Origin of the sequence: Sphingobacterium corticibacterium, from assembly GCF_004208525.1 — a bacterium.
In the GTDB taxonomy this organism is placed as follows: domain Bacteria; phylum Bacteroidota; class Bacteroidia; order Sphingobacteriales; family Sphingobacteriaceae; genus Sphingobacterium; species Sphingobacterium corticibacterium.
On record NZ_SGIT01000001.1, the window covers coordinates 980,413 to 1,038,083 of the forward strand.

Sequence of the window (57,671 nt, forward strand, 5' to 3'; positions counted from 1 at the left end):
ACCCATAGTTTTGTGTATATAGTTTTTACTGAAGATGCTTTAGCGCAACATCTCGACTTTTGTATTATAGGATTATATCAATTTACCGTATCGTCTTCACTTGAAAAGTATCCAGCGTGTTCGCTTCGTCTGCTCCTATTTGCAATTTCGTAAACGGCTTCTTTGTGAAGAATAAAGCACTCATATTGCTTTTCCCTCCGTCGGCAAACAGCTCGATAGAATTACGATCTACTAAGAAACGAATATCTAACGCTTGGTTTTGTGTTAATCGTGGTGCCACCGGACGATGGATAAATTTATCGCTGAAATTGGCATTTCCCGCTTTTGAACGATCGATGAAATACTGCTGTTTATCCACATCATAACCAAACATTAAAGCATCTCCATCTTCATTCGATAGCGTTACGTGGAAGCCCGTAGCTTTCTTCAACGTAAACGATGCATCAAAGGTATTCTGGAGGGAAACGATAGCGTCACTTAAATCAGCTTCATTAGCTAATTCTACCGACTTGGATTTGGTTGTTACTTCGCTTACTTTGTCAATTTCCGAAACAGGAGTAGAAGTTAACAGCCATTTATCGCCTTCTTTCGCTAAGCCCAATTCCCGCACAATCGTATTTCCGCTTCGCCAAGTGGATGCCGGAACATCGTTAGCATATTCCCAATTGCTCATCCAGCCGATCAGCAACTTACGGTCGCCGGTATTCGAAAAAGTAACGCCCGCGTAATTGTCTGGTCCGTAATCCATCCAACGGATATCCTTCTGTGTAGTTGTAAAGGTTTTACCATCGAAATCTCCAACAAAATATTGTGTCGCCGAACCGGTATTCGGTCCGCCGGGATTGATGCTCACCAATAATACCCATTTCTCCCCTTCGGCTGTAGAAAACGGTAGTAAATCCGGACACTCCCACACGCCCCCATGTGCGCCTATCCCCTCACCAAACTCGCTCAGTCTCGTCCACTCTTTCAGATTTTTGGAACTGTAAAAGGTTATGGACTGTTTTGTAGCAAGCGTCATGATCCATTGTTTTGTTTCGGTATGCCACATCACCTTAGGATCTCGGAAATCCCAAATTCCGGGATTGGGCAATACCGGATTACCATCATACTTCGTCCATGTTTTACCTTGATCCAGACTATAGGCGATACTCTGCGTTTGGTGCAATCCGGTTTTTTGATCTTCAATTTCGTGGCTATGATTGGTGTATATAGCTACTAACGCGTTAGCACCAAAACCTGCGGTATTATCCTTATCAATGACAGCACTTCCGGAGAAAATTGTTCCCAAGCTGTCCGGGAAAAGGGCAATCTCCTGCTCCTCCCAATGTACTAAATCCGTACTCGTGGCATGCCCCCAGTGCATCGGTCCCCATACATTGCTATCGGGATTATGTTGGAAAAATAAATGGTAGGTTCCGTCCAGATAAACCAGACCGTTCGGGTCGTTCATCCAGCCATTTTTGGGAGAAAAGTGATACGCCGGACGATAGTCTTCCAAACTATCGATCTGCTGATTTTGCTCCGTGGAGGGGTGTTGTGGTCCGCATCCAACTAAAGCAAGGGCTAATAAGCCAATTGTTAATGTATTCGTCATCGTTATTCCTTTAATAATTTGTTTATAAAAGCCTTTCATTAAACATGCCTATCCCGATTTTGTTATGGTCATTCCCGATATTTTTATCGTCCCGTTATCTGAAAAAATAGTCCAAGGATTTTGATGCATTTTATATATACGATTGGTAAACGCAACATTGTTATTTACGTAGACCACACAAATCGAATTTTCGATTACGATCTTGACATCAAACACCTTGTTTGCCGGAACAATGAGCGGTGTAAAATTGAGCTCTTTCTTCGTTACGACACTTCTATTTTCCTGATGCATAAATAGAGAAGGCATTCCCCAACGATTAGATGAAGTCAAGTCGAAAGAGACACTATACAGCTCCGATAGGCCATCACACGCTCCAAATGAGAAACCAAAAAGTTCCGATTGTGAGGCATCAATTTTCATCGAAATTTTTACCGGTTCCGTATTTCGATTGAATAGTGCATAACTCCGATCAGAAGACGAGGTACTGATGGTATAGGTATTCCCATCGTTTGAAACATTGCCTTCTGATGTTATCTGGGCAAAAGCCACTTTTGTATTAAACTTTGCATCCACAGCATCGGGAATAGCCGGATACAGCTTACCACTCGGCTGTTTTACCAATTTATGCGAAACCAGCGATCCAGACCAGTGCAACTCGTTATTGCCGTTTACCGTCTGTCCGGTAGAACACCATCCCGATAGGTAACGTGTGGTGCCATTACTTGCCGTCTTTCCAGCATACAGGTATAATCCATCGAAAGTCTCGTGGTGTCCATCCGCATCGCGACAAATTCGCCATGGTCCATCCGGTGAATCCGAAACCCGATAAAAGGTTTTACGATGCTCATCACGATTAATGCGCGAAAACGTTAAGTACCATTGATCACCCATTTTAAATATATCTGGACACTCCAATATTTCCGAATCCGTTTCTATTTCGTGCTTTCCTGGATTATCAGAAGTTGTCGCTACTAAAGGTTCGATGAGCGACCAGTTGCTCAAGTTCGAAGATGAGTAACGCGCAAGTGCCCCTTTACCATCTTTGCGAGCCGTAACAAGCATTACATAGTTGTTACGCGTTTCATCCCAATAAACATGGGGATCACGGAAATTATGCTGATCGTACCCGCTGGGTGCTTGAAAGGTCGCACCCGGTTGTTTCGTCCAATTCAGTAGATCCGGTGACGTAGCCATCATAACCTTTTCAGCTGGGCTCAGATTGGCATTATGTCCGGTATAAAAACTATAGTAGGTATTATCTTTTTTGATAAAACTCCCCGTTCCTATCCACTCTTCCTGACTTCCTATCGCTCCAGCGGGTATGATTTCTGTAAAACCTTCAAAAGATGCAAAATCAGCAGATCTTGTCAGATAAATAGGATGATGATTTGCATTTTCATACAGATAAAACAAGTAAAATTTATTATCATCCGCATTGAAATAAGGCATGGGATCACCCACGAATCCCTGTTGTGGCTTATAAAATAGCTGATAGCCTCCGGCTTCTTGTTTATTACTGCACGTTATGGACATATCGACTGTTGGATCAAGTTCGGAAGGTACATCCGGAACTGGTTTATCAATATCTTTACAGCCTGTCAGCATCTGTACAAATAATAAAAACGGAAATACGCATATCATTGTTTTCATGTCATATTATATTTGAAATTTGTGCATAACAGTCGTTATACCGTTATGCACAAATTTAAAGGGTTATTCTTTAGGAAGTGCTTTCAATTCGTCCCAATACATCCGCTGTGTTTCGAAAGCCATAGGTTGGCCGTTGGCGTGTTCATGCGGCATCACCAAGATATTGTTAATGATTGCTGTGCGATTCTCAGGAATCTCAAAAATCAACTCCTGCCATTCACCAAGATGATCTTCGGCATACCAAGCTCTTAACCAATCCTTATTGCTTTCGCCATCGGATTGTATTTCAAGTTGTACATCTCCAGCTACCTCTTTCAGTACCATAATGGAGAAACGACTATACTCCGTAGGGTCTATGTTTACTTTATTTTCGTTCCAAAGTGCTCCTCCATGCCAACCTTCTCCGTTGACAGCATTTCTTACAATAGAAACACATAAAGGAGAAGCATTGATTCCATCAGTTTTAGGATTATTACTTTGGTTTTCCACCGCTGTCCCCAAATCCGCCCATTGGGGAGCAATGTTTTCACCGTTGAAGATGATCAACGGTTGCTTCGGCTCCTCTCCGATTATTGCCGTGGCTGTATAGCTGAAAGTTTCCCCCATATAAGACAACGTATAGGTTACCGGCGAACTGAAATCAACATAGTTTCCTTGTGCCGGAGATATTTCTGCCCCGCCGGTGTATTCTACCATCGGGCTAAGCTGGGTTAGATCTGTACCCTCGGGTAAATAAATGACAATACTGTTATCATTTTGGTTGATAATACCGGTACGGTTCCCGATACGAAAAGCTGTTATTTCGGCTTTGATTTCCTTAACTGTTACGCGATACATCTGGAATACATTTCCATTATACACACGGTATACTACTGGCGAACTAGTAGAAAACTGGAAATTCTGCGCAACTCCGGAAGCAGGCTTTATTACGGCATTGGCAGGCAAATCGATAACAGGTGCTACAGTGGATAAATCGGTGCCCGCTGGAACTAGAACCGTGATTGTTCCGGTTTCGTTATCTACTACGCCATTAACATGGGCTACTTTAAACGCCAGCACATGGACATCGGCATTCAAATTCAGCGAATCGGCTACTTCTTGCTTACAGGCATTAAAAAGCCCGCCGAGTAGTAGAACCAGTCCTATATTGATGATTATTTTTAAAGTCTTCATACGATTTTATTTTTCAAACCCTCTTTTTAATATCCAGGATTCTGTTGGTACAGATACTTACTTAACCTAATCTGTGCTTCTGGAATAGGCAGGTACTCGTGCTTATTCGCTGCAAACTGTGCAGAAGCATAATACGATCGACGCGACCGTTCCGCATGATAATAAGCGTTCATAGTCTGCTCTGCTACGCCCCAACGCACCAAATCAAAAAAACGTTCGTTTTCCATAGCCAATTCCAGCCGTCTCTCCCATCGGAGCGCTTCCCGGGCAACTGATTCACTCCAGTTAATATTCACACCGTCTCTATAAGTTTCAATAAGTGTCTTGTCACTGGTGTAACCTGTAAACTGCATGCTACTTTTTGCACGTGTGCGTATCTCGTTGATTAAAGGCAAAGCTTCTTGAGGACGATGTAGTTCAATAAGTGCCTCAGCCCGCATCAGTAGTACATCGGCGAAACGAATCAGAATCCGATTTTTGGTATTGGCATAAAAGGGAACCATCGGTACAAAACAATCGCAATCAGGATCTACATTTTCTTTTAACGAAGCGTATACCGAATAATCTGCCGGGTTACGGTTCCAGCTTTCTTCATACAAACGGTTTGTATTGTATTTATAAGGTAAACCCGGTATGGCTACCGTATGGAAAAGTCTTGGATCGTATTTTTCGGTGTTACTGTAGTTATCCAATGTATTGTAATTTTCTATTGGTAACCCATTGCCCGTTGTACGGAAAGCATTGACCAAACTCTGGCTTGGTTTTTTAAAATCACAACAACCTAACCCCATCGGTACCGAAAGTACATCCGACAGGTTTACCCGTCCGAATTTCGTTCCATCGTCCTTCGAATATTGTACGGAAAATATAGCTTCTTTACCATTTTCATAACTACCGGGCAAAAAGTTGAAGGCGAAATCAGCTTCCAGGCTGTAGTCCGAAGATAACACGATCTGTGTGTTTTGCAACACTTTTTCCAAGTCTGCCGCATCAATTCCTGTGACCATATTTCGTTCCGGATCACCTTGCCTATATGCTTTATATAAATAAGCTTTTGCTAGGTATGCAGCTGCAGCCGTCTGATTAGCCCGCCCGATCTCTGTTTGTGACGGAGGTAAGTTATCTACAGCATATTGGAAATCATCAACGATTTTCTGCCAAAGTTCATCGTTCGACAGTTCCCGATTGGACACTGTTTCATAGCTATCGATCGGTGTATTTTCGTCTATATAGGGTACATATTTGAACAGGATTTTAAGCATAAAATAAAAATGCCCCCGCAAAAAACGGGCTTCTGCTAGTTTCACCTCTTTACCCTCAAAGTCACCGGCTTCGTGTATCGTACGGATCGTCGTATTCGCACGCGAGATAGATAAATAACATTGAAACCATAGACGATCCACCTCACCAAAATTGGTCATGATATTGTTGGATACTTCCAAGAAATGAAAAACCTGTATATCCTGCGGACCAGAGCCACCTTTATAGGCGTCGTCTGAGCGGACAGTACCATAGGGCCATAAGCTAAAAGGCGCATCGTAGTGATCGTTTCCCAAAGCCGAGTAGGTCGCCGTAAGCAGCCTATCCACGTCATTTACCTGATCTGAACTAAGCACCCCATTGGGTGTTTCGTTCAGGAAATCAGCACAACCCGTTAACAAACCGGTGGCCAACATCATCGTAACTATTTTATTAAATACTCTTTTCATGGTGTAATAATGATTAACGTTTGTCTTTTAAATGATTAAAATATAACATTCAGTCCAGCCGTCCAGGTGGTTGGAATAGGGTAACCCCATCCCACATTTTCAGGATCTACGCCTGTAAATGCTTTTGATTTTACCGTGAACAGATTTTGTCCAGTCACATAGAAGCGTAGACGACTCATGCGCAATCGCGAAACCATGTCAGTAGGAAGCGTATACCCAAAAGACAAATTGCGTAATTTTAAATACGAACCATTTTCTATATAGTATGTAGAAAGACGACCTTCGTCGTTGTTATTGGTTGTTTGTAAGGCCGGAATATCGGAACTGCTGTTTTGCAGTGTCCAGGCATTTAACAAGCGCCTTCCCTTATTAGAATTTACATCGTCAACACTCCAGAAGTCGGTCTGCTTTTTTAACCAGTTTTCTACATCAATACCTTGTACACCTTGAAAATAAGCAGAGAGATCAAACCCTTTATATTTAAGCGTTGCATTCAAGCTGTACGAAAAATCAGGATGTGGATTGCCTATCCAGGTGCGGTCAAGGTCGGTAATTTCGTCGTCCGTGTCATACACATTCACATAACGTAAACGTCCGATACCTTTACCGGTCTGGTTAACATGTGCATTTACTTCATCTTGGTTTTGAAAAATACCATCTGTCACGAACCCGTAGAATGAGCCCAATGGACGGCCAATAATGTTATCTCCTTGACGGCCACCATATGAGTTTTCCACCGCTTCGGGCAAATGCGTTATCTTATTTTTATAAGCAGAAATAACCCCCGTTAATTCATAGTCTAGGCCAAAAGCCGTCTTATTACGATAACCAGTCGTCACATCAATTCCCTTGTTTTCCATGGAAGCACCGTTTGCCCAGCGATATCCTCCTTCACCCACGACACCAATATAAGCCGGATTAATCAACATATCCTTGGTGGCTTTTACATACCAATCAATAGAGCCGAATAAATTTTGTCCGAAAAGTGAGAAGTCGAGACCGATATTGGTTTGCGTGGTTGTCTCCCATTTCAAATCGTCATTTTGGGTTTGGATTTTGCGATAACCCGACGGTAAAATACCCGAACCGTTTCCCCCCAAGTCATAAGCTGTTCCATTTACGATATCCCAAGTCGGGTCGGCGACACCATATTCCGGTACAAAGAGTGCGTAGGTCGCTAAGTTATCAATACCTTGATTTCCGGTCTGCCCCCAGCCTACCCGTAGTTTTAAGTCAGAAATAAAGTTTTTGGTGCTTTCCATAAAACGTTCTTCTGAAATACGCCAACCTGCTGTTACCGCAGGGAAGGTTGCAAAACGGTTGTTTCTTCCGAAGCGTGAAGAACCATCATGTCTAACGGTAAAAGAAGCCAGATAACGATCATCAAACACATAGTTTATTTTCCCGAAATAAGAAAGCAACGAGAAGCCTGTCGAACCGCCACCGACTGCAGCTGTTCCAGTACTGACACCTGGCCACATATATTCGGGCGTTTCAATAACGAACGCGCCTTCTCCCGCTGTATAAGCATTAAAAGAAATGTCCCGTTCTCTATTCATCTCCATACCACCCAATATGTCGAAAACATGTCTATCAATCGTTTTTCTGTAATTGGCGGTATTTGACCAAGTCCATTTCATACCATGGCTCTGTTCCATATTAACACCCGTTCTGTTGTTATTCAGAAAGCCGGATAGATAGGAAACTTCCATGTGACGCTTATAAAAATTACCATAGTCAACACCGTAACTGGTTCTCAAATGCAAATCCTTGATAATCTCTAAATTTGCATAAGCATTTCCGAAAAGCCGCCAATAATTGTAGGCATTATTCCGATTGTCGTAAAGCAATCGTAAAGGATTATGCCGGTCATTCATCCCTTGCGAAGGGCCTCCCCAACCTATACCATCCACTGTATGCACCGGAATAACCGGTAGAGCTTTTAATGAAAGATCGAGTACATCTCCCGGTACTTGCACTTCTCCCGTATTATTCACCGTGAAGTTTTCCCCTACGACCAGCTTTCCATCAAAAAATTTGTAGTCGGTATTTAGGCGAGCTGATATACGTTTAAAATTCGTATGCTTCAACGTTCCGTTGTTATGAAAATACCCCAATGAGAAAAATGAACTACTTTTATCGGTTGCAGAGCTAAATGAACCATTATAGGATTGAATCAACCCCGGTTTAGACACCTCGTCGAACCAATCGGTATCCGAAGCACGCATGGTCTGTCTATTGTCCAGAAATTGAGATACATAAATATGATCCAACTGCGGCTGACCGTCGGCGTCGTTACTCCAATCAAATTGATAACCAATATTATTACTATTCGGGTTCGCTCCACTGTTCATCATCGCCTGCCACATAGCTTGTCCATATTCCTGCGCATTGAGCACTTCCATACGGTTGTTGAAAAAGGTGCTCGTCGCGTAGGCATCAAAAGTGATCTTTGGATCGCCCGATTTGCCTCTCTTGGTCGTGATAACAATAACGCCGTTTGCTGCTCGTGAACCGTAGATGCTTGCGGAAGACGCATCTTTTAATACTTGTATACTCTCAATATCATTCGAATTCAACTCATGCATTCCGCCCTGGGTAGGTACACCGTCAATAACGTACAAGGGGTCTTGGCTGCTATTTAAGGAACTAATCCCGCGCATACGTACCGTCGCTGCGCCACTGGGATTACCATCTGCAGTTACAGTCATCCCGGCAACACGCCCTTGTAGTGCTTTGATAGGATTATTTTCGGGCGCTTTCATCATTTCCGCTACGTTCACGACGGAAACTGCTCCAGTCAAATCTTTTTTGCGCTCGGTTTGGTAACCCGTCACTACGACTTCTTCCAGCCCTTGTTCTACACTGACCAAGCGAATCTCCATAAATCTTGCAGTTCCTGTAGCAACGGTTTGCGTTTCATATCCCACATAGGACACCTCTACGGATACTTTAGTGCCGGTTAGCTGCAACGTAAACTCCCCATTTTCATTCGTTTGTGTGGCCTGTTCCGTTCCTCTAACCACTAAAGATGCACCCACTATGGGCACTTCTGTACTGCTGTCTGTCACTCTTCCTTGAAGTGTTACCTGCTGTGCAAAGCTGGCAACAGAAAAAAGAACCATGTACAAAAGCAGCATTGTTTTCTTGTTTGTAAACATATAATCGGTTGCTTGTTAATTGAATAAATTATTTAAGTTTATTGTTATTAAGGTGTTTAATTTAATAGTTCATATTGTCTAACGAATTCAGCCACACAAACCTATTGATAGTAGGCGCGTCGTAACTCGGACATGCACCTGTACTTTGTGTAACAAAGGCACTTAGCGTTGCGGCGAATTCCAACATTTCTTCTGGTGTCGCCTGTTTATCCTGACGACAACGCTGCGAGAGAAAAGCCGCCAGAAAAGAATCGCCGCTACCAATAGTATCTCTTACTTCGACTTTTAACGCTGGAAAATGATAAGAGAATTTTCCTAACCAAGAATGATAAATGGCCCCTTTCGCTCCATAGGTTACAATAAGCTCATTGACACCAAATGTGGTCATGACGGCTTCGGTCTTTTGGGCGTCGGTATAGGTATCTGGTACGCCCAACCAAGTTGCTACAAAGCTCAACTCTTCCTCGTTCATCTTTACCAGATCAGCATAATAGAGTAGTTCAAAGATGCGATCTTTCGTATAATGCGGTGCCCGTAAGTTTACATCCAATACTTTGTAATTCGCTTCTTGTATTAAGGTCTGAAGCGTTTGGTAACTGGTATGATGACGTGTTGATAGGCTACCGAATACGAAAAAATCAGCTTTAGACACGGCTTCTATTTCCTTTTCTCCTAACGCAATGTTATCCCAGGCAACAGGAAATACGATTTCATAACGTACATCTTTGTTTTCATCGATATGCACTTCGACCGTTGATGTCGGGAACTTATTATCTTTTTGGAAAAGCGTTAGCGGAATAGCCAATTTGGCACATAGCGCCATAATATCCTCTCCGTCTACATCATCGCCAACACGTGTAAGCATGTCGGTATGAATACCTAGCTTATTGAGGTGATACGCTACATTAAGTGGTGCACCACCTAATTTTCGTCCGGTAGGTAAGTTATCCCAAAGCACTTCACCGAAACAAACACCTTTGATATTTAGTATTTCGTTCTTCATGTTCCTTTTCAATTAATGTAATGGCATCGTATCCCCCATATCCTCGAGCGACTTCCCTTTGGTTTCCGGCATCAATTTCCAAACATACAGCAGCTGTAGTACCATACATCCCGCGAAAATCAAGAATGTATAACCTCCGCCTAATAATTCAGTAAGTGCAGGAAAGCAAAATGTAATAATTGCAGCCATGACCCAATGGGTTAAACTTCCCAGTGTCTGTCCTTTGGCTCGTACATCATTGGGGAAAATCTCCGATATAAATACCCATATGACCGCGCCTTGTGATAAGGCAAAAAAGGCAATAAACAGCATGAGATAAATGGTTACCGCCATGCCTTCTATAACACCGGAGAAAAAAGCATACGATACTAGCGACAACGCGATAATCATTCCTATAGACCCGATAAACATTAACTTACGTCGCCCGACCTTATCGATAAAATTGATTGCCAGCAGAGTAAAAATAAAATTGACCAATCCAATTCCAACGGTAGACAACAACGAACTTTGTGCACCCAGTCCTGCCATTTCAAAAACGCGAGGTGCATAATAAATAATGGCATTAATGCCCGATACCTGATTAAATATGGCGAATAAAACGGCCAGCATAATGGGAAGCTTGTTGGCTTTCGAGAACAAACGTCCCTCTCCTTTTGTCTGCGTTTTTTCTTGATTCTTCAATATCAATTCAATATCCTGCTCCGCTTGCTTACCACTGACTTTCTTCATAATAGCCGTTGCTTCCTGTTTTTTTCCGCGGTGCAACAATAACCAACGCGGGCTCTCTGGTACGAAGAAAATCAAGATAAAGAAAATAAGGGATGGAAAGGCTTGTACACCAAGCATCCAACGCCACGACTCTTCTCCGCCTTGGCCGATAAAATAATTGGACAGATATGCGACCAATATCCCTAATACCACATTAAACTGAAATAACCCAACCAATTTCCCTCGCGATTTAGCCGGTGAAATCTCGGATATATATATAGGTGCGGTTACGGATGATACGCCTACCCCAATACCGCCTAAGAAGCGGAAAATGATAAAGATATTCCAATCTTGTGCGAGTGCGGTGCCAATAGCTGAAAAGAAGTAGAGTGCCGCTACCAGAAATAAGGTTGTTTTACGTCCTAATTTATCCGATGGATAGGCTCCCATCGCAGCGCCTATAACCGTTCCTATTAAAGCTATGGCCATTGTTAAACCGTGTTGAAATTCGCTGAGCGACCAGAATATCTGGACGGCTTTTTCCGCACCTGATATAACGGCCGTATCAAAGCCGAATAAAAATCCACCTAATGCCACAACGAATGACCAGGCCAAAACTGTGTTTTTGTTCATGTTACTTTATTTACAACTGATTAATCCAAAATTAACATGAACGTCATCTCCGCTTAAATAATCGCCAACTTAATTATATCAAATTTGTATCAACGACAATAATTGATTAAATAATTATGTATCAATTTGTTAAATTATATTTAAATATTTAAGAATATCAATTTTGTACCATTTCTTTAGATTATGTTACCTATCGAAACGATCAACAAAAAGTGTATTTTACACACTAAGATTTGTTGTTCTGTTAGGAAAAAACAAAAAGGTGTATCTTGTCGAGAAAATTCAAAAACACGGGGATGTCAAGGTTTTACATTTTTTTTGCTTTCGTGATACTTCTGTGCTGTCATGCTTGTCAGCCGAGTGGATATAATACGCAGTTTACCATCGCTTTTTCACAGTGTATCGGTGATGATGCCTGGCGGGAAACCATGTTGGATGAGATGAAAAGGGAGCTCTCTTTCTATACGGACATCGAATTTATCTATCGCGATGCCGGAGGAGATAACCAAAAGCAGATACAGCAAATCAGAGAGCTGCTTGAGCAGAACATCGATCTGCTCATCGTTTCGCCCAATGAAGCCGAACCATTGACGCCTATTGTCGATTCCGCTTTTCAAAAAAATATTCCAGTGATTGTGACCGACCGCAAAACATCGTCCGGTTTATATAATGCTTATGTTGGCGCGGATAACCTCGCGATTGGAAAACTAGCCGGACAGTTTATTCTGCACACGCTCAGCGGACAGGGACAAATAGGTATCGTCACCGGACTGAAAGGTACATCGGCATCCATCGAACGGAAGAAAGGATTACTCGATGCATTAGATAGTGCAGGCACGGTTCGTCTAGGGGTTGAAATACAAAGTGACTGGGAAAGGAATACTGCCTATGCACAAGCTAAACAGCATATTAAACAGCTTCTTGAGCAAGATATTATTCTAGCTTTTAATGACCAGATGGCTTTTGGCGTCATCCAAGCACTCCGGGAAGCGGGTGAAAACCATAAAAGGGTTATTGGTATTGATGCTCTTCCCGGCGAAGGCAATGGATTATCGGAAATTGTAAAGGGAACGTTATTCGCTTCCATGCTTTACCCTACCGGTGGCACGGAGGCTATTCGCACCGCAATGGCTATTTTGCAACGTAAACCTTATAAACGGGATAATATCCTAGGAACAATTGTCATCAACCAAGATAACGCAGGACTCATGATGCTGCAATCCAATAAGATACAGGAACAGCAAAAAGATATAGACAAACGGCAAGAGCTTATCGTTGAACAAAATAAAATATACCGAAACCAACAAACGACATTGAATGTCCTGATAACAAGCCTAGTACTAGCAGTGGTATTCGGAGGAATTTCAATTATCGTTATCAAAAGTAACTGGGAGAAAAACAAGCATCTTGAAAAACAAAACGAGGAGATACTTTCCCAACAACAACAAATTGTGGAGATGAATGAACAGATACGAACTGCTTCCGAAGCGCAAAGTAAGTTTTTCACGAATGTATCCCACGAATTTAAAACACCACTTACGCTCATTCTTGCTCCTATGGAGGAATTAGAGAAAGAGAAAAATTTGTCTTCTGAAGGTGTAGACCAACTGGCACGTATAAAACGGAATGCAAAGAAACTCCAAAACCTCGTCACCGATCTAATTGACATTCATCGTATTGATAAGGCCAAAAGAAAATTGCAGGCTGCTCCTGTACAGATTGACGCGTTCGTCCAGCAGGTATTGGCGAGTTTTAAACCCTTATCGCAAAAGAAACGTATATCGTTAAGCTATATCAGCAAAACACCACTTAAAGAAATCTGGATTGATGAGTATCTAATGGAACAGGCACTTTCCAACTTGTTATCAAATGCCTTTAAATTTACGAAGACAGGGGGAAAAATAAGTGTTGTTGTAGAAGAAAATACCTTTGGGGATCATTTATACATTCGGGTCATCGATAATGGAAGCGGGATATCCGTTACGGACATGGATTATATCTTTGACAATTTTTATCAAGGAGAACAACATCTTTCTGGTTCGGGTATTGGTTTGGCCTATGTAAAAGAGATTGTGGAACTGCATCACGGGCAGGTAACTGTCAGTAGCAAAAAAGGAGTCGGCTCGTCGTTTACGTTGCGGCTGCCAACGGGACACTTACACTTGTTAGAAGACGAAAAGAAAGGATTGTTGGACAATATTTCCACACGACAAACAGAACGTGAAGAGGACATCTTAAACCTAGGGGAGTTTACTGAGGAAACTGTTTCTTTTTATTCCAGTAAGGCGGCTAATATTCTGGTTGTTGACGATCATCCGGATATCCGTCTGTTCTTGAAAGATATTCTTGAAAAGGAATATAACCTGCTGTTTGCCAAAAACTATGTGGATGCTATTGCAAAAATGGAACAAAGTTATCCGGATCTCATTGTGAGTGACATCATGTTGCCCGATGGAAGTGGTTTAGATCTCTTAAAAATGATCAAAAACAGCCCACAGTTTAATAAAACCCCGGTACTATTGCTGAGCGCGTTGGATACGGAAGAAGATAAAATTGAGGGAATGCGCCTGATGGCAGATGCATACCTTACCAAACCTTTTAGTGTCGACCATCTAAAAGCCGTGATAACCAACCTCCTTACTTCCCGTCGACAACTGAAAGATCATTACACGAGTATGTTGGAACCGGGTGAAACGGTAACGGATGCTAAACAACATACCACACAAGATAAACGGTTTATGCAAAGTTTAGACATGGTTATCGAAGAACGTATTGGCGAAAAATCACTTAGTGTAGAAGATATCGCGCATGCATTGAATATCTCGCGCGTACAGTTGTACCGCAAAACCAAAAGCCTATTGAACAGTAGTGTAAACGAATACCTTCTCCAACGTCGTTTAACCAAATCTAAACACCTTTTATTGGAGGGATTACACATCAACGAGGTGGCTGAAAAAGTAGGCTTTTCCTCAGCGGCCTATTTCGCCGCAGCTTTCAAGAAACAATTTGGGATTACGCCAACGGCATATAGAAAGGAAAAGCTGAAATAATAATGGGTTGACCGATGGCCAACCCATTTACATTTAGGTGTATTCCATACATCCTTATTAAATCATCCCCACGCTGCGTTTGATGAAGGAAGTTAAATCCGCACCTTTTAACAGGCCACGAGATAATAAGGCTAAATCAAAAGCCTGTTTAGCAAGTTGCGTTCCCTCTTCTTCAGAGCTCTCCAGAATTCGTTTTATCAACGGGTGGTTGCCATTGACAGTCACTTTATAGTTATCCGGTAATGTGCCGTAGAAGCCCATGCCTCCGCCTGTTTTCGCCATATCTTTCATCCGGCGCATAAACTCATCTTCCGTAACCGAAACAGGGAGACCATCCGTATTCAGTGCGTCGACTTCCACTTTCATATCGGCTCTAGAAATCGCTTTCTCAAAGATTTCGGATGCTTTCTTGGATTCTTCTTCCGATAAGGATAACGTCTGTGTTTCGTCTTTCTGGATCAATTTGTCCACAACATCCGCATCCACTCGTTTTGCCTGGATTTTTTCGCCTCCTTTTTGTTCCAAATAGCCCACGAAATGATTGTCCAATTGGCCATCTAGCACTAATACGTCGTACCCTTTTTCTTTCACCGACGCAATGAAGCCATCCTGTTGTGATGGGTCATTGGTATACAAGTATACAATATTGCCGTCTTTGTCAACTTGAATATCTTTTACTTTTTCGTAGTATTCTTTCAGTGTAAAGCTCTCTTTGTCCATAGTAGACAACAGACAGAAATCATTAGCCTTTTCCGCAAACTTTTCATCGCTCAGCATACCATATTTGATAAAGAGCGCTATATCGTTCCATTTTTGCTCAAAGTTTTTACGGTCAGCCTTGAATATTTCATTCAGCTTATCGGCAACTTTCTTCGTGATATAATTGTTAATCTTCTTCACGTTGCTATCGGCCTGTAGAAACGAACGCGATACATTCAATGGGATATCCGGCGAGTCGATAACACCTTGCAGCAACATCAAAAATTCGGGCACAATGTCTTTTACTTCATCTGTAATGAATACCTGACGGGAATACAACTGAATTTTATTCCGTTGGATATCCATTTCGTTCTTTACTTTCGGGAAATACAGAATACCCGTTAAGTTAAATGGATAATCAACATTAAGATGAATCCAGAACAAAGGTTCGTCCATCGAATAAGGATACAGCTCGCGATAGAACGCTAAATAATCTTCATCTTTTAGCTCAGATGGTGCTTTCGTCCATGCCGGTGTTGTATTATTGATAATATTATCAACTTCTACCGATTTATATTTTGGCTTACCTTCTTCGTCTTCCCCATCTGGTTCCGATTCTGTTTTTGTTCCAAACCGTACAGGAACAGGTAAGAAGCGCGCATATTTATTCAAAATCTCACTCAAACGGCCTTCGTTCAAAAACTCTTGCGATTCTTCATTGATATGAAGAATCACATCGGTACCACGTTCGGTACGCGTACCCTCACCTATTTCGTAAGAAGTACTTCCGTCACAAGTCCAGTGTGCCGGAACGGCCCCGTCTTGATACGATAGCGATTGAATTTCCACTTTATCGGCTACCATAAAAGCAGAATAGAAGCCGAGGCCGAAACGTCCGATAATCTCGTTGGCATCGTTTGCTTCCTTAAATTTCTCCATAAACTCTGTAGCACCCGAAAATGCTATCTGGTTGATGTATTTTTTGATTTCCTCTGCCGTCATGCCGATACCACGGTCGGAAATGGTTATCGTTTTGGCATTTTCGTCAAACCTCACGTCGACAGTCAGATCACCGAGTGTGCCTTGAAACTGTCCCAAAGAGGATAATCTCTTTATTTTTTGAGAAGCATCGACAGCATTAGAGACCAACTCGCGTAAAAAGATTTCATTATCGGAATAAAGAAACTTTTTGATCACCGGAAAAATATTCTCGGTATGAATTGAAATACTACCTTTTTCTTGCATATATGTTTTAGTTTTTGTCTATAAAAAATCAAGAACAGTTTTATCAAGGAGTATTCCATTTATCTTTTTTAGGACAGGATGACAGTTATCGAAAGAAAAAATGTAATTTAGACAGTCGTGAAAATGGAAAAACAATTAGTAAAAGATGTACGTATGATGAAGTCTACCATTATTCCTTATATTTTGACAACAATATTCGCCTGTAATACCCCGCAACAATCTGAACAGATGAGATACGAAACAATCGGCAGCGTAATACGCTATGATCTAGCTTTAGATGCCATTATCGACAGCTCCGCAACAGCAGAAATTATTGCCGAAGGCTTCGAATGGAGTGAAGGACCATTATGGGTGGAAAGTGAGCAAATGTTATTGTTTTCGGATGTACCCACGAATACAATTTACAAATGGACAGCAGAAAGAGGAAGTGAAGTTTATCTAAAACCAAGTGGGGATACGGGTGACAATCCCAACCGACGTAAAGAGCCCGGTAGCAACGGTTTATTGTTGAACGACGCAGGAAACTTGGTATTATGCCAACATGGTAACCGTCAGGTTGCCCGAATGGATGCTCCGTTGGCACAACCTCAAGCGACTTTCCAGACATTAGCCGATAAATATGCTAATAAACGTCTAAGCAGTCCGAATGATGCTGCGTACAATAAAACTGGCGAATTATTCTTTACAGATCCGCCATATGGATTGCCTACACAGCGTGACGATGATCCGGAAAAGGAAATATCTTTTAACGGTGTATATAAAGTAAGACAAAATGGCGAGATCATATTGTTGACCGATCAGATTAGTAAACCCAATGGTATCGCGTTTTTCCCGGATGAACAAAAGCTATTGATTGGTAATTCTGATCCCAAAGCTGCAGATTGGTATATACTGGATTTGAAGAATACAGTAGTAACACCAAAATTATTTTACAGTGCGACGAATGAACGTGACGGATTAAAGGGATTACCGGATGGACTTAAGATAGACAGCAAAGGAACTGTTTATGCGAGCGGTCCGGGTGGCATATGGATATTCGATAGCACAGGCAAAGCACTTGGCAAAATAGCGTTGAATGACGCCGCGTCCAATGTGGCGCTATCTGCCGACGAAAAAACGCTATATATTACAAATAGTGATAAGATTTTACGTGTGAAATTGAAATACTAAACCCGCTATACAAATACACCAAAGCTTTTTTGCACCAACTGAGCCAGTTCATCAACAGAGATAGCAGGCTGTGGCCCATCCTTGGTCGTCCACTCTTTTGTAGCGGGATTAAACCCTAAAGTATAATGAATATCATGGTTCTCCACAACGGCAAAAAAATGCGTTTGAGGGTTGTATGTAACTTGGAAATTAATGCTCGTGCCGTTAACTTCCTGTGTAAATTCTCTACTTAAATTCATAGCTTAAACCTAAATAAATTTATTTCGCTCTCCTCAGCCATCAAAGACTATTTATAGAGGAAATATATTTGTGAATTATAAAGATACTTAAAATAATATCAAACCTGTAACATGCCCCGAAAACCGCGAGCGCCGTAGTAGGATTCTGCACCATTATGGTAAATAAACACATGGCCATAACGCCAATCCCCGAAAATAGCTCCGCCTTTTTCCCGGATTGCGGGTGGTGTCAATACCCAGCTGGACGTTTTCGTATCAAACTTTCCAAGTGTTTGTAATGAACGATATTGTTTTTCAGTTAAAAGATCGATACCCATTTCAGCAGCCATTCCAACTGCGCTGTGTTTGGGTTTATGTTCTTTTCTGGATTCTAATGCTTCCGGATCATAGCAGACACTTCTTCGCCCCTTAGGACTTTCCGCAACACAATCACAAAAAACATATTTATCTTTTTCTTTATCATAACCAATTACATCCGGTTCACCGCCAGTTTCTTCCATTTGATGAAGCGACCAAAGCTTTTTTGGACTTGCCAAGAGTCTTTCCTGTATGTTTGTCCAGTCCAAATCAGTATGACGATTCTTATTCTTTTCAAATCGTGTTTTCAACACATCAAGAAGCTCGTCTATTTGTGCTTTGGGCAGTTTTGTTTTGTTACTCATGGTGTAGCACTGTTTTATTGAAACGAATATACAATAAATCTATTTTATGCGAGGATAAAAAAAGCCGGTCTTCCAATAAGAACCGGCTTTTTATCTTCCTCAAGTCTTTTTAAAGTTGTTTACTTAACTTCTCTACCAAAACAGACTTTGGCACTGCGCCGATCTGTTTGTCGACAATTTCACCGTTTTTGAAGAACAACAACGCTGGGATATTACGAATACCATACTTAACTGAAATATCAGGGTTATTATCCACATTCACTTTTCCCACTATTGCTTTTCCGTCATATTCTGTCGCGATTTCATCTACTATAGGACCAACCATACGGCAAGGACCACACCATTCTGCCCAAAAATCAATTAAAACTGGTTTGTCTGATTTAAGAACAAGCTCTTCAAAATTGCTGTCTGTAATTTCTAATGCCATAATATTTAATTTTTCTGATTTCTATAACCTAATAAACAAAGATAGAAATTTGACTATAGATAATCGTCATTCGCTCTTCACAAATTTTTATAACCTATCAATTTAATTTATAATGTACGCCTTCAAATTTCTCCAAACCGTCCAAAAAGTCGTTTGTCAAATTTATTTTCAACGATTTGGCAGGCATTTCGATCGACAGTTCATCCTGTATATCCAAAATTTTGAATTTTAACTGACAATTGCACTCCTGTCCTTCTACTTTTGTGGATTCTACTAAGGTGTACATCTGATGCACAAATTGGTCATTTACCAGGTGAAGCGGGCATTGGATCGTAAACGATTTCGCCATTTTATCCCGTAAATCGGAAAGTAGTTGGATATTTTTTAACTCAAAGCCCCAATTACCTGCCTGCCTAAATCGCTCTTGTACAAGTCCTCTGATCTGGACAAAAAAACCTTCCTGTAGATATCCCCGGAATTTGACATAATCTTCGCCAAACACCATAATCTCAAAGGATTCACTATAATCCTCTATCATAAACGAACCAAATGGTTTGCCAGATTTTGCTACTCTGTGATTAGCGACAGCGATAATACCACCAACAACCACTTCCTTATTTTTGATTCGGTTAAACTCCAACAATACTTCTTCCTCTACTTCACTTGCTTTGACCTTGTTGATCAATTGGAGGTCGATTACCTTATTATGGCAAAAATGCTTGATCTCAAACTTATAGTTATCGAGCGGATGGCTTGTTAAATAGATACCAATAACATCTTTTTCATATTTAAGCTTTTCGATAAGGCCCCAAGCATGGCAAGGCGCCAATACCGGCTCGGGTAGTTCGGTTGCTGCGGATCCACCAAAGAGACTTGCTTGTGCAGAATTTTCGTTTTCTTTTATCCGATGCCCATACTTAATCGCTTTTTCCAAACCCGTGGAGTTATCGCCGTCTACATGAAAATACTGCGCCCGATGGGTATTGGTAAAACTATCAAAACCACCGGCGTAGGCTAAACTTTCAAATGCTTTCTTATTTGCCGCACGCAGATCTACGCGTTTGGCAAGGTCGAACACAGATTTATATTTACCATCTTTTTCGCGTGTTTGGACAATAGTGTCCACCGCTCCTGCACCTACACCTTTCACCGCCCCCATTCCGAAACGAATCGCTCCCTGGTCGTTCACCGTAAATTTATAATACGACTCGTTCACATCTGGACCAAGTACCTGCAACCCCATCCGTCGACATTCTTCCATAAAGAATGTCACCGTTTTTATATCGTTCATGTTGTTGGATAACACCGCTGCCATATATTCTGCCGGATAATGGGCTTTGAGATAAGCCGTTTGATAAGCTACCCAAGCGTAACAGGTAGAGTGTGATTTATTGAAGGCATAAGATGCAAAGGCCTCCCAGTCTGTCCATATTTTTTCCAGTGTTTTCGCGTTGTGCCCATTTGCAGCCGCCTGTTCAACAAACTTTGGCTTCATCTTATCCAAAACGGCTTTCTGCTTCTTACCCATCGCCTTCCGCAAAACGTCGGCATCACCCTTAGAGAAACCCGCCAGCTTTTGCGATAACAACATCACCTGCTCTTGATAAACGGTAATACCATACGTTTCCTGTAGGTACTCTTCACACGCTTCCAAATCGTAGGTAATAGGTTCTATCCCGTGTTTCCGCTTCACGAAAGACGGAATATATTCCATTGGTCCCGGTCGATATAACGCATTCATCGCAATCAAGTCGGCAAATACCGTGGGTTTCAACTCTTTCATGTACTTCTGCATTCCCGGAGATTCGTATTGGAACACACCTACTGTCTCTCCACGTTGGAACAGCTCATACGTTAACAAATCATCAATCGGGAATTTATCCGGATCAAGTTCAACACCATGACGTAATTTCACGTTGGCAACAGTATCCTTAATCAACGTAAGGGTCTTTAGTCCCAAGAAGTCCATCTTCAATAAACCGGCACTCTCTACCACCGAGTTATCAAATTGTGTAACGTACAGATCCGAATCTTTTGCCAGCGATACTGGCACAAATTTCGTAATATCGTCCGGTGTGATAATGACGCCACAGGCGTGGATTCCCGTATTTCGCATCGAACCCTCCAAAACACGGGCCTGCTTAATGGTTTCCGCCTCCAATCCCGCGCCATCTGCTAGCGATTTTAAACGGTTGACAGCTTCTAGTTCTTCCGAGCGCAACACTTCTTTCATCGCCTTCTCATCCATCGAGAAAATCTTGTTCAGCTTGAGATTGGGAATAAGTTTTGCAATCTCATTGGCATCTTGCAGCGGTAAATCAAGCACACGTGCCGTATCCCGGATAGACGACTTCGCCGCCATCGTACCGTATGTGATGATTTGGGCGACCTGTGAAGCACCATATTTATCGATAACATATTGCATGACACGGCTTCGTCCCTCATCGTCAAAGTCGATATCAATATCGGGCATGGAAACACGGTCTGGATTCAAGAAGCGCTCAAAAAGCAAGTCGTATGCAATAGGATCTAAATTGGTAATTTTCAAACAATAAGCCACAGCAGAACCGGCGGCTGAACCACGACCTGGTCCTACCGAAACGCCCATTTTCCGGGCCGCAGCTATAAAATCGTGCACAATGAGGAAATAACCCGGATACCCTGTTCTTTCGATCGTTTCCAACTCGAAATCCAAACGTTCCCGAATACTATCCGTTATCTCTTCATAACGTTCTTTTGCCCCTTCATAGGTCAAATGGCGTAGGTATGCATTTTCACCGCGCTTACCGCCATCCAAGTCGTCCTCCGCGTGCTGAAACTTCTCCGGAATGATAAATTTGGGTAAGAGGACGTCTCTGTTTAACGAATAAACCTCAATCTTATCTAAAATCTCCTGTATATTGATAATGGCATCTGGAACATCAGCAAAAACTTGCTTCATCTCCCCCACCGACTTAAAATAATATTCTTGATTCGGTAATCCGAATCGAAAGCCGCGGCCTCGACCCTTTGGTGTAGATAATTTTTCTCCGTCTTTCACACAAAGTAGAATGTCATGGGCGTGTGCATTGTCTTTGCTGACATAATAGGTATTATTTGTCGCAATCAGCTTGACATCATGTTTTCTAGCGAGTTGAATAAGCGTCTGGTTGACGCGATCTTCATCTTCCTGACCATGTCGCATTAGTTCGATATAGAAGTTGTCCTCAAACTGTTCCTTCCACCACAGCAAAGCTTCCTCCGCCTGCGTTTCACCAATGTTCAGTACTTTGCTAGGTATCTCGCCATACAAGTTACCAGAGAGCACCATGATATCTTCTTTATACTGCTCAATTACGTATCTGTCAATACGAGGAACATAATAGAATCCTTCTGTATAGGCAATCGACGCCATCTTTGCCAAATTATGATACCCTTTTAGATTCTTTGCCAGGAAGACAACCTGATAACCGTTATCTTTTCTTGATTTATCTGTTCTGTTTTCACAAACATAAAACTCACACCCCACGATAGGTTTAATTGCTCGGCCTACCGGTGATTCTCCGCGTTCTAAAGCTTCCGCATTTTTTGCCTCGATTTCCTTATTATACCCAAGTACTCTATTTACAAAATGAAAGGCACCCATCATATTACCGTGGTCGGTAAGGGCCACTGCCGGCATATTCGCCTTTGCTGCGGCTTCTACTAATGCCGGGATAGAGATGGTCGACTGCAATACGGAAAACTGCGAATGGTTATGCAAATGGGCAAATTCCGCGTCCTCCAGCGCTTTCTGCAGTTCTTCGTCTATAACCGTGGTCGGCTCATCCGTCTTTTGCGCAGCACGAATAGCATCTGATGCGGCTTTTAGGTTGATATGTTTTAGCCCTACAGAGGCAATGGTATCGGGGTTATGTTGTCTAAATTCAACAAAATACCCTGTGTCTACCTGTAGTTCTTCCGGTGTAAAAACCTCCCGTCTAACGAGCTCAAAAAAACAACGTGTTGTTGCTTCCACATCGGCAGTAGCATTATGTGCTTCGGCGAATGGAACACCAAATAAGTAGTTATGAAGTTCAGTAAGGTTGGGTAGTTTATAACGCCCACCGCGTCCGCCCGGAAGTTTCAGCAATTCGGCCGTAACCTCTGTACACGTGTCCAATATAGGCATATTTGCTAAAGGAGAGTTGACCTCATAACGATAGAGTTCACTTCCCATGATATTGATATCAAACCCTATATTCTGTCCGACGACAAACTTGGCCTTTGCTAATGCCGTGTTAAATTTGTCCAATACATCCACTAGCGGGACACCTTCATTTTCGGCTAACTCCGTGGAAATACCATGAATCTTTTCGGAATCGTATGGAATGTTAAAGCCATCCGGTTTAATTAGATAATCCTGATGCTCTATCAGGTTCCCCATTTCATCATGTAGTTGCCATGCTATCTGTATACAGCGCGGCCAGTTATCCGTATCTGTAATGGGCGCATCCCAACGCTTCGGTAAACCTGTAGTCTCGGTATCAAAAATTATATACATCAAATTCCCTTTCTCTTCTCCACAAAATTAAAAAATAAAGATACGGAATGGAGGTGTTTGGAAACAAAACATTTTCCTTATTTTGTATTGGAATGTAATTTGATAAAGATAAATCATGATGAAATTTTTAAAAATAGTATTTATTATTGTTATTCTGATTGCTATCGGTTGGTTTTTGCTGGTGCGATTTGGTAATAGACCAACATCGGAAAGTAAGCATCAATTACTGATCGAGCGCATTGAGGCAATGGGTAAGCTGGAATTAGTGAAATATCGGTTCAGTGATGTATTGGAACACAAAAACGTCAGTGCCTATTTACCGGATGCAAGCGTTTTGCTCATTGTTAAAGCTGACGCTGTGGGATGTGTGGACTTGACAAAACTCTCTCCACAAGATATAGAAGTAATAGACGATTCAGTCTCTATACGACTGCCAGCCCCTGAGATCTGTTATGTTAAAATCGATCACGAGGCTTCAAAAGTATATGATACGAAAATGGCATTCTTCCGAGAAGCCACTCTGGTCGACGAGGCTTTTAAAAGTGCCGAGAAGGAAGTTTATAAAGAAGTACGAAATTCAGATATTTTAACCCAGACAAAAGAAAACGCAATCCATGTGTTTAGGCCTTTACTAGAGGGATTGGGTTTTTCTAAAATAAGGGTGCATTTTGAATAATACTAAGATCGCTTTAAACGTTAAAAAATGTTAAATGGTCGGTTTTAGATAATAGTTTACCCTCGTTGGCGTTATAAGAGTATAATTTCATAATTTAGGTTAATAATTGGTTTGGTAAAATCCTGAGGTTCCCCGCTTCAGGATTTTTCATTTTATATGGTAATCCGATAAAACATATTCTCTCAAAACATCATAAAAAAGAAGACCTCCATCCGGGCGGATAGAGGCCTCACTAACCAATTATAACTTGCCGCCATGCTCTAGCGGACTGAATTATGAAACGCTAAGATAAAAAGAAAATCCAACTATGCAAAATAATTCATCTATTTTATCTACTTCCAATTTTAGCCCTAAAATTATTTTTTCTTAGATTTTTTCCGTTATCTTTTGCCGAACGACAAGAAACCGTTCCCCGCCTAACGGTAAGTAACCATATTCATAAACAAAAAAATAAATCTGTCCTTTGGCAGTGCTAAGCTGATTCGTATAAAAATCGAAATCCAATCCGCTAGACAGTAGTTTTTCGCGTGATACTTTCTGCATTTTTTCATTGCCTAGTATTTCACTCAGAATTCGCCGATTTCGTTTTAGTATATCATTGATTTTTCGCACAAAACGGTTAGGAACACTATTTCGATTATTGTTGTAAGCATTCCGGCAGCCGTCATCGCAATAACGTTTATCCGACCGCCCTACAATAGGTTCGCCACAAGCTAAACACATACGTTTCTTCATATTTTTACATAATTCTATTATAATTCTTTACTCTACAAACGTTTTTAATCGTTTATAAACGGTTATAAACGTGTATAATTGGTTAACTACCGGCTAGTCGCAACCAGCTTTCGCAACTTTGAAATGTCAACAGCGAATACCATTGACACTATAAATGTAAAATATCTAAGGTGGATTTACAACTAAAATTTCAATATTATGAGCACGTTAATTAATGTAGTACAACTTATCGGACGTTTAGGAGCCGATGCAGAAGTAAAGTCAACAACAAACGGAACCAAAGTTTCCAACGTACGTTTTGCCACCAATGAGTACTCCAGAAACAGTCATGGAGAATGGGTAGAAACTACCTATTGGCACAGCTTGGTATTTTGGGGGAAGCTAGCAGAGCGATTAGAAAAGAAATGTAAAAAGGGAACCCGCTTATTGATACAAGGTTCTTTGGTTTATCGTGATTATACCGATGTTAACAACATAAAAAGAGAAGTCACCGATATACGGGTACAACAATTTATGGTGCTGGATGGTCACGCAGGCCATGCGTCTTTGTTAGAAGTTCCCGCTGATATCGATGACGACGATGTAGATCATCATTCTTCATAGAAACAAAGAGGGTGTCTTTCAAATCGGAGAGACACCCTTCTCTGTAGATGCATAATACCATCCCTTTATAAATCCCAACCGGCAGCCTCTGCTACTTTTTTGGGAATATCGGTATTCTCCATTTTATGCGTAAATCTCCCCGCTCCCGCTCCAATAGCAAAAACAGGAATATAAGCGGCCGAATGCCCTCCTGATGCCCAGCTCACCGAACCTTTTTTATTCAATATTTTAATAGCCTCGCTTGCTAATTTATCATCGTTTGCATATAAACTTTTTGCTGTTTCCTCTCTATGTTGCAAAAAACTTTTTTCGTAAATAGCAACAAGGGTTTCTTCTTCTTCTTTGCTCACCGCCACATCCGCAAACAGTCCGATATTTTCCGTTAAGATGCCTTTTACTTCTTCCCAGCTTACGTCCCTTTTTGCAGTTCGCAGTGCAGACAATAACTGCGATAATGTACCTTGGGATACCCGTTGGTTTACCAATAGTTTGGTGTTCAAGCGACTGCTGCCGTTACCCACAGCGATACCACCAGTCTCATGGTCCGCCGTGACGATAATCAGGGTTTCCTCTGGATACTTTTCATAAAATGCATAAGCCCTTTTTACCGCTTCGTTAAAATCTAATACTTCCCGAATAGTCGTTGTCGCATCATTGGCATGTGATGACCAATCGATCTTGCCTCCCTCAACCATCAAAAAGAAACCACGATTGTTATTTTTTGTTAACGATTCAATAGCCGCATCGGTTATCTGTGCTAAATTTAAATCGTCTTGTTTTTGATCAATAGCAAATTTTAACGCGGAGGGATCCTCCTCTTTTACATTCATCAGAATTATTTTATCGGCAGCTTGCTTCGTTTTATGATAATCCGCTAAGCCATAAGCTAACGTATACCCCGCTTTTTCAAACTGCGGAAACAAGGAAGGAGCTTCCTTGTTTTCCGAATCCTTATTTGGGCTTAAGAAACCTGATCCTGCAAAAAAATCAAAATTTGATTTTATAATATCTTGTCCGATTTCATAATAACGATTACGGTTAGATTGATGGGCGTAAAACGAAGCTGGGGTGGCGTGATCTATACTCACAGAAGTGGTAACCCCCACTTTAAGACCTGCTTCTTTCGCCGCGTAAGCGATACTCTTATAGGCTGTTGTAGCGGCACTGTCCATTCCTATCACACCATTTTTAGTTTTTTTACCCACAGCCAACGCCGTCCCTCCAGCTGCGGAGTCCGTCACACCATGGGATAAAGAATACGAAGTAGCAAATGTCGCGTAGGGAAATGTAGAGAATATCAACGGGAATACCGTATTGCGATCTTCTTGCGCCGCCAGAAAAACTTCAGTCAGGTTAATTTGGTTTAAACCCATTCCGTCGCCAATCATAAAAAAAACGTACTTGGGTTTCTGTTGTGCGAACGCGCCAAATACAACAGACAACAGGAGGCAAAGAATTAAAACACTTTTCTTCATTTTTTTTGGATATGTTTACGTTGATAAAATTAACATACTATTATAAAGTCTATGTTAAATTAAGTAGCTTATGAAGTTAAAACAAATAATCAAATAACACCAAATCTTATCTAACAAGTTACATCGGTTTAGAGAAAACATTATTTTTGCAAAATATGACAGTACAACAGAAAGAAATGATTGTTCAGGATTTCGAAAAATACATGCAGTATACTTCGCAATATAAGCTACCTTTCACGTTGGAGCGTTTTGCCACATTCGCGACTTCTTTAGTCAATTTCTACGCCGGCAGTAATTTGATCTCAACGGGCGAGAGAAAGGAAACCGCTTTGTTACTCAGCCGTTCTTTTAATGCCGGTATCGGAAACCGTATTACCCACGAAGATCTCGATCAGATTGCTGATTTGATAATTTCAGATTCCACGATCGATTATTCAATTTTAAGCCCTATATTTTCTTCGTGAAAAGTTTTTAATGGCACAGAAGATGGCAACAACAAAGACGACTTACTCAGGGAACGATGTTATGGATTTTATAAATTCATACGTTGACAACGAACAGAAAAAAGCCGATAGTATTCGTCTCATAGAACTGATACAGGAATGGTGCGGCTTGGAACCTAAAATGTGGGGACCGACCATTATCGGGTTCGGCAATTACCACTATAAATATGCCAGTGGACACCAAGGCGAAGCCCCAATTCTTGGTTTTTCACCGCGAAAAGCAGCTTTTTCGTTATATGTTTTCTCCGACACCGAGAGAAGTAAGCTATTATTACCTGACCTAGGTAAATTCAAAATGGGCAAAGCCTGTATTTATATAAAAAAACTTGCGGATATCAATATCTCCACGTTACACGAACTATGCAAAGAATCCATAAACTACATTCATAAACATCACGAATGTGCTTGCCGGGTAAAATAATAATAAAACCAATGCCCTCAGGGGGTAATAAGGATAACTCGTGTTAATACAAATTTAATTCGTCGCATTGCAAAAGAAAATTTACCTTTGCGCTCTCTATTTAGCACAGGCAAATGAACAAAGCACTTATTGCATTAGCATTTGGCGGATTAGCTATCGGGATGACAGAGTTTACCATGATGGGCATCCTTCCAGACATCGCCAAAGATTTACAAATTGAAATTCCAGAAGCCAGTAACTTAATAGCCCTCTATGCGTTGGGCGTTGTTGTGGGTGCTCCTACCCTGGTTGCATTCAGTGGAAAATATTCCCCACGAAACATCCTGCTTTTCCTGATGCTACTGTTCTTCGTATTTAATGGTATTTTTGCGATTGCCCCCAACAAAGTGCTGCTGCTCACCTCACGCTTCATCTCCGGTTTTCCACACGGTGCTTTTTTTGGAGTAGGTTCAGTAGTTGCGGCGCGATTGGCAAAACCTGGTAAAGAAGCGCAAGCTATTTCTATGATGTTTACCGGAATGACGATAGCGAACTTGGCGGGCGTGCCTTTAGGAACGTATATAGGCCATCATTATTCTTGGCGAATCACTTATGGCGTAATTAGCTTATTGGGCTTGATTACCTTTTTGGCTATCTATTTCTGGATGCCGAAAATGGAAGCCAGCAAAACGAACAATGTGTTAAAACAGATAAGCTATTTCGCCCGCTGGGATGCGTGGTTAATGGTTGCTGTTATTGCCATTGGAACCGGTGGCTTGTTCGCCTGGATATCCTATATCGCCCCGTTAGTAACCGATGTATCGAATCTTCCCGAAAACCGGGTGCCATTTATTATGATTTTGGTAGGATTGGGTATGTTTTTCGGAAATATCATCGGTGGTAAGCTCGCGGATAGCATAACACCTTCCAAAGCAGTCATTATGGGCTTTATAGCTATGGCAATTTGTTTATTATTAGTGTTTTTTATCGCTCATATCACTTATTTAGCTTATCCTATGGCCTTTATCACCGGGATGATTTCCTTTTCTATTGGTTCTCCTCTTCAAATGATGCTGATCAACAATGCTAAAGGAGCAGAAACATTTGCCGCGGCAGCGGGACAAGCAAGTTTTAATATTGGGAATACCCTCGGCGCCTATCTTGGCGCGATCCCAATTACGCTCGGATATGCCTATAACTATCCATCACTCGTGGGTGTATGCATGGCTAGTATGGGAGCTGTTCTCGCTTATACCTTCTGGCGGACCGTAGTGCGGGCGAAAATGAATGTCTAGGGCGCTTGGCGTTTCTCCCAAGCAATAACCAAACGATTCATCAGCGAGTAACGCGCCATACCTTCAGGTTGATTATTATGGCGTAAATAGCTTCCATAAAATAAGTTAGTCAACCGATTAAACGTGCCATAGTATTGTTGCCAAAAAAGACGTTCTTCTTCATAATCACTCCGAACCTCTGCTGAGAGCTTGGACACATACGAAGTATAAAGTGCTTTATCCTGAAAATAGAGTGGTCGAAGCAAATATTGGACGGTTTCATAATAAGCCGCATACCGATACCACGTATTCGAATGATCGCGAAGCATCAGAAAAGCGATGAAATTACATTCGTCTTCAAAACCTATTCCCATCTGATGCGCTAATTCGTGTACTACTGTAAAGGGATAAGAGATTATGGGCATGATACCATTTACTTGAACCTCTTGTGTAAAGGGATTAAAATAGCCTGTTACTGTAAAATAGGAGACCAACGTACTCGACAAAGGTTGCTTTGCCCAAACTTGCGTAGGAGAAAGCATGGGTAAACGAGTGCTATTTTTTTCCATCAGCTGCTGCAAATCATGCCGTGCTTGCGCTTTATCCATGCGTGTGGTATCCAATTGTTCCCGAAGTTGATTGATTTCCGTGATATAACGATCGAGTATATCGAGGTAATCTTCTTGAACAATCGTATCGATTTGCAGCCCTAGTTGTTGCTGCAACGGTACGCGATAATAATTTAACCCCCAACTCACATAGAAATAAATATAGGTTCCAAGTAAGACGAGAACAAGCAGCATAAGCCGTCGCTGCACGATTCCCCATCTACGTTTAACCAGTGCGGCTACCGAAGACATCGCTATCCATAGCAAACTGCCTGATAAGAGTAGGTAGAATACATCGCCGATACTAAACGGCAGCCAACCGAATAACCATTTAGGTAAATGGGAAAAAAGTGGATAAAACTGGCGGCTATAATATTGCTCAACAAACGCCGGCGACTGTTTTATCCAAGATAAGATGAACATCACGATAAGACATACCGATACGGCAATCAGATATCCTTTTTTCTCGTTTTTGAAGTTAACTTTCGGTTTCAAAATATAGTTTATAATAATTTAAACCCCGCTCGTCATCAAAACCAGATTCAATATAGTCTCGCTTACCATGTACATAGATATGAAAATTCTTATCTAATTTAATAACCGATTTATAGGAAGCGGCCATTTTTTTTACTGCGGGAGACGCGATTTCAAAATTTGACTGAAATGGTGTATCGAATTCTTCCGCAAAGTTTTCTTGATATTCCTTAAACAGCGATGCTGCCTGCGGATTACCGATGACTTCTTCTTCAAATTCACCCTGATCAAACGTCTCCTTTGTTTTAAAATAGTTCATCGAGCGATTTAAGAGATCGATTTTATCCGCACTTTCTAATTCAAATGCTTCGTCCAATTTATCATTGACGAAATTCTTATATACTTTGAGCAAATTCCCCGTTTGCTGGAAATTATCGTTACGCGCTTTGATCTTCAAAAAGTCATCTTTCCAATAGACAGCTTCCGATTGATTGGTTTGGTCTACGACTAGCACTTTATATCCTTCCTCCGCCTCTGTTTTTACAATAACTACCCCTTTATCCAATTTATTGATATTAATAGCCTCTTGCTCGTAATCAAGGTCAAAACCACCTGCATTTGGATACACTTTTAAATAGGCTTCTTTATTCTCCGATTTAAAAATCCCTATAGCATCATGCTCTTCACCTTCCAACTGTACATTTTTGAGCGCAACGACATATACTTCACCTGCTTTTATTTTCGGGTGTTCCGAAACCTCATACAAGTGCTTTGCCAATTGTTGGGACATATCGTGAAAAGCTATCTTCCCTTCGAAATATTGTTTTGTGAAATAATAGACTTCATTGAGTTGCAAATCGTCGTTTGGATGAAAAAAGCGATAGACCTCATTCGCTTTGCTAAAAGGTTTCATAAAATACTGCATCAGTAAATCCGGCAGTATTTCGTCCTGTGAAATCGCAATAGGCGTATCGGATAACACATAAAACTCATCCTGTGCTTTATTCCCAACGCGATGTATGGAGAGTTGTTCAAAAGTTGCGTCTTGATGGAAGAACATTTTTTAATATTAAAGATTAATTTTCTTATTGAATTTATTAAAAGCCAAAAATATCGATGGCTGTTTTATAGGTGCTCACATGTGCGTTCACTATATCTTTGATGTGCTCCGAATAACCTCCACCCATACTAATCTGTACGGGAAGCCCCTGCTGTCGGCATTTATCTAAGACTAATTCATCCCGATGGCGACAACCGGCTGCCGTCAATTTAAGCTTTCCCAATTTATCGGTCGCTAAAATATCAACTCCAGCTTGATAAAACACAAAATCAGGCATAAAAACTGTAAATATTTTATCGAGGTTCTCTTTTAATAAGGCCAGATAGGCTTCATCATCCATGCCATCTGGCAAGGGTATATCCAAATCTGAACATTCTTTAACAAAGGGAAAGTTTTTATCACCATGCATAGAAAAAGTAAATACGCAGGGATGCTCTTCAAAAATATGAGCGGTACCGTTTCCTTGATGTACATCTAAATCGATGATCAATATCCTCTTTGCCAGCTTCTGATCCAATAGATAAGCGGCTGCCACCGCTTGGTCATTAAGCAGGCAAAAACCTTCTCCGAAATCGCGCCCGGCATGGTGTGTCCCACCGGCAACATTGAAAGCCACTCCATGCTCTAAAGCGTATGTACATGCTTGAATTGTTCCATCCAGAATATACCGCTCACGGTCTACCAAAGATTGCGAAAGCGGAAATCCAATTCTACGCACCATTTTCGCGTCCAGCGAAAGATCCGTCAATGCCGTGACATACGATGCGTCATGCGCCAATACAATAGTGGATACATCAACCTGTCTCGGTTCAAAAAAGCAATCTGTCGAAACCAACCCCTCGTAAAGCAGCTGCGCTGGAATAAGCTCATATTTCACCATAGGGAAACGATGTCCCGTTCGCACGGGATGGACATAAGCTGGATGATAGGCTATTCGTAACACAACATTTTTGTTTTATTCCTCGCGAAGTTAAAGGATATTTTTTTATCTTCGAAAACGACAGACCGAATCAATTGATCAGAAATGGAAGAAACAAACAATTTACCTATTCTAAGTGCTGAAGAATTACGTGTTTTGGGTTCACTTCTCGAAAAATCCAAAACAACACCTGAATATTACCCTATGACTTTAAATGGTTTACAGACGGCATGTAATCAGAAAACCTCTCGTAAACCTGTCGTTTCGTACGATGAAAACACCATTATAGAGGCTTTGGATAGGTTAAGAAAAAGAGGATTGGTGTCTACTGCAGTCGGCGGCGGAAGCCGTGTGACGAAATACAAACACAATCTTGCCATACAATACCCTTTAATTCCTCAAGAATTGGCGGCGCTGTGTTTACTGATCCTCCGCGGACCTTTAACGCCCGGTGAGATCAATTCCAATGCGGGGAGATTGTTTAATTTTGAAAGTATTGATGAAGTACAAGAGGTGTTAAACCGTCTGCAAGAACAGGAGCCTGCTTTTGTAAAACAATTGGCGAAGCGTCCTGGTCAGAAAGAAGTACGTTATGTACATTTGCTTGGCGACGTAAACGAGGAAGATTATGAAAATCTTTCGAGTTCTTCAGACAGCAGCTCACCAAGTCGTATACACGAATTGGAAGAACGTGTGAGTACCTTGGAAGAACAACTGGCTGCGTTAAAAAAAGAATTTGACAATCTGATGGAACAATTGTCGTAGACTGTTGCTTTTTAATGATTTCTACCGTTTAATATATTAAGGCACAGCTTTTGCTACCCTTGCACGTATAACTAACGGTAAAAAATAATGAAAAGAACACCTGCGACAACATTCGTAATACTAGCCTTCATAGCGCTAGTATTAATATTTGCAACTACATGTGCGGGGTTAGACTAAACCAGCAAAGTCGACGATTATCTACAGAACGACAATTATCTTATCCCTGTATAAAATAAGGCATGTCTTTTGTTGTTTTCTATTCAGAAAACTGAAAGGATGAAGTCATGAGAAGAACACCATACACCACCATAACAATCGTTGCATTAGTTGTGTTAATAATGATATTTGTGACGACCTGTGCAGGTACAGCGTAAATCGATTTTACTCTTTTTCCCAAAAGTCTGCATTTTTAATCCCTAGTTCTTTAGGATTAAAATTGGGATCTTTAATTCCCGCTTTACGCTTTTTGGTATAGTCGTTCCATACTTTCAAAGCGGGTTTACTAAGTAACAAGATAGCGATTAAATTTACCCAAGCCATTAATCCTACACCAATATCTCCCAAATCCCAGGCTAAGCCGGCTGTCCTAACTGTACCAAAATAAGTCGCCGCGAGAAAACCGATCCGTAGTATCCATATAACCACTTTCGTATTACCGTTTTTAAAGATGTACGCCATATTGGTTTCCGCATAATAGTAATATGCCATAATTGTAGTAAAAGCAAAAAAGAATAAGGCTATAGCGACGAATTGGTTTCCAATAGACGGGAAATGATGTGCGACAGCGGCCTGTGTAAAGCCACCTGCCTCTACCCCCGGCACGTGTTCGATTACAAAAGTCAATGCATTTCCGGAAGCATCAAATGTCTCTCCAGTATTAAACATCCCGGTAAATAAAATCATAAAAGCAGTTGCAGTACAAACAAATAACGTGTCTACATATACAGAAAAAGCCTGTACCAATCCCTGTTGAGCTGGATGTTTCACCTCTGCTGCAGCGGCGGCGTGGGGCGCCGTTCCCTGCCCCGCCTCATTGGAGTATATCCCCCTTTTCACACCCCAAGCGATAGCCATTCCAACAACCCCACCAAAGGTCGCATCCATACTAAAGGCCGATGTGAGAATGAGTTTTAACACTGCCGGAATCTGTGAAAAATTCAGCGCAATGATCACTAAAGCCATTAAAATATAAGCACCTGCCATAAAAGGAACAATATATTCAGAGGCTTGCCCCAAACGTTTTACACCACCTATAATAATAATCGCCAACAAGATAATAACCCCTATTCCTATCCAGCTAATAGGGAAGTCTATACCTAAAATAGGAAGTGAGGTCAATTGTATATTAAAAGCATTGGATACGGTCCCGTTAATGGCATTACTCTGCACACCTGGTAGAAGGAACCCTGTACTGACAATCGTAACAATTGCAAAGAGGACCGCATACCACTTCACACCTAATCCTTTTTCAATATAATAAGCTGGCCCGCCCCGATATTCGCCATCTTGCTCCTGCTTGTAAACCTGCCCTAAAGTTGCTTCAACAAAAGCAGAAGCAGAACCCAGAAAAGCAATTGCCCACATCCAAAAAACGGCTCCTGGCCCCCCCATAAAGATTGCTGTTGCCACACCCACAATATTACCCGTACCAACCCGTCCCGATATGGCTAACGCGAATGCTTGAAAGGAAGAGATACCTTTATCAGAGTCGCGTTTTACAAATAACAAACGTAACATCTCCTTTATGTAAGCTACCTGTAGAAATCGGGTGCGAAATGAAAAATACAGTCCGGTAAACAAACAGAGATAAATAAAAAAATCACTCCAGACAAGGTTAGACACTACTTTTACAATACTTTCCATATGTTTTTTTGACGCGTTCGGTTGTGTACGGTTATTTCTACGGCTTAAAGAAAAGATTTTTTTTGCAAAAAGACATACATTTTTTATATAATCTTCCAAAATTCTTTTTCTGGAGCGATACATGTAAGTTTTCCACCCTACCCCACTTCTTACAGAAAATGCCTTATCTTTGAATAAAATGGGACGATATAATGTCAAATTCGGATAAGGCGATTAGAACAACTTACTTTAGTATACTGACCAACTTTTTGTTGGCATTGGTGAAGTGGTTAGCCGGTTACTTCGGTCATTCCCATGCCTTGATTGCCGATGCCATTGAATCTACCGCCGATATTTTTTCTTCGTTTTTGGTATTATTAGGATTAAAATATTCTAAACGTCCAGCTGACCAGACACACCCTTACGGACATGGACGTATAGAGCCTTTGATTACCTTTATCGTTGTTATTTTCCTTATTGTTTCAGCTTTCATTATTGCGAAAGAGAGTATCCATAACATTCAGACACCACACGAGGCACCCAAATCCTGGACATTATATGTATTAGGAGCAATTATTATCTGGAAGGAAATTTCTTTCCGGGTGATCATGAGAAGGAGTAAAAAACTCAACAGCACCTCCCTCAAAGCTGATGCTTGGCATCACCGTAGTGATGCTATTACGTCGGTAGCTGCTTTTATCGGTATATCGGTAGCTTTGATTTTCGGTGAGGGATATGAAAGTGCGGATGATTGGGCAGCATTATTGGCTTCCGGATTAATCATCTATAATTGTTACGGCATATTTCGGCCGGCATTGGCCGAAATCATGGATGAAAACCGCTATGAAGAGCTGGAGGAAGAAGTTCGTCAACACTCCCTTAATGTACCCGGAGTGGCGTTGATCGAAAAATGTTATATACGAAAAATTGGCATGCTATTCCAAATAGATTTGCATGCCGTCGTAAATCCTAACCTGTCTGTACGAGAAGGACACACGATAGCTCACGATCTCAAAGACTATCTAATCGCAAACCTAGATAACATCGGAAATGTCTTCGTGCATATTGAGCCGTTTGAGGGGGATACACACCAAAAAAGCTAAATAATGACCGTTTCTATAGGTAAATATTTATTCCGAAAAAAGCCCCATATCTGCCAAGTCAGCTTTCATTAGATAAACATTGTAGGGCATCCACATAGACATCGTAAAATACAGGCTCTCACCTGTGACAGACAGGGGATGGAAATAAGAACCATATAGCTGCGCATAATCGTTTCCTGAAGCCAGCTCGTACGGCGCGCTCCAAGGACCGGTAAGCTCATCGGCGACACGCATCGTTATATTATACCGATCCTCATTGAAATAAGCGATTATCCATTTCTTAAATGTATTGCTGTAGATAAAAGACAGTTCGCCTACTTTGTCTTGTATAATAACAGTCGCTTTATGCTCATCCCCTTTTATCCACTGCCCTGTGGCGCTACTCCAATATTCATAATTCTCCTGGGTTTCGATATCTGTTTCGCGGAACCTACATAAGCTTGCCGGGCTATTTCGCCCAGTTTGTGTTCCGATCATGTACACATAACCATCCCGCTTAAAATAGCCTCCCTGGCCAAAATTACTATTGGAGGAAAACAGGACATCTTCGCATTTCGTCCACGTTAATCCGTTATCGACAGATTTGTACATACCCGAATAATTCGTAATCCATCCATCCCATCTCTTCATATTAAAATAGTGTACATAGTCTGCCCCATTGGCACGAATAGCCGCCGTAGGGATAGAAGTCCAGTTACCATTACCCGACTGATCCTTACCGCCATACACGATCTCGCGGGCATTACCGCTATTATCTAAGGCCATGTTACTAATCGACAAACCATCTTCCATGTTATTGTCTGTTGAAAAAGCTAGTACATTGGAACGCCAGCTCCCACCGTTTGGCCCCGGCTGGTTTGGTCGGGGTACGAAGTCCTGCCCGAACGTGTCACCGAAAAAAATACCATATTTTCCGGCATCCATTTCCCATATGATGCCTAAATCCGTTCCGCCCACATTCCAGTTTCCCGCGGTGTTATTCGGGCTTGCGAAATGTTCGCCTGCTATCGGGTTTCCGGTGACACGGGCAATACGTTCCACCTTACGGATGAAAAATCCCCAACGGTTATCAACATGCAGCACCAGATCTTTTGATACCCCTTCATCTTCATAATGGGCGGTCAGCAGCAGGTCGAAAGATTCGGGATCGGATGGTTGAATAGTATAACCAAACGTATACGATGCCGAAAGTTCATCTCGGTTTATCTTTGCCGAATACGTAGATCCTCCACTTTTTTTAACGGAGATATAAGCAATGGCGTTCAGATTTTTGAACGTTAAAACCGTGGTTGCTTTCTTCGTATGCTTGTCGGGAATCAAATGTATATCGGTTGTCAGAATTTCATCCGTTGGTATATGTATAGGTTCGACTTCATTTTTACTACAGGAACTCCAGAGCAGTGCGTAGCAGAAAAAAACGAAATACAATGACCTTTTCCCTATGCATATACCAGCTAATCTGTTACGTTGTACCATATCTTTTTAAGTATAAATCTTTTTTTCCTAATTTGCGGAAAGGTTAACCACCGTTAATGCATTCGCGACTGCCCTAGGGACAGCATCGGAATACTTATTTTTCACTTCAAAACTGTTTGTTTTACTGTTTTTTACGACTAGGGTCGATGAGCCGCCGCCATCCAGATTTATAGCTTCTTGTACTTTCAGCGCGAACATCACTTCAGACAATTCCGCAAACGTCATTCCAATGGAATGAGCGGGCTGCCTTCCGTCGACGACGACCATGTAGATCACATTGTCTTTTGTATAACCTATCATTGTACGTGGATGACGTTCGGTATTTCCTTGGTTAAATTTTACGCCATTATTGATTAGTCGCTCAACGGCCCCAACAGCTTCCTGCAACGGGTAGGTATCTAAAAAATTGATACTGCTGCCGATTCTGGGGTTTTTATCTTTATCAATAGCAAAAAAGCCATGCCATGTATCGTAAAAGCTTTGTTTCAGTATGTTGCCTTGTTTAACGACTGGCCCCCAGGGTTCGCCTGTCCAATAAAAAAAATCAGCATTCACGGCAGCTATCACCCGGTTTCCCGCCTTATCATTTGCTTCCGAAATGGCTTGTACGGTCTGCAGCTTGAAGGCATCACCATCATCAGGCATTCCCACCCGTATCGCAATATCTGGATGTTTGAGATCTACTTCTACTACGTATAGTGCTATCGGTTGCGAAGATGTCGTACGCAGTTGTAAATTAACCTGTCTAACACCTGCATGAGGATTGATCAAGGTATCGTATTCGATACTTTTTACAAAGGTTGCTTTGGCAATCTGATCTTTAATACTAAATTCATCGTTAGCCGGATCATCACGATCGGGGGTGGCTTCACTTTTACCACAGGAAAAAAAAACGATAATGATTAATAACGAGAATATATAAAGTTGTTTCTTCATCGTATACATGTTATTCTGATGGTGCGATACGCATCGCGTTTATATAATAAAATCCGTTGCCATTGGTGTTGCTTTCACCTGCCATCAAGGTAATGGTTATCTCTCCCTCATCATCTGGCGCGATAGCTTGTACACATGCGAGTTGCTGCCTATTGTTGGATGCATTTAAACGGGCAATTTTTTCGTTCTTCCCGGCCACCGTATACTTCGCTTCCCGATTTTCGGTGCCTCCTACTCCCGATCTGGAACCAAAAAAGCAAAAGTCATACGTTTTGTTTTTATCGAACCCAGCTATCTTAATCTGGCTCCGTTCTACTAGCTTATTGTCAAATATGGCTTTCGAATTACCAAAGTAGGAATCGCCCGACACACTTTCAGGCATATTGAAATCGGTATTGGTGTTCCTTTCGCCCGCGTCATTCCGGCCATTGAATCCCATGGTAAGGGTGAGGGAAAGACCAATGGGTACACCATCAATATCCATGATGTTAGAAAGAGATGAGCCCGTCGTGAAACCTCTCAATTGATTCCAACCCAATGCGGGAGCATTCTGTCCGAAGTCGATGTAAACAGGATCTGTAAACGGTTGATAATTTCCGTCTTTGTATTCCTGCAGCTCGGTCATCTCGTTAGGTTTCAATATCGCCTGATGGGCCATTGCACGGGCAAGCCTCGCTGTATATTCAGAAAGAGCTGCCGGCTTAAACGTGCTGTTGGTGACATTTTTGCCGGTAAGTGCCTCAAACCAGGTACACGCGGCCGTATAGCGACCTATATTTAGATCCAGATGCCATCCGTCCCTAGTAAAGTTATCGCCAATAAAACTTGCCCGGCCGTTTTGGATAGCCGTGCCCACCGGCACGACCAAATCAATCGGTACAAAACCACGGGCTTTCTCGATGGCATCAACAATAGCGTTATACATGTGCAGTTGATCCCGATCGTAATGTGCAAAACCCTCGTGGGTGGAATTTTGAGCATAAGCCCATGTCTGATGAAGAATAAATTTGACATCCGTATTGGTTGTTCGGGGTTTAACATACTCATAAAGTGGCGGCAAATGTGCTTCATAGCTTTTCGCTAAACCCGAATATGGACTTGCCTGCTGGAAGCTGATATAATCCCATTCCTCTGATTCCAATGCATCACCAAGCGTACTGGATGCATTGGTTTTTTTGCCTTCTGTATCTATCCGACGAAAATCATAAGCAGCACTGTTGTTTCTGCCGTTTTGCCAATGTATATCCAGGGAAGAACTACCTATGTATAAATTGCCGATGACAACAGGTATTTCCGCTTCCCGCATCAGATCGTATAAATAATTCTCGACCGCATCCTCCGAAAAACTGTTGCCGATGGTCAGAATTTTGAGTATACCATCATCCACCGTAGGCGCCACCTCCTTGGGTTGCTCTTTTTTGTCTTCTTCAACGGTATCCTTCTCACAGGATATGGACAGCAATAAGCTGGCAGCAAACAATGTGAAAATGAATATTTTAACGAATTTTATCATGACGTGATTCATTAAGTGATTGTTTATTTAACCGGATAGTAGCCTAACGGATTAAAATTATAGCGATAAACATCTCCATTACTGTCCAAGGCCAGAATATCGTCACCGGATACGATTATTTTTTCGTACATATCCCATCCCTCTCCAACGCGCCGTCTGGCACCGGGAACAGCAAGTTCCGACATACTATACAACCATAAGTTTCCATTTGGCTCTAAAGCCAAAAGTGAGTTTTGATAGGTCAGCACCTGCTTATAAATATTGAAACCGGATCCTACTTCTGTTTTAGCGGCATTAACGTTTGAAAGAACGGGTTGCCTCCGAAGAACACCGCTATTATCAACGGTCAGAAAATATTCCCCAAAGGGTATAATCACGTATTGATTCCAAGCATCTCCCAACCAAAATGGATTGGCTTGGGGAAGCCCATAATCTTGTGTAACACCAAAACTGAACAGTCCAGCGTAGGGCGGTACATTTCTTACGACAACGGAATTTTCATTTACATAATAGAAAGATTCAGAAGCGTCCCAAAAAACACCGACAGTACGCGGCGGATTGGTAAACTTACCTTCATCATCCGGTGTGTATACCAATATATCAAGTGCGGTATTTCTGATAATTAAGCTGCCACGAACACCATTACAAATGATGTTTCCCCAATTCGTTCCCATGCTCAATACCAGCTCTCTCGGCACCTTCCCGCGTGCGTAACTCACCGAGAAAGTATAATATGTCGTAGCCAATTGTTCATTTACCTTTGTTCCTGCTTGTGTAATACCTATTGGAAGGATATAATTTTCAAACATTGCCAGGGAGTTGCCCGGTGTAACCGTCAACGTATGGTTTCCTGTCTTTCTATTACCTGCTTTGATCACGGCATCAGGAACTTCAAGCGTATAGCTGTCCGCGGGTAGTAGCTTATAGTTTGTGCCGTTGGCCGTATTGAATTCCTCTACCTTTTCAGGGCGGGCAGCAAACGTGACGGCGATATCGCTTGGAGCGTCGGATGATCCGCCAAGGTAGGCGCTGTATACAAATGTCTTCGCTTCGCCTCCCAAGCTGAGTGCCGTATTCGTAACCTGCTGGTTCGCCCGCGGCATGTATACCTTGTTATACAAGGCTATTTCTTCTGCATCGGGTTCATAAACAATTACCTCGCTGCAAGCTCCAAAGAGCATCAAGACAACAGGTAAGTAACGTATAAATAATATTTTCATTTTTTAAATTTTTAATTCGTCAAAAACTGTTTGCTACCATCCCGGATTTTGCAGGAGCATTGGATTTTTCTCGATTTCCCAAATCTGAACCGGCCACAGATAATGTTTAGGGGATACAAAAATTCGTCTTTCGATCAATACGCGCTGATAGAATGCATTGTCCTGCAAACTCGTGCCGGCCTGTATATTCATCCCGTGTATGGGTTTATTTTCTATGTTGCTGGCGGTTTTCCAACGACGCACATCGAAATAACGATGCGATTCAAAGGCTAGTTCTATCCTTCTTTCGTGCTGTATTCTTTCCCGCATATTGTCTTTGCTCAGGTTAGGCGGAAGATCAGGCATACCGGCTCTGCTTCTTATAGCGTTAACATATTTATATACATCAGTCACCGGCCCTTCTGCTTCATTTAAGGCTTCTGCATAATTCAGGTATTGTTCGCCTAAACGGTAGGTAATCCAGGTATTGAGACTAAACCTGTTTTGTGGTATATTGGAAGTTGGATCGATAAATTTTTTCATCAGATAACCGGAAATATTATAATCCGACCCTACCGCTCTTTGTTTACCATCCGCTCCGGTATTCCAAAATTCCACTGCACGACTTTTCCATATCGAACCCGCATAGTTGATACTTGCGTAAAAGCGTGGATCACGACCGACATACATATTGCGGATTCCACTGGGGTGGTAATTCTTTGGATGTGCTGTTGCCGTATATCCGGTTTCCTGATAACCCGAACTCAGATCGATGATAGGCGAACCATCGGCATTATAGCCTGTTATAGGTTGTTGACCATTTGCCATTTCATAGGCATCTATCATCTCTTGTGTGGGACAGTATATAGAGAACCCTCCGTAACCTATAGGGTTGGAACAACGCTCGTAATGCGCATCAATACCTTTGTTACGCGCCAACAATACCTCTCTATTATGATGATCGAGAAATAATTCTTGGTAGCTCTTTACCGGATCATTATCTGCTGCATAATATAAGCCGTAACCATGCCCCTCCGCCCCATCAATACAGGCTTTTGCGGCATTAGCTGCTGCTACCCATCGATTGGCATCGTGATCGGGGAATAATCGTCTTCCATGGTCATCAATGAGATTTCTAAAATCGGGATTGCCGTTAAATAGTGGACTTGCCAGATAAAGCAAAGCCTGTGCTTTTAATGCCATGGCTGCTGGTTTTGTGATACGTCCGTAGTGAATAGGCGAAACTTCCCAATCCAGCATATCCGTAGCTTTGTCACATTCCGACACAATAAATGCGATGACTTCATCCACCGGATCCCGACGGAGTACACTCAAGTCTTCACTTAAGGCGATTGAACGATCGACTAAAGGTACAGCACCGTACATCTTAACCAATGTAAAATGAAAAAATGCCCGTAAAAATGTTGCTTCTCCCTTCCATAGCGTTCTGTCTGCTTCAATCATGGGCACTTGATCCACATTTTCCAGAAAGATGTTCGCTTTACGTATCGCCTGGTACATATTCATCCAATAGTCCGGATACCCGTCAGCCGAGCTCCATGCACCGGAATTCAGTCTATGAGCATAATTCCCGGTGAATGTAATTTCCATCTCATCACAGCCGCCGGTAAATATCGGATCCTGCATCGTAGGAAGATGGTTGTAAACCGCCGTTAAATAGCCTTCTGCATATTGTCGCTCTGAAAAAACAGCTTCTATGTCCAAATTTTCATCGGGTTGCTTCTCCAGAAAATCTTTACCGCATGCTAGGCATAGCAGCGTTGTAAAGCATATTATATATCTTTTATAACTCTTCATAATATATTTTCGTAGTATAGTCATTTTTGTCCCGTTAAAAAGTAAATTGCCCGCCAAAGTTTACGGTACGTTGTAATGGATAACCGCCCGTTCCATAATTGGATTCGGGATCAATAATTTTAATTTTATCCCAAGTATATAGATTCATCCCATTGATAAACAGTCGGATACTATTAAGCCCATATCGTTGCAATGCGCTGACCTTAAAATTATAGGCGACCTCCGCACTCTTCAAGCGTAGATAACTAGCATCCTGCAAAAAATGTGTAGATGTCTGATTATTGTTAGGGTTATTCATCGTGGACACCCGTGGGTAATATCCATTGGGGTTATCTGGTGTCCAGCGATCATCATAATACGACCGCATAATGTTATAGGTGCCCAATCCCATCTGGAATGGATACATGGACGGCCCATCAATAAAAAGACTGGTATTGGCGGCACCTGTAAAGAATACGCTTAATTCTGCGCCTTTATACGCGACGCTGAAATTAGCCCCGTAAATAATCTGCGGTGTACGGGCATAACCGATGGCTACCCTATCGAAAACATCGATCACACCATCCCCATTAACATCCATGTATTTGATATCACCGGGCCTTACTTCTTCCATAAACGTTTGTCTCGGACTACTTTCAACATCCTCCATATCTTTGAACAGTCCCATCGAAACGTATCCGAATGGTTGGTCGATCAAATGTCCGATAGGATTCTGGTATGGATAGAGATAGGTGGGTTGGTCATCTTTCAACCGGATACTCTTCGCATAGGTAAATGTGCCTCGGACGTTATAGTAAAGGCCAGAAGATGTCGTATTTTTCAGTTCCAGCAGGGCATCCAGACCATAATTCTTTGCCTCACCCAAGTTGGCATAAGGTATAATGCTGGAAGGGTATCCGACGATAAGGGGTATTGTACCCCTTCGGAGCAGAATATCGTTTCTCTTTTCACGGAAAGCATCGACTTGAAGTACTACCTTACCCTGAAACAGCTCCATGTCAATTCCGAGGTTAGCTTTCGTGGCTACCTCCCAGGTCACGTCTTCGTTGCCAATCTGATCTTCGTTAAAGCCCGGAAGCCATGTTTGTTGATTCCCAAACGGATAACTGTTATTTGTACGGACAATATTCGTCAAAAACAAGAAACGGCGTTGGCCAATCTGATCATTACCAACCTGGCCAAATGATCCGCGTATTTTCAACGCGTTAATTTCGTCGATAGACCAGAAAGGTTCGTTGCTGATATTCCATCCGGCAGATACGGACGGGAAAAAGCCGTAGCGTTTGCCTGCCGGAAAGTTTTCCGAACCATTGTATCCCATATTGGCTTCAAATAAATACCTACCGGCATAATCATATGTTGCTCTTGCGGCTATCCCCCGTCTTCTATATGGCAGGTTATTCAAGCTTGAATTTGCAGTAATGTCCATATAATCCCGTTGGTTATACAAAATCAAACCGGTGATATTATGTTGCTGGAAAGTGCGTGCATAGTTGATGGCCGCTTCAGAATAAAATGCCCTGTTTGCACCATTGCCCACTGCATATCCCAACGGACCTTCTTCCCGGATGTCAGGATTGGCATAGGCGTCTTCACCATATACATCTTTTCCTATATATTGTCTGATCTGGTATGGCTTGATACGGTCATTCCATCCATGGTAGTAATGATCATAAGCAAACACCCCCCGTAGCGACAGCCCCTTCGTTATATATTCAGACAAATCATATTTACCGCCGAATGTTCCTTGCAAGGTATTTCTATCCTGCGTACTGTAACCCGATCGAGCCACCAACCCAAAGGGATTGTTTCGCAGAAAGGAAGTCTGTGCACCCGCAATACTCCCATCCGGATTCGTAATCGGGAAACTGATAGGGGACGTCACTTTTAGTGCGTTGAAGATATTGGGTGCAGAGCTTCCCGGATAATTACCGCGTTGGATGATCCCACCGAGACCTAAATCAATGCTGAGGTTGTCCGATAGTTTGATATCTACATTCTGACGAAAATTATAGCGCCTCATCTGGGCATTGTTATTCCAAAAGTTATCGGGATCCTGCTTGTAAATACCATTCAGAATGGTGTATCCGACATTCGTATAGTAACGCACTTTTTCCGTTCCACCACTTACGCTAAGATTATTAATGGTTTGAAACGTATTGTTTTTGAGGACAGTATTCACCCAATCGACATTTGGATATAAATAAGGTTCAGAACCATCGGTATATTTTTCGATATCCAGTTCGCTATAAAGAGGGTTTTTCCCTTCGTTGGATTGTGCTTCATTCACCAAGTGGACGTATTCTAAACCATTGATATAGTCCGGCATACGTAATGCTGTCAAGGCGGCATTTTCTGTTCGAAAAACAATATTCGGTTTTCCGACCGCTCCTCTTTTGGTGGTGATCAAGACGACTCCATTTGCTCCCCGAACGCCGTATACGGCTGTGGCGGATGCATCTTTCAATATGGAGAAGCTTTCAACTTCTTGTGTGTTCAAATTGTTGAGGTCACGCTCCACACCATCTACTAAAATGAGTGGCGATCGGTTCTCCCAAGTTCCAAAACCCCTAATGTAGACTGCCGCTCCGTCATATCCGGGCTCTCCGGAACTCTGACGCGTCACAATACCCGGCATACTACCGGCTAAGGCATTGGAAAATGAGGGGGTTGCGATACGCTGTAGGTTTGCCACCGGAACATCCGAAATTGCCCCCGTAACGGATACCTTCTTCTGCGTTCCGAAACCGACGACTACAACTTCATCTATGGATGCCACGTCTTCCGTCAAGGATACTTCGATAACCTTTTGATCTGTTATGTTAACTTCGGAAGGTTCGTATCCTACAAATCTGAATGCGACAACGGGACTGGAAGTGGTCAAATTGAGGGTAAATGCGCCTCGATGATCCGTTGTGGTTGAATTAGCTGTTCCTTTTTCTGTAACGCTTACACCTTGCAATAAGTTACCTTGTGTATCCATTACACGACCGCTTACACTACGTTGTTGTAGCACCTGATTCGCTGCGATGCTGTTATCAACAAATAAGCTTAGCTCTCCTCCATGCTCCATGTGATCAATCTTTAAATTCTCACCATATCCGTAGCTTATCGGATAAAGTGATAAAAACAGATAGCTCAGCGGCACGAGGAACTTACGCTGATGAACGCGAGTTCTCTTTTTTTTACATAGAAGTTTATTCATTTGGTTATTTGTAATTAGTTAACATTTTTTACGTGATAAATACATTTATTAGGTTTTGTTAGCCATCAATAATTTCACGATAAGAAAATAAACATGTTCGGTGAAACCTGTTATTCTATTTACTTCCTTCCATCTCTTGTATAAAGTTTACTCCATAATGATCTACAATACGATTATAAGCTTCTGCGGCCGCGCCATTTCCCCAATCGTATATGGTAAATTCACCTATCCCCAACCCTTTGGCATTCGTTTCTCCCCCATGCCCGTAATTTTCCATCATAAAGCCATAATCTTCTTTCCGGAAAAAAGGCCATGCGCTTTCCCACTGTTCCTTTGTATCTGGATTTTCCGGACAATACATCATCACAAATGACGCCCGCAATGCAGATAAGCCTCTTTCGGTATATTCCTCTTGTTTAAGTTCTTTTCCATATTGGAGAATAAGCTCTGCAAACAAACTTTGCCGGGCGTCGTTCCATTCACCATCGGCATTCATAACGCCGAATCCACCTAACGCCTTGATAGGGATAAAATGAGGTTGCCATGTGGCTTGTGTCATTAATAATTCATCCAAGGTACGCTGCCCCACATCCAGATACTTTCTATCTTTCGTGGCATGATAACATGCTAGTAGAGCCTCTGCAGTCCAAAACATAGAAAAATTGTTCTGCTTGTACATATTGTTGCGGGTTACTTTTTTCCCTACCCAATCTTCAGCACCGACACGTGAACAGGACCAGTAGGTTTCAAAGTCCTCCCAACGTCCGCCAGGAATAATTTCTTTCATCACGGCATCCATTGCTTTTAAAGCTGCTGCCTTGTATATTTCGTTATCGGTGATTTGGTACAACGCCAATAGAAAGGTGACAGACATAGCGCTTTCCGGCGAATCATTCAGATGAGTCATGGGTTGCAACGTTTCCAGATCGAGCCAGCCGGGAAAGAATCCGTTGTCAAACTGTACGCGAAGTAACGATTGTGCATAATCCTCAGCAAATTCCAGCAAACGAACATCCTGCTCCAGTTCTTCATACCAGCGGAGCATCAGCAAGGCTGTCCAGCTCATATCCAACAGATGAAAAGGTGACTGACGCGCATCCCAAGTGTAGGGGTTTCGATTGGAATTGCCCCAATAACGGGTTTCCCATCCCTTGCTTCGCAGATATTTGCTCCCATCGATTTCCACCGTTTCCATTTCTGTTCCAATCAGGCCATAAAAAAAACCGTTCTTTTTGGGATAGGATAGCGCCAGCTCTTTGGTAAGATTAGCCTTGTCTAACAATGTTTGATCGCCTGTCCTTCTCGCATAGCGATAAAGCCCGCTGGCTGACCGTAGGGAACTGAACCAGACTTGATTCCACACCGAGCGAAATTCCCGCTCATTAACTTTCCCGGGGTAATTCGGACTTTGGGTAACATTCACGATGAAAGTAGGTGCACCGACCTTTTTCCCCTCTATTTCAAATTCTTGCCACACTTGCTTTTCCCAAGATCGGAAAGCCCAATCGTAGCTGTGTTTTACATATGCTTCCATATTTCCGGAAGTCGGCTCTCCTTTCGCGAATCGTTTAGCCCCCCAACGCTCCCAGAAGAAAGACAGCGCTCTACGAAAGGGATTATCCTGCACGTCTTTATCATCAAAAGCAAGGATATAAAACCCAAAAGTAAACTTCCCGGGAACAAACTTATTTCCTTCCCGCTTTTTAAATAATACATGTTCAGCTACCTCCGCCTGTGAACGGCCTAAGGTTATGCAGTTTTTCGGGGCATCCATATCCATATACCAATCGGAAGCCAATGAACTATTCAAAAGATCTATATCGGGTATAACAGTAAGTTGTCTCTGTTGATCGGTTAAGATCAGCGCAGGTGCACGGAACACATGTTGTGCAATGATATGGTCGTCTGAGGGTGCCAGATGAGGTGCCCAATGGAAATCGGGGTGAAAAGCCGGTATAATATTCACCTGCCAGTCGTCAACAGCCAACGTATCGTGTACGTTCATAGATATATGCACTTTAGTAATGCCCGGGCTTATTTCCTGATAGCTTATTTTTGGGGATTTCCCGGCTATTCTATCTACTTTTATTTCTTTAATAAATAATTTCAGCTTTCCTTGCGCATCTCCGGTTGCAGCATGGCCGTTATACATGAAGATTACCAAAGCAGACAAGCAGCAAAACAACGATGCACCTCTGATTCTTACATTTCTAGTCATATCTCTCTCGATAAGTGCTATTAATAATACCCTTCGTTCTGCGTATAGGCGCCTTTTGCCCAATTGATTTGCGGTTGAGGTATAGGAAAATACTCGTCGCGTCCAGCGGTAAAATGTGCTGCCTCCATCCAATTAAATCTGTTTTTTTCTATGGAAAAATAGCTATCCATCGTTTCTTCCAAAATTCCCCAACGTTGAAGATCAAAGAAACGTCGGCCTTCTCCTGCCATTTCAAGGCGATTTTCCCATTGTAATGCTTTCCAGGCAAACGCTTTGTCCCAAGTACAGTTCACGCCGGGCTGGTACGTTTCAATTTTATAATTTAAAATCGGAGATCCGTCAGTTTTCACCAACCGATCAGTGCTATTCGCTGCCCGCTCCCGGATTTTGTTGATCAACGGGAGCGATTCGTTCCAACGATCTAACTGAATAAGCACTTCTGCTTTCCAGAGTAAAACTTCATCATACCTAATCATTCGCTTATTCATGGAGTTGAATTGCCACCCATCGTACAACAGGCAATCACAATCCGGCTCCGGTAATTCCTTAATGGATTTTAGATAACCATATTCGGCACCATTTCGAATGCCTCTTGTTTCGAATATTAAATTAGGATTGTATTTCCAAGGCTGACCAGGTGCAGCTATCGTGTGGTTGAAACGGGGATCGAATGTATGCTCCCCAAAAAACACCGCATCCCCGTCTGCATAACTGCCATTGTTATATGTATCAAACAAGGGTAAACCATCGGCTCCTGTTTTAAATGCATTTGCCATAGAATAGCTGATCTGGTGAAAGCCGCAACACTGGAAACCTCCCCATTGAAACGGGTGATTCAGTCCTTCTCCTCTATTTATCTTTCCCCCGGTGGAAGAGCCATCATCAATAGAATACTGTATTTCCCAGATGGATTCCTTTGTATTGTTGTCAAAAGCGACATCAAAATTTTCTGCAAAATCAGTTTGTAGATCAACCTTTGCGCCCTCTTGATCGGTTAACTTATTTAAGTAAAACAAAGCTTCTTCCAGTCTTTCTTTACTAATATTGATGACAGCATGTTTATCATTCTGTTCGTAGGCCATAAACATAAGTGTTCTTGCCACCATAGCTGTTGCCGCATTCTTATCTACCCTCCCTTTTTCGGATTGCGTGGCCGGTAATAGGTTTTCAGCATCTTTGAAATCATTCAGTATTCTTTCCCATAAATATTGGTCATTCGGTTGATCCGGTTCCCTATTCGGAACAGCTTCAAAATCCGCTGTTGTGCCGACTACGTTTTCGTCAATATAAGGTATGTATTTCCAGAATTGCTTGAGCCGGAATAGGGTAAACGTCCGTATAAACTTCACTTCTCCCAGCCGGGCATTTTTGTTCGGAAACTCTTCTTCTGATATATTCTGTAACTTTTGTATTGCCGTGTTACATCGTTGGATAATCTGATACGATACATACCAAGGATAGTCAAGTGGCCATCCATTTGGGTTTACTCCCACAAAAGTTTCCATAAAATGCCAGCCGTCACCGTCCCACGTACCGCCGCCGCCTTTATAGGAATCATCGGCTCGCATGGAACCCGACCACCAAGGAGAGAAAGGAGAATCAAAAGATGGGATATCGGTCATCCTTGCATACGCAGCTGTCACCAATCCCTCCATGTCTTCCGGATTAACGAGAAAAGACTCGTCCAAAACCTGTTTGGGGGCAATATTCAACGCATCGGAACAGCTTGTCGCCAACAAGGAGAGAACCGCAAAAGCTATATTTTTTATATTTGTTTTCATAATGAGAAGGCTTAAAAAGTTACATTAACGCCAAAAGTTAAAAACATAGGAGTGAGATATCCATATTCCGACATCTCGGGATCAAAGCTGGTATACCTATCTTTTCCCCAGTTTTTCTTGAACGTTAAGAGATTACGTCCTGAAACGTAAAATCTTAAATTGTTCATGGCAGCCCTGTTTGCCATAACTTTTGGAAGGGAATATCCTAATTCTATATTCCTTAATTTTAAATAGGATCCATTCTCTACGGTATAGCTGGAAAAACGCTGTTCCGCATTCAATGTAGAATTAGAAATTGCGGGAATATCAGCATCCGTACGGTCAAAATACCAACCATCCAATATCCGGGTTGCATGGTTTTTATGTGCAGGCACATTGATATTCCACAAATCAGATTCGTATTTCCAGATATTATTCACTTTATTGCCAAAAACACCTTGGAAGAATATATTCAAATCAAAATTCCGATAATTGAAATCGAACGTTATCCCACCGAAGAATTTAGGGTCCTTGACGCCAATGTACGTCCGATCAGAAAATTCCTCTATTTTTCCGTTGCCGTCCAGATCTTTATAACGAATCCGGCCAATAGCTTTACCAGGCTGCTCTGCATGGTTGTCGACTTCTTCCTGTGTTTTAAAAATGCCGTCGGCTACCATCCCATACCAAATATTCGGTGTTCTTCCCAAAACCAGATCGTCCACGCCATTTCCGGGATATTTGTTGATTACATTTTCGGGAAGACTGATGATTTTGGTCTTGTATGTCCCTACATTTGCGGAAATTGTATACCGGAATGCATTTTGAGGGTTATTCTGATAACTGATATCCACTTCTATCCCGTGGTTGTTCATACTGGCGCCATTGATCCAGGGTTCGCCCCCTTCACCCATAGCAGCAATATAGGGTGTTTGCACTAAGATATCTTTTGTTTTCTTAGAATAGTAGCCAAAAGAACCATTAACTCGACTCTCAAATAAGCTAAAGTCTAACGCAACATCTGTTTGTGTCGTGGTTTCCCACTTCAAATCTGGATTTCCCAACCACGTTCTTCTATAACCGGAATACAGTGGACCTGTTTCGTTTCCCGCAATTGGATAAGAGGTACCTAGATAATCGGTCGTAAAAGGTGTCGAGGTATACCCTCTCGGAAGCCCCTGAACACTTCCGTTAGCACCCCATCCACCCCGTAATTTAAGATCTGATATAAACACAATATGTTGCATAAATGGTTCACTACTGATTCTCCAGCCAGCGGAGAATGCAGGAAACATCGCGAATCGATTGTTTTCGCCAAATAGAGAAGATCCGTCTCGACGTAACGTTGCCGAAAAAAGGTATTTTTCGTTGTAAACATAATTTGCTTTACCAAAATAAGAAAGGTACACATATTCGTCGGCTGAGCTTCCTAGTGAATACTTTGTACCGTTGGTGACACCTATATGTGCAAAATCACGATCTTCTAAATAAACACCTTCTCTCCGCGCGGTGAATCCTTCTTGAACGAATCGGGTATATTCCGTACCCAATACAGCGTCCAAACTGTGCTTTTCTTTTTGAAGGTTGTAAGACAATGTATTCGTCCACACGTAACTTAACGGATGAGACTGTGCATTTCCTACATAATTTTCTCCGTCACTATTACGTCCGCCCTCTTCCGACCATCTTTTTTCCAATGTCCGGCTATAGGCGTTTCCATAATCAATCCCAAATTGCGAACGTGCCGAAATTCCTTTCCAGATATCAAGATCAACAAAAATGTTTCCGAGAATCTTGACGTAATTACTGACATTGTCTTTATTGTCCGTCAATACACGCACCGGATTGGTGAAATCATCAAATCCAGCCGCTCCTGCCCACCCGCCATGTATATCATACACCGGAACCGCAGGAGGGTTAATCAATGCCCAGCGCATTTCGTTTGCATTTCGATATTTCAGATAGGAAACAGCGAAGTTTTCTCCTATTTTCAACCGATTATTGATGAGGTTAAAATCGTTATTTACCCGTAGGGAATATTGCTTGAAAAATGTGTGTATCTGCGTACCTTGGTTATCAAAATACCCTAAAGAGAACATACTTCTTGATCGCTCCGTTCCGCTTGAAATCGCTACTTGATGATTTGTCATCATCGCCGGACGAAGTATTTCGCCTAGCCAGTCGGTATCGGCACCTTTGACAGTCTGGTCGACGTTAAGCCATTCTGCCGGTTTTACACCATCAAGTATCGCTCGCCCATCGGCATCTCTATGCCATGTGAAATCATAGGTAGAGGGTAAGCTCATCGGCGTACCATACACCGCTTCATCGTATGCATAAGCACGAAAGGTGGCTATCCCATATTGCGCCGCGTTCATCAATTTCGGCCTTTGCACAATACTGCTCAATGCAACACTTCCATTATATTCTACTTTTGTCTGACCAACCCGTCCTTTCTTCGTTTGGATTAAGATAACACCGCCTGAGGCTCTTGCTCCATAAATACTGGCTGAAGCTGCATCTTTCAATACCTGAATAGACTCGATATCGGATGCGTTTATATCCCGAAGATTCAAATTTTCTGTCGGCATACCATCCAAAACAATTAAAGGTTTAACGGCACCGGATAACGAAGAAAGACCCCGGATCTGCACCGTTACATCTTCCGCCGGATTTCCACCATTTGTCGTAATGTGTACACCCGATAATTTTCCTTGTAGAGATTTCATAGCATTTGCGGATGGATTTCTAGCTATATCACTTGCATCGGCGATTGCAACAGAGCCCGTCAAGTCAGCTTTTCGCTGTGTCATGTAGCCAACATACACTTCAGATATTAACGTAGCATCATCTTCCAAAGTAACGTCAATGGTTCTATTATCGCCTACCAAACGCTCTTGTGATTTTTTTCCGGTGTACGAGAAAACAAGCATATTCTGCTTTGCACTAACTCGTATTTCGTATTTCCCGTTGGCATCGGTAACGGTTGTTCCAGGTTCTCCTTTAATCCGCACGCTCACACCGGCAAGAGGTATATTCGTATTGCTCTCCCGGACTTCTCCTCGAACTACTATTCCTTGCGATTGTAGTGCTGGATAAGATATAGCACTGACTTGCGTAATAAAAATCCACAATATAGGAGTTAATATCAGATTCTTTAGATTTATAAAATATCTCATAACATTGACATCAAGATCATTTATAATTGTTTATAATATGGCATACAACTTAATCGTTTAAGCAAACGATAAGCAATTTACCTTCGCTTTTTATATAAATACGTTTTGAGCGGCGAAATCCTCTGCTCTGATTACTATTTTTTTTCTAATAATAACTTGACAACGTATTTTTTTTACGCCAAAACCAATACGGCCTTTACTTTTGGTTTTCTTTTATTAATTCCTCTGGCGACCGTGGCGTAATACCAAAAATATACGCATCACCATTTTTAAAAGGTGCATTCATTTCCAGGTTTTCTATAGAGATACCGCCCGGGATAGGTGCTTCGCTGGCCCAATAGGTATACCGGCCGGTAATAACGCCGTTCAATCCCTCCTCTGGATTATTTTTCATCCAGTATTGCGTCGCGTGTCTCCCGGTATATTTCCAGTGATTGTTTGTTCCCGGAGCATATATAGTTTTACTATAATCTTTCTCATCCGGTGCGGCGATAAAATAGGCGTTTCCGTTTTTATCCCGTATCATATCCTTTTGCGGAAAATATTCGCGTAAAGTGAAATGAATATCCTTATAATCGGGCCATATTTCCAATGAAGATATGTTCTTATCTTTAAAAAAAAGTGTTCGCAGACGAGCTTTATTTCCCATCGTCGCACTGGCAATAAAATAATCCAATTCAATGGAACCTTCGGATGTATAAGTCGCTATTTCAAATTCATAAGGTTTTGATGCAAAGAAACGCATCCGGGCGTATACTTTGGCACCATTATCAAATGGTTCAGAGAAAATATAAACGGTCAATGTCTCCTCTCCATTTAATTGTTCCACCACTCCTCTTGCCGGATAGTTTCCATTCCGTGGTAAAACAGCCGTCGAGTCATCTGCGCTCCAAAAGCGCTTGCCGTTTTGTCCTTCATCAAGGCTACTTCTTTCGAGTTCTGAATATCCACGAACGTCACTTCCCTTTGGTATCGGTTCAAAAGCAATAAAATTCATAACCTCCGCAAATTCATAGTCTAGATAGGGTGTATATATCCGGATGAGTCCTCTGGGACCAGGCAATGGAGCCAGTCCGACAAGAATACCTTGGGCATGGCCCCATACAGGCATTGCCGGCTTTCCTTGAACGGGTTGTATCCAAGTATTAACCGTGTCTGGAGAAGCTAGCCCTCTCCATCCCGGTGACGTTCTTTGCCCATATAACGAAACTGCTATAAAAAGCAACAAAAAGATTAAGGATTGTTTCATCTTATTTTTTTATTTTTTCACACGATTTTCTAGCTATAATTTCTGCATCCAGCATTACCTGCTGTTCACCTGGTTTTTTTGCATGTAATTGTTCAAGCAATACGCGTACAGCTTCTTTTCCAATCTCTCCCAAAGGCTGTCTGACATAACTTATCGGACAATAAAACAGATCATACGATTCACTTTGGTCAAAGCAAAAGACCGCGATGTCTTCTGGAATGGCAAAATCCAGCTCATTGATAATCTTCAACCCCATAATAGAGAGAGTATTCGTTGAAAACAAAATGGCTTCCACACCTCTATCGGGATGCAGGAGGTCTATAAAACGCTTTCGGAAATCCGTCGGACTGTTATATTCCACTTCAAATACTAAGTTTTCATCATCATTTATGCCTTGGTCTCGCAATGCTTGGACGTATCCATGATAACGATCTTCTGTATGCTGTAATTTATTTTTATAACATACATAGGCTATTTTATGATGCCCTTGTTGCAGCAGTTGCTGTGTTGCCTGATAGGTAGCCTTAAAATTATCGACTACGATATAGCTTGTTTCCAAATCCTTAAAATAGCGATCGATCAGTACAAACGGAATATGAGCCGCTTTTAGATTTTCTAATTGAGAAGCGGTTCCTTCTGCAGGCGCAATGATAAAACCATCAATTTGCCTGTTAATGAACGTATCGATTAATCTTTGAGATTTTTCCAAATTTTCATCAGAGCTTCCAAAAAGAACGGTATAGCCACGTTTTTTGGCTTCATCTTCAATAGCCCGGGCGAGATTCCCAAAAAAAGGGTTAGAAATATCGGCGACCAACAATCCGATGGTTTGCGATTTACCACTTTTCAGACTTTTTGCGATCTGATTGGGTTGATAATTCATTTTCTTTGCCATCTCGCGTATACGCAGTGCAGTGTCTTTGCCCACCCTAGCTTCCTCTTCCTTACCATTCAAAACGTAAGATACCAACGCAGTTGAAACACCTGCTGCTTCAGCTATATCTTTCAGTGAAACCTTTTTATTCATATCATTTACTTTTACGTATAATGTGATTTCCGTTGTATTCTAATTCCAATGCATTTTAATGAATTGCGTTGCTTTGACAATGTGATCACTTATCGTTGATGTGGAAATACACAAGATTTCACTTACCTCCTCGTAACTTTTCCTTTCCAATTTACACATTTCAAAAACCTGCTTTCTTTTTGGAGGTAATCTATTGATAATTTGTTCTAATTTAGAAAACTTGTCTTCACGGAATATACATTCCTCATCGATTTGTTCTACCGAACTTACAAAATCTGCGTATAACAACGCAAAGCCCTGTTCTTTTTTTTGCCTTCTGTAATGATCCATTATCAGGTTCTGCCCTATTCGGAACATATAAGATTTTAAAGATTCTTCCGTCCTGATAATATGTCGTAGTTGCCAGGTTTTCAAGAAAACGTCCTGCAAAATATCTTCTGCAATCTCCTGAAAATCCAGTAGAAATAGAAATTTCTTGTACAGAGCTCCCTGATAGCTCGTATATAAAGCATTAAATGTATCGTGATTCAGTGTATCAACCCTCTCATTGTACTGCATTTTCCTTGCTGATATTGCTTCCATAATTTAAAACATTTAATGTAGTCGCTATTTTTTATTATCCTGCTGCAATTGCCCATAGTGGAGATATTGTGCATATCGTTGGTCAAATAGTTCCTTGTATTCGGATCGGGGACGGACAATTTCTTTCACACCCGACCCCATATTTACGGATGCTTCTTCCACCGTTGCATAAATGTTGCAAACCACCGCAGCAAACATACATGCGCCCAAGGCACAGACTTGCTCCGTGGCCGCAATATGTATGGGGCGATTCAAGATATCTGCCAGCAATTGCATCACAAACGGAGATTTGTTGGAAATACCGCCAATAGCTTGGACTCCCTCCACTTTCACACCTTCGCTTTCTATACGCTCTACAATGGCTCTTGCACCGAAACAGGTAGATTCCACAAGTGCTCTGAAAATATCCGGGGCGGTAGTGCCCAAAGACAACCCTCCTATCAAACCCTTCCGTGTAGGATCAGCATCCGGTGTTCTTCTGCCATTAAACCAGTCTAGCGCAAAAGGTGCGTCTATATACAGCGGCAACTTAGACGCCGCGTCATTCAGCTCTCTTAACAATTCTGCCTCCAATTCCCGGTATAACCGATCGGTGTCGGCATCCGAAAAACTTTTTTTTGCTAGCGGCCAGAGCAACAAATCCTTAAACCACGAGTATACATCGCCAAAAGCCGATTGACCGGCCTCAAGCCCTACCATGCCGGGAATAATGGAGTCATTGACCTGACCACAGATTCCTTTCACAAATAGACCTTCCATCTGATCACCGGGCACAACCATCATATCACAGGTCGATGTGCCAATGACCTTGCTGATATAATATGGTTTTATTTCTCCACCAACAGCTCCGACATGCGCATCAATAGCACCGATACCAACTTGCACTTTTGTAGAAAGCCCCAAACGTTCTGCCCATTCGGCGCATAGATAGCCAGCGGATTTATCGGTGGTATACACCTTGTTTCCGTATCGTTCGGCATATATACCCAACACCGGGTCAATGGAAGTAAAGAAATCTATAGCCGGTAAACCTCCGAAAGCAGCCGACCATAAGGCTTTATGACCAGCCGCACATGCATTCCGCTTGATCTTCCGTGCATCGTTACCCCCGGTCAATAAAAAGGGCATCCAATCGCTATGTTCTACCCAGGTATAGCATACTTCGCCTATTTTCTTATCAGCGCGAAGCATATGAAGCAATTTTGCCCAATACCATTCCGATGAATAAATACCGCCTACGTACTTCAAGTAATCCATGCCTTCTTGTTTTGATATGGCATTGATCTCATCCGCTTCGCGTATAGCAGTATGATCTTTCCAAAGGACGAACATGGCATTTGGATTATCGCTGAAAGCTTCCAAAAGGGCCAATGGCGTTCCCTGCACATCTACCGCTATGGGTGTTGATCCTGTCATCGCCATGG

41 protein-coding genes (2 of these 41 only partly in view) are annotated in these 57,671 nt (G+C 42.0%); 9 read left to right on the top strand and 32 right to left on the bottom strand.

Features of this window, described 5'->3' with window-relative positions:
• From EWE74_RS04150 to EWE74_RS04185, 8 genes are all read right to left on the bottom strand, one after another.
• Positions 1–6 carry the 5' end (the start) of a glycoside hydrolase family 32 protein gene (locus EWE74_RS04150; protein ID WP_130140244.1) on the bottom strand. The gene continues 1,668 nt to the left of window position 1, outside the view, so only the first 6 of its 1,674 coding nucleotides appear in the window; it begins with the start codon at positions 4–6; its stop codon lies beyond the left edge, outside the window.
• Positions 7–82: 76 nt separating this feature from the next.
• Positions 83–1,597, bottom strand: coding sequence for a glycoside hydrolase family 32 protein (locus EWE74_RS04155; protein ID WP_130140245.1), 1,515 nt, complete (start codon positions 1,595–1,597; stop codon positions 83–85).
• Positions 1,598–1,645: 48 nt separating this feature from the next.
• On the bottom strand, positions 1,646–3,247 hold the full coding sequence (locus tag EWE74_RS04160; RefSeq protein ID WP_130140246.1) for a glycoside hydrolase family 32 protein: 1,602 nt from the start codon (positions 3,245–3,247) through the stop codon (positions 1,646–1,648).
• Positions 3,248–3,310: 63 nt separating this feature from the next.
• On the bottom strand, positions 3,311–4,420 hold the full coding sequence (locus tag EWE74_RS04165; protein ID WP_130140247.1) for a hypothetical protein: 1,110 nt from the start codon (positions 4,418–4,420) through the stop codon (positions 3,311–3,313).
• 26 nt (positions 4,421–4,446) lie between these two features.
• Positions 4,447–6,129, bottom strand: a complete 1,683-nt coding sequence (locus EWE74_RS04170) for a RagB/SusD family nutrient uptake outer membrane protein (RefSeq protein WP_130140248.1) — start codon at positions 6,127–6,129, stop codon at positions 4,447–4,449.
• Positions 6,130–6,164: 35 nt separating this feature from the next.
• Complete coding sequence (locus tag EWE74_RS04175) at positions 6,165–9,269, bottom strand: SusC/RagA family TonB-linked outer membrane protein (RefSeq protein ID WP_206365131.1); 3,105 nt, start codon at positions 9,267–9,269, stop codon at positions 6,165–6,167.
• A gap of 82 nt (positions 9,270–9,351) precedes the next feature.
• On the bottom strand, positions 9,352–10,293 hold the full coding sequence (locus EWE74_RS04180; protein WP_130140250.1) for a carbohydrate kinase family protein: 942 nt from the start codon (positions 10,291–10,293) through the stop codon (positions 9,352–9,354).
• 12 nt (positions 10,294–10,305) lie between these two features.
• Positions 10,306–11,634, bottom strand: coding sequence for a sugar porter family MFS transporter (locus tag EWE74_RS04185; protein WP_130140251.1), 1,329 nt, complete (start codon positions 11,632–11,634; stop codon positions 10,306–10,308).
• Positions 11,635–11,930: 296 nt separating this feature from the next.
• Here EWE74_RS04185 and EWE74_RS04190 point away from each other — a divergent pair, with 296 nt between their 5' ends.
• Complete coding sequence (locus tag EWE74_RS04190; protein WP_130140252.1) at positions 11,931–14,684, top strand: substrate-binding domain-containing protein; 2,754 nt, start codon at positions 11,931–11,933, stop codon at positions 14,682–14,684.
• A gap of 57 nt (positions 14,685–14,741) precedes the next feature.
• Here EWE74_RS04190 and htpG read toward each other — a convergent pair whose 3' ends face one another.
• Positions 14,742–16,628 carry a molecular chaperone HtpG gene (gene htpG, locus EWE74_RS04195; RefSeq protein WP_130140253.1) on the bottom strand — a complete coding sequence of 629 codons (1,887 nt, stop codon included), beginning with the start codon at positions 16,626–16,628 and terminating at the stop codon, positions 14,742–14,744.
• A 123-nt stretch (positions 16,629–16,751) separates the two neighbouring features.
• Between htpG and EWE74_RS04200 the strand changes: the two genes are divergently transcribed.
• Positions 16,752–17,798 carry an SMP-30/gluconolactonase/LRE family protein gene (locus EWE74_RS04200; protein ID WP_130140254.1) on the top strand — a complete coding sequence of 349 codons (1,047 nt, stop codon included), beginning with the start codon at positions 16,752–16,754 and terminating at the stop codon, positions 17,796–17,798.
• 5 nt (positions 17,799–17,803) lie between these two features.
• On the opposite strand, the gene EWE74_RS04205 is transcribed toward EWE74_RS04200, so the two are convergent.
• The 4 genes from EWE74_RS04205 to dnaE all read right to left on the bottom strand — a co-directional run bounded on the left by EWE74_RS04205 (position 17,804) and on the right by dnaE (position 23,648).
• Entirely contained in the window at positions 17,804–18,037 is a 234-nt protein-coding gene (locus EWE74_RS04205; RefSeq protein WP_130140255.1) for a hypothetical protein, read from the bottom strand.
• Between the two features lie 98 nt (positions 18,038–18,135).
• Positions 18,136–18,699 (bottom strand): DUF4256 domain-containing protein, encoded by a 564-nt coding sequence (locus tag EWE74_RS04210; RefSeq protein WP_130140256.1) that lies wholly within the window; start codon positions 18,697–18,699, stop codon positions 18,136–18,138.
• A 109-nt stretch (positions 18,700–18,808) separates the two neighbouring features.
• Entirely contained in the window at positions 18,809–19,126 is a 318-nt protein-coding gene (trxA, locus tag EWE74_RS04215; protein ID WP_130140257.1) for a thioredoxin, read from the bottom strand.
• A gap of 97 nt (positions 19,127–19,223) precedes the next feature.
• Positions 19,224–23,648, bottom strand: coding sequence for a DNA polymerase III subunit alpha (gene dnaE / locus EWE74_RS04220; protein ID WP_130140258.1), 4,425 nt, complete (start codon positions 23,646–23,648; stop codon positions 19,224–19,226).
• Positions 23,649–23,763: 115 nt separating this feature from the next.
• Here dnaE and EWE74_RS04225 point away from each other — a divergent pair, with 115 nt between their 5' ends.
• A complete protein-coding gene (locus EWE74_RS04225) occupies positions 23,764–24,324 on the top strand; it encodes a DUF4230 domain-containing protein (protein ID WP_130140259.1) in 561 nt (186 codons plus the stop codon).
• 366 nt (positions 24,325–24,690) lie between these two features.
• Here the strand turns inward: EWE74_RS04225 and EWE74_RS04230 are convergent, their stop codons facing one another.
• Positions 24,691–25,059, bottom strand: a complete 369-nt coding sequence (locus EWE74_RS04230; protein ID WP_130140260.1) for a DUF2116 family Zn-ribbon domain-containing protein — start codon at positions 25,057–25,059, stop codon at positions 24,691–24,693.
• Positions 25,060–25,257: 198 nt separating this feature from the next.
• Between EWE74_RS04230 and EWE74_RS04235 the strand changes: the two genes are divergently transcribed.
• Positions 25,258–25,662: a single-stranded DNA-binding protein gene (locus tag EWE74_RS04235; RefSeq protein ID WP_130140261.1), complete on the top strand. Its 405-nt coding sequence runs from the start codon at positions 25,258–25,260 to the stop codon at positions 25,660–25,662.
• Positions 25,663–25,727: 65 nt separating this feature from the next.
• Here EWE74_RS04235 and EWE74_RS04240 read toward each other — a convergent pair whose 3' ends face one another.
• Entirely contained in the window at positions 25,728–27,137 is a 1,410-nt protein-coding gene (locus EWE74_RS04240) for an alkaline phosphatase (RefSeq protein WP_130140262.1), read from the bottom strand.
• A gap of 155 nt (positions 27,138–27,292) precedes the next feature.
• Here EWE74_RS04240 and EWE74_RS04245 point away from each other — a divergent pair, with 155 nt between their 5' ends.
• From EWE74_RS04245 to EWE74_RS04255, 3 genes are all read left to right on the top strand, one after another.
• Positions 27,293–27,601: a hypothetical protein gene (locus EWE74_RS04245; RefSeq protein WP_130140263.1), complete on the top strand. Its 309-nt coding sequence runs from the start codon at positions 27,293–27,295 to the stop codon at positions 27,599–27,601.
• Between the two features lie 22 nt (positions 27,602–27,623).
• The gene (locus tag EWE74_RS04250; protein ID WP_130140264.1) at positions 27,624–28,061 is read left to right on the top strand and encodes a DUF1801 domain-containing protein; all 438 of its coding nucleotides are present in this window, start codon (positions 27,624–27,626) and stop codon (positions 28,059–28,061) included.
• A 113-nt stretch (positions 28,062–28,174) separates the two neighbouring features.
• Positions 28,175–29,335 (top strand): MFS transporter, encoded by a 1,161-nt coding sequence (locus tag EWE74_RS04255; RefSeq protein WP_130140265.1) that lies wholly within the window; start codon positions 28,175–28,177, stop codon positions 29,333–29,335.
• Here EWE74_RS04255 and EWE74_RS04260 read toward each other — a convergent pair.
• From EWE74_RS04260 to EWE74_RS04270, 3 genes are read right to left on the bottom strand one after another with little or no spacing between them, the layout of a single operon-like run.
• Positions 29,332–30,417 carry a DUF3810 domain-containing protein gene (locus tag EWE74_RS04260; RefSeq protein WP_130140266.1) on the bottom strand — a complete coding sequence of 362 codons (1,086 nt, stop codon included), beginning with the start codon at positions 30,415–30,417 and terminating at the stop codon, positions 29,332–29,334. The two genes, EWE74_RS04255 and EWE74_RS04260, sit on opposite strands and share 4 nt — an antisense overlap.
• Positions 30,401–31,456 (bottom strand): nucleoid-associated protein, encoded by a 1,056-nt coding sequence (locus tag EWE74_RS04265; RefSeq protein ID WP_130140267.1) that lies wholly within the window; start codon positions 31,454–31,456, stop codon positions 30,401–30,403. Before EWE74_RS04265 ends, EWE74_RS04260 begins: the two co-directional genes overlap by 17 nt.
• Before the next feature lie 37 nt (positions 31,457–31,493).
• A complete protein-coding gene (locus EWE74_RS04270) occupies positions 31,494–32,399 on the bottom strand; it encodes a histone deacetylase family protein (protein WP_239018551.1) in 906 nt (301 codons plus the stop codon).
• An 81-nt stretch (positions 32,400–32,480) separates the two neighbouring features.
• On the opposite strand from EWE74_RS04270, the gene EWE74_RS04275 reads away from it, so the two are divergent.
• On the top strand, positions 32,481–33,140 hold the full coding sequence (locus EWE74_RS04275; RefSeq protein WP_130140268.1) for a YceH family protein: 660 nt from the start codon (positions 32,481–32,483) through the stop codon (positions 33,138–33,140).
• Positions 33,141–33,521: 381 nt separating this feature from the next.
• On the opposite strand, the gene EWE74_RS04280 is transcribed toward EWE74_RS04275, so the two are convergent.
• Positions 33,522–35,003 carry an alanine/glycine:cation symporter family protein gene (locus EWE74_RS04280; protein WP_130140269.1) on the bottom strand — a complete coding sequence of 494 codons (1,482 nt, stop codon included), beginning with the start codon at positions 35,001–35,003 and terminating at the stop codon, positions 33,522–33,524.
• A gap of 191 nt (positions 35,004–35,194) precedes the next feature.
• Between EWE74_RS04280 and EWE74_RS04285 the strand changes: the two genes are divergently transcribed.
• Positions 35,195–36,085: a cation diffusion facilitator family transporter gene (locus EWE74_RS04285; RefSeq protein WP_130140270.1), complete on the top strand. Its 891-nt coding sequence runs from the start codon at positions 35,195–35,197 to the stop codon at positions 36,083–36,085.
• Positions 36,086–36,112: 27 nt separating this feature from the next.
• Here the strand turns inward: EWE74_RS04285 and EWE74_RS04290 are convergent, their stop codons facing one another.
• The 13 genes from EWE74_RS04290 to EWE74_RS04350 all read right to left on the bottom strand — a co-directional run.
• Complete coding sequence (locus EWE74_RS04290) at positions 36,113–37,561, bottom strand: DUF4185 domain-containing protein (protein WP_130140271.1); 1,449 nt, start codon at positions 37,559–37,561, stop codon at positions 36,113–36,115.
• 27 nt (positions 37,562–37,588) lie between these two features.
• On the bottom strand, positions 37,589–38,497 hold the full coding sequence (locus tag EWE74_RS04295) for a phosphodiester glycosidase family protein (protein ID WP_165384634.1): 909 nt from the start codon (positions 38,495–38,497) through the stop codon (positions 37,589–37,591).
• Positions 38,498–38,507: 10 nt separating this feature from the next.
• A complete protein-coding gene (locus EWE74_RS04300; protein WP_165384635.1) occupies positions 38,508–40,010 on the bottom strand; it encodes a DUF4886 domain-containing protein in 1,503 nt (500 codons plus the stop codon).
• Positions 40,011–40,033: 23 nt separating this feature from the next.
• Positions 40,034–41,230, bottom strand: coding sequence for a DUF1735 domain-containing protein (locus tag EWE74_RS04305; protein WP_130140274.1), 1,197 nt, complete (start codon positions 41,228–41,230; stop codon positions 40,034–40,036).
• Between the two features lie 33 nt (positions 41,231–41,263).
• Complete coding sequence (locus tag EWE74_RS04310; RefSeq protein ID WP_130140275.1) at positions 41,264–43,027, bottom strand: RagB/SusD family nutrient uptake outer membrane protein; 1,764 nt, start codon at positions 43,025–43,027, stop codon at positions 41,264–41,266.
• A gap of 34 nt (positions 43,028–43,061) precedes the next feature.
• Positions 43,062–46,232, bottom strand: coding sequence for a SusC/RagA family TonB-linked outer membrane protein (locus EWE74_RS04315; protein WP_130140276.1), 3,171 nt, complete (start codon positions 46,230–46,232; stop codon positions 43,062–43,064).
• Between the two features lie 115 nt (positions 46,233–46,347).
• A complete protein-coding gene (locus EWE74_RS04320) occupies positions 46,348–48,450 on the bottom strand; it encodes a glycoside hydrolase family protein (protein WP_130140277.1) in 2,103 nt (700 codons plus the stop codon).
• Between the two features lie 20 nt (positions 48,451–48,470).
• The gene (locus EWE74_RS04325) at positions 48,471–50,231 is read right to left on the bottom strand and encodes a RagB/SusD family nutrient uptake outer membrane protein (RefSeq protein ID WP_130140278.1); all 1,761 of its coding nucleotides are present in this window, start codon (positions 50,229–50,231) and stop codon (positions 48,471–48,473) included.
• An 11-nt stretch (positions 50,232–50,242) separates the two neighbouring features.
• Complete coding sequence (locus EWE74_RS04330; protein ID WP_130140279.1) at positions 50,243–53,389, bottom strand: SusC/RagA family TonB-linked outer membrane protein; 3,147 nt, start codon at positions 53,387–53,389, stop codon at positions 50,243–50,245.
• 196 nt (positions 53,390–53,585) lie between these two features.
• Complete coding sequence (locus tag EWE74_RS04335) at positions 53,586–54,638, bottom strand: hypothetical protein (protein WP_130140280.1); 1,053 nt, start codon at positions 54,636–54,638, stop codon at positions 53,586–53,588.
• Between the two features lies 1 nt (position 54,639).
• Positions 54,640–55,665, bottom strand: coding sequence for a LacI family DNA-binding transcriptional regulator (locus tag EWE74_RS04340; protein ID WP_130140281.1), 1,026 nt, complete (start codon positions 55,663–55,665; stop codon positions 54,640–54,642).
• A gap of 39 nt (positions 55,666–55,704) precedes the next feature.
• Entirely contained in the window at positions 55,705–56,247 is a 543-nt protein-coding gene (locus EWE74_RS04345; protein WP_130140282.1) for an RNA polymerase sigma factor, read from the bottom strand.
• A gap of 24 nt (positions 56,248–56,271) precedes the next feature.
• Positions 56,272–57,671: the 3' portion of a ribulokinase gene (locus EWE74_RS04350; RefSeq protein WP_130140283.1), read on the bottom strand. Its footprint extends 259 nt past the window's final position; the window shows 1,400 of its 1,659 coding nt (coding positions 260–1,659); its start codon lies beyond the right edge, outside the window; it ends in the stop codon at positions 56,272–56,274.

What these genes read in the sequence shown, in the direction of transcription:
- EWE74_RS04265 (WP_130140267.1), bottom strand. Translation starts at nt 31,456, where the DNA reads ATGTTCTTCCATCAAGACGCAACTTTTGAACAACTCTCCATACATCGC.
- EWE74_RS04340 (WP_130140281.1), bottom strand. Translation starts at nt 55,665, where the DNA reads ATGAATAAAAAGGTTTCACTGAAAGATATAGCTGAAGCAGCAGGTGTT.
- EWE74_RS04255 (WP_130140265.1), top strand. Translation starts at nt 28,175, where the DNA reads ATGAACAAAGCACTTATTGCATTAGCATTTGGCGGATTAGCTATCGGG.
- dnaE (WP_130140258.1), bottom strand. Translation starts at nt 23,648, where the DNA reads ATGTATATAATTTTTGATACCGAGACTACAGGTTTACCGAAGCGTTGG.
- EWE74_RS04245 (WP_130140263.1), top strand. Translation starts at nt 27,293, where the DNA reads ATGACAGTACAACAGAAAGAAATGATTGTTCAGGATTTCGAAAAATAC.
- EWE74_RS04185 (WP_130140251.1), bottom strand. Translation starts at nt 11,634, where the DNA reads ATGAACAAAAACACAGTTTTGGCCTGGTCATTCGTTGTGGCATTAGGT.
- EWE74_RS04225 (WP_130140259.1), top strand. Translation starts at nt 23,764, where the DNA reads ATGATGAAATTTTTAAAAATAGTATTTATTATTGTTATTCTGATTGCT.
- EWE74_RS04280 (WP_130140269.1), bottom strand. Translation starts at nt 35,003, where the DNA reads ATGGAAAGTATTGTAAAAGTAGTGTCTAACCTTGTCTGGAGTGATTTT.
- EWE74_RS04305 (WP_130140274.1), bottom strand. Translation starts at nt 41,230, where the DNA reads ATGAAAATATTATTTATACGTTACTTACCTGTTGTCTTGATGCTCTTT.
- EWE74_RS04180 (WP_130140250.1), bottom strand. Translation starts at nt 10,293, where the DNA reads ATGAAGAACGAAATACTAAATATCAAAGGTGTTTGTTTCGGTGAAGTG.
- EWE74_RS04330 (WP_130140279.1), bottom strand. Translation starts at nt 53,389, where the DNA reads ATGAGATATTTTATAAATCTAAAGAATCTGATATTAACTCCTATATTG.
- EWE74_RS04175 (WP_206365131.1), bottom strand. Translation starts at nt 9,269, where the DNA reads ATGCTGCTTTTGTACATGGTTCTTTTTTCTGTTGCCAGCTTTGCACAG.
- EWE74_RS04160 (WP_130140246.1), bottom strand. Translation starts at nt 3,247, where the DNA reads ATGAAAACAATGATATGCGTATTTCCGTTTTTATTATTTGTACAGATG.
- EWE74_RS04320 (WP_130140277.1), bottom strand. Translation starts at nt 48,450, where the DNA reads ATGACTAGAAATGTAAGAATCAGAGGTGCATCGTTGTTTTGCTGCTTG.
- EWE74_RS04240 (WP_130140262.1), bottom strand. Translation starts at nt 27,137, where the DNA reads ATGAAGAAAAGTGTTTTAATTCTTTGCCTCCTGTTGTCTGTTGTATTT.
- htpG (WP_130140253.1), bottom strand. Translation starts at nt 16,628, where the DNA reads ATGCAAGAAAAAGGTAGTATTTCAATTCATACCGAGAATATTTTTCCG.
- EWE74_RS04155 (WP_130140245.1), bottom strand. Translation starts at nt 1,597, where the DNA reads ATGACGAATACATTAACAATTGGCTTATTAGCCCTTGCTTTAGTTGGA.
- EWE74_RS04275 (WP_130140268.1), top strand. Translation starts at nt 32,481, where the DNA reads ATGGAAGAAACAAACAATTTACCTATTCTAAGTGCTGAAGAATTACGT.
- EWE74_RS04205 (WP_130140255.1), bottom strand. Translation starts at nt 18,037, where the DNA reads ATGAATTTAAGTAGAGAATTTACACAGGAAGTTAACGGCACGAGCATT.
- EWE74_RS04190 (WP_130140252.1), top strand. Translation starts at nt 11,931, where the DNA reads ATGTCAAGGTTTTACATTTTTTTTGCTTTCGTGATACTTCTGTGCTGT.
- EWE74_RS04165 (WP_130140247.1), bottom strand. Translation starts at nt 4,420, where the DNA reads ATGAAGACTTTAAAAATAATCATCAATATAGGACTGGTTCTACTACTC.
- EWE74_RS04230 (WP_130140260.1), bottom strand. Translation starts at nt 25,059, where the DNA reads ATGAAGAAACGTATGTGTTTAGCTTGTGGCGAACCTATTGTAGGGCGG.
- EWE74_RS04285 (WP_130140270.1), top strand. Translation starts at nt 35,195, where the DNA reads ATGTCAAATTCGGATAAGGCGATTAGAACAACTTACTTTAGTATACTG.
- trxA (WP_130140257.1), bottom strand. Translation starts at nt 19,126, where the DNA reads ATGGCATTAGAAATTACAGACAGCAATTTTGAAGAGCTTGTTCTTAAA.
- EWE74_RS04335 (WP_130140280.1), bottom strand. Translation starts at nt 54,638, where the DNA reads ATGAAACAATCCTTAATCTTTTTGTTGCTTTTTATAGCAGTTTCGTTA.
- EWE74_RS04250 (WP_130140264.1), top strand. Translation starts at nt 27,624, where the DNA reads ATGGCAACAACAAAGACGACTTACTCAGGGAACGATGTTATGGATTTT.
- EWE74_RS04290 (WP_130140271.1), bottom strand. Translation starts at nt 37,561, where the DNA reads ATGGTACAACGTAACAGATTAGCTGGTATATGCATAGGGAAAAGGTCA.
- EWE74_RS04170 (WP_130140248.1), bottom strand. Translation starts at nt 6,129, where the DNA reads ATGAAAAGAGTATTTAATAAAATAGTTACGATGATGTTGGCCACCGGT.
- EWE74_RS04325 (WP_130140278.1), bottom strand. Translation starts at nt 50,231, where the DNA reads ATGAAAACAAATATAAAAAATATAGCTTTTGCGGTTCTCTCCTTGTTG.
- EWE74_RS04345 (WP_130140282.1), bottom strand. Translation starts at nt 56,247, where the DNA reads ATGGAAGCAATATCAGCAAGGAAAATGCAGTACAATGAGAGGGTTGAT.
- EWE74_RS04235 (WP_130140261.1), top strand. Translation starts at nt 25,258, where the DNA reads ATGAGCACGTTAATTAATGTAGTACAACTTATCGGACGTTTAGGAGCC.
- EWE74_RS04210 (WP_130140256.1), bottom strand. Translation starts at nt 18,699, where the DNA reads ATGAGTAACAAAACAAAACTGCCCAAAGCACAAATAGACGAGCTTCTT.
- EWE74_RS04200 (WP_130140254.1), top strand. Translation starts at nt 16,752, where the DNA reads ATGGAAAAACAATTAGTAAAAGATGTACGTATGATGAAGTCTACCATT.
- EWE74_RS04310 (WP_130140275.1), bottom strand. Translation starts at nt 43,027, where the DNA reads ATGAAGAGTTATAAAAGATATATAATATGCTTTACAACGCTGCTATGC.
- EWE74_RS04315 (WP_130140276.1), bottom strand. Translation starts at nt 46,232, where the DNA reads ATGAATAAACTTCTATGTAAAAAAAAGAGAACTCGCGTTCATCAGCGT.
- EWE74_RS04295 (WP_165384634.1), bottom strand. Translation starts at nt 38,497, where the DNA reads ATGAAGAAACAACTTTATATATTCTCGTTATTAATCATTATCGTTTTT.
- EWE74_RS04300 (WP_165384635.1), bottom strand. Translation starts at nt 40,010, where the DNA reads ATGATAAAATTCGTTAAAATATTCATTTTCACATTGTTTGCTGCCAGC.